Below are 52,927 nucleotides of genomic sequence, written 5' to 3'. Positions count from 1 at the left end.
ACTCTGGCTCCTGCGAGCAGTATAGCTCAGCAGGGGAGGAATCCCCAAGGATGTCTCCTAACTGATGACAGACCCTAGAAAACGTACGCAAGGATCTTTATGGTGCCCAGGATGTCTTTTCCTGGTCGGGATTATACAACCACACGGCGCGTGATCGCGCTGCGTTGAGCCTCGCTGCCTGGGCCACGACACGTAGGATAAACGGTTTAGATCATCTTTTTGCGCACAGCCACGGAGGGAGCGTCGCCATGTTAGGAACTCAGCGTGGTCTGGATATTGAGAAGCTCATCCTGCTGAGTTGTCCGGTTCATGACAACTATTTGCCCGATTTCAATCGTGTGAGGAAAGTCATCTCGATACGGGTGCGCCTCGACCTCGTAATCCTCGCTGGCCGAGGAGGTCAGAAATACAATCATCCCCAAATCCAGGAGCATGTTCTCCCTGTCTGGTTCAATCATTCGGCAACCCACGATCCAAATGTTTGGCAGAGGCGTAATATACCGGCTTTACTCTGAGTGGGGGAGGAGAGAAGCTTTCCTGTCTTGCCTTTCGGCTGTTAGGATATAAAGAAATACCCAGGCCGAGTGTGAAAAAAGATGCTGGTTACGAACCTCGCAAAAGTAGCACAGTTGTTCGTGTCTAAAGCGGTGTGGAATGTTACGGGTCTGGATGTGGCAGGGCGTACGCTAATCCATGCTTTGGACTCTGAAGACGAGAACATTCGTACCATAGCCGGCATCTTTCTTGTCCAAACCGGGCAGCGGGCCGAGCCTCTCCTTGAGGAGGCACTTCACAAAGGTCAGTATCTTCCAATGGTCATCAATGTTCTCGGGAGCATTGGAGACCCAAGAATAGTGTCCGAGTTGCGCCCATTTACCGAGGATAGCGACCCTGAAATCGCCCGAGCCGCCCAAGATGCAATTCAGGCCATTGATTTTGCGAGCCAATCAGGCCCCTCAGGCAGAGACCAGGATGCATAAAGACAGTTCTGGCTTTCCTCAAGACAAGCCGAGCTACGTCCGCTCGGATAACCGCTTCTAGGACGCCACCTCTTTTCGGAACAACCACCTCGGGTTCCGTCTTGTTCGGACCCTTCCTTAGCCCGTGTTTCTTCACCTTGTGATGGGCTCACTCGGCGTCTGCGGCGAAGGGGCGCAGCAGGTTGTGAAACGGTTGCGTGTCCTTCCAGCGGTAGGTGTTGAAATCGCGCTGGTCCGTGGAAAGAATACGGCCTTCTCCGAGCTCGGTCGCCGCCACCACAAGCGAGGCGTCGGCCAGATCCATCGGCAGATTCGCGTAGCGCTCCATCAACTCACGGATCACACCGAGATGTCCCTGCCCGATCTCGTGGATGTCCACGTTTTTCGAGACTTGCTCAACGAAGCGTAATTCCGCATGGACTCCCAATCGTGAGAGCAGGAGGTGGCAGGTTTCCGTCACCACCGGCCAGGTGACGACAAGGGCCTCGTTGAGGTCGCGACTGGCCTCAAGCGCGGCTGCGTGCCAGCGGTCCCGGCTATTCGCCAAAGCAAGCCAATATCCGGTGTCAGCCAAGACCATGCTTGTCTTCCAGGTCGCGTCTGAGGTAGCGCTTGTATTGGCTCGCCAAGTCTGCGGGACCGTTGGCGCAGCCCACGAAGTCGCTGCTCAACAAGGCGTCGAGCTTGTCGCGGGACCGCCCGGACTGGTGGCGGTACAACAGGTCGATGGCGCGCTTGACGATCTCGCTTGCGCTGAGCCGTGTCAGCGACTGGAGTTGGCGCAGCTTCTCCGCCCGTTCGTCATCCAATCTCGCATTGACTCGCATGTGACATCCTTTCGTGAGACGGGTCGACGCGAGTGTAGCGTGTATGACAGCGTCATACAAGTCTGTGCGTCTCTGGAGGAATGAATCTCAGGGGTGGAAAAATGTGACCTACCCGTTAAGCTCCGAGTCAGACCTGAAGGTCTTGTGCCTGTGGTCAGCAGGAGATAAGGAGGCGCATATGCGTTTTACAGACACCCGTGTCCTGGTGACGGGAGCCGGCAGCGGTATCGGCCGGGCGACCTGCCTGGCCTTTGGCAAGGAAGGCGCGGCCCTGGCTGCGGCCGACGTTGATCTCGAAGCCGCTCGGGCCAGCCTGGACACCCTCGCCGACACGGGCGCAAAAGCGGTCGCCGTACAGCTCGATGTGACCCGGCCCGACTCGGTCACGGCTGCGGTCGATCACGCGGTGGCCGAGCTGGGCGGACTCGATATCCTGGTCAACAGCGCCGGCGTGCGCGAAATCGTGGCGTTTCTGGAGCTGGATTTTGCCGAATGGCAGCGGGTGATCGCCACCAATCTGAGCGGCACGTTTTTGTGCAGCCAGACCGTTGCCCGCCACATGATTGCCCAGGGCCGGGGCGGCAAGATTGTCAACCTGGCCTCGGTCGCCGGTCTGGTCGGGGTGCCGAACCGGGCCGCCTATGTGTCCTCCAAGCACGCCGTCGTCGGGCTGACCAAGGAGATGGCCATGGAACTGGCCGAGCACGACATCCAGGTCAACGCGGTTGCGCCCGGAGTGGTGGAGACGGGTATGACGGCCGGTTATTTTGACGATCCGAATGTGGTCGCCTCGCTGCGCCGACTCCACCCGGCCGGACGCTGGGCGCAGCCCGAGGAAATCGCCAACCTGATTCTCTTTCTGGCCTCGGCCGAGGCGCATTTCATCACCGGCGCCACCTATCCGATTGACGGCGGTTTCATGGCCGGCAAGAGTTTCTGAAAGAGCTTCTGACCCGTGGGGGAATACGCATGGCAGGTCAACAACAGATTCTCGAAGGTATCCGGGTGCTCGATTTTACCCAGTGGCTGGCCGGCCCGCAGGCTACCCGGCTGATGGTTGATCTGGGCGCCGAGGTCATCAAGGTCGAGCTGCCGCCCAGGGGCGAGCACAGCCGCCATATCCGCATCGTGCCCAAGGACGGCAAGGACGGCGCCACGCCGAGCTACTTCGTCATGCATAACCGGGGCAAAAAGAGCCTGGGGGTGGATGTGAAGACGCCCCAGGGCCAAGCCCTGATCAAACAGCTGGTCAAAAATGTGGATGTAGTGTTCGAGAACTTCACGCCCGGCATCATGGCCAGCTATGGCCTCAGCTATGACGAGCTGTCGGCGATCAACCCGTCCCTCATCATGTGCTCGGTCTCGACCTACGGCCAGACCGGGCCGTACTCGCGGCGGATCGGCAACGATCTGGTTGCCCTGGGGGTCGGCGGCTTCCTGCACATGATCGGCGAGCCGGACGACTATCCGGCCTATCCGGGCTCGGCGGTCGGCGATCATATGGCCGCGCTGAACGCCTTTGGCGCGATCAACGCGGCGCTGTTCCACCGTGAGCGCACCGGCCAGGGACAGTATATTGATCTGGCGCTGGTCGATTGCACCTATAACGCCCACGACTGGGCCCTGGCCGCCTACAGTATCACCGACGGGCAGGTTGACCCGCAGCGGGGCGGTAACCAGCGCAGCGGCGCCTTTCCCTACGGCTCGTTCAAGTCAAAGGACGGCTATATCGCAATTGGTCTGATTACTGAGGACCACTGGGTGACTCTGGTCACACGCATGGGCCGCGAAGAGCTGCTGGCCTCGCCCGAGTTCAAGACCAACCGCTGGCGCATTCAGAACGCGGACGCGCTCAGGGTCATGATCGAGGAGTGGTTGCAGTCGCTGCCGAGCGACGAGGAGGCTATCCGCATCATGGCCGACGAGCTGCGGCTGCCGGTCGCGCCGATTCTGTCGATCGGTCAGTTTGCCGAGAACCCGCACCTGAGCGCGCGTATGATCGAAAAAACGCCCAACCCAGATTATGGCGAGCTGCTGCTGCTCAAGTCGCCGCATAAGTTCTCCAAGACCCCGCCACGCATTCCGGGTCCGGCGTCCCGTCTGGGCCAGCATAACGCCGAGCTGTTGCGCGAGCTGGGCGGCTATTCGGACGAGCAGATCCGCGACTTGCAGGAACAGGGCGTCCTGGTTGAGGAGGTCAGCGATGCAGCTCCAGAACCAGACGGCCCTCGTGACCGGGGCGGGCCAGGGAATCGGTCGGGCGATTGCCCTGCGTTTTGCCGCCGAAGGGGCGGATATTGCCATAGCCGACCTGAATATGGAAACCGCCCAGGCCACGGCCGAGGACATCCGCCAGCTCGGGCGTCGGGCCTCTGTCCACCACACCGACGTGAGTGACTACGACCAGGTCCAGGCGCTCGTTGAGGCCACGGTCGAGGCATTGGGCAAGATCGACATTCTGGTCAACAATGCCGGCATCGGCAAAGGCCAGCGTTTCCTGGAAGTCAGCAAGGAAAACTGGCAGCGCCATATCAATATCCACCTGTCCGGTTCGTTCTACTGCGCCCAGACTGCGGCCCGGGAAATGGCCAAGCAGGAGTACGGCCGGATTGTCAATATCGCGTCCGTGGCCGGCCTGATGGGACCCATCAACCTGGCGCCCTACGGCGCGGCCAAGGCCGGCATCATCGGCCTGACCCGCTCGGCCGCGCTCGACCTGGCCGACTACGGCATCACCGTCAACGCCATCGCACCCGGCCCGATTGAAACCGAGCTGCTGAAAACCTGGCCGCCGCACGCCCTGCGCGAGCGCGCCCAGCACATGCCCATCGCCCGTCTCGGTCAGGTTGAAGAAATTGCCCACGCGGCCCTGTTTCTGGCCTCGCCCGACTCAAGCTTCATTACCGGCACGGTCCTGGTGGTTGACGGTGGCGGGGTGGCCGCCGGCTCGTATATGGTCGAAAAATACCGCCAGCGCAAACAGCACGAGAATGGATAAGCCCCGACGATGATCAACGCGCCCTTCAAGGCTGTCTGCTACATGCTGGCGACTATCGCCCTGCTGTCGGTCAGCGACGCGGCGGCAAAGTGGCTGGTGCCGCACTATCCGGCCGTCCAGATTGTGTTTCTGCGGGCGCTGCTGGGCGTGGGGCCGGCGCTAGTGCTGGTGGTGTGGGAGCAGGGGCGCCGGGGGCTGGCGACCTCCTACCTGTTCGCCCACACGGTTCGCTCGGTGCTGATGTTGGTGTCGTGGCTGCTGTTCATCGTCGCCCTGCGTTCCATCTCGTTGGCCAACGCCTACACCCTGGTGTTTGGCGCGCCCCTGTTCATGACCCTGTTCGGTCGCATCTTTCTGGGCGAGCGGGTTTCCCGCTCGCGCTGGGTGGCCGTGATCGGCGGGTTTGTGGGCGTGCTGATCGTGCTGTCGCCGGCCAGCCTGGGCTTCAGTTTTGCCGCCCTCATTGCCCTGTTGGCCGCGGTGGTCTGGGCGGTGACCAGCCTGGTCGCCCGGCGTCTCAGCCAGCACGAGCCGAGCACCCGGATTCTGTTCTACTACATGGCCATCAGTGCGGTTGCGACCCTGCCGTTTGCCGCCGCCGGCTGGACGCCCATCGCTCTCGGCCACGTGCCGCTCTTTCTGCTCACCGGCCTCATCGGGGTTGCCGCCCACTGGCTGCTGGCCCAGGCGTTTCGCTACGGCGAAGTTTCGCTCATCGCGCCGTTTGAATACACCGGTCTGGTCTGGGCTATGGCCCTGGGTTACTGGCTGTGGGGCGACGTGCCGAGCAGCGGCGTGTTGGCCGGCGGCGCGCTGATCATCGCCAGCGGCATCTACATGGTCCGCCACGAAGGCGGGTCGGGGCGGACCGAGGAGGAGCAAGACGAGGAGCAAGACGAGGAGCCGACGCCCAGCCCATCCCCAGTATCATCTGCCTCTTCTGCGTCCTCGTCCTAACAGGAGCCCGCATGCCCGCCCCCAGCCCGCCGAAGGCAACCCCGATTCATCACAAACTGACCGTTCATGGCCATACCCGGATCGACCCCTACTACTGGCTGCGGGAAAAGGGCAATCCTGCGGTCATCAGCTATCTGGAAGCCGAAAACGCCTATACCGAGGCGGTCATGGCGCATACGACCGAGCTGCAAGACAGCCTCTACACCGAGCTGCTGGGCCGCATCCAGGAGACCGATCTGGCCGTGCCGGTAAAACTGGGCGCCTTCCTGTACTACTCGCGGACCGAAGAGGGCCGGCAGTATCCGATATATTGCCGCAAGTCTGACCGCCCAAAGGCTGAGGAGGCGATCCTGCTCGACCTGAACGCCGAGGCCGAGGGCCACGACTACCTGCGGCTGGGGGTGTACGAGATAAGCCCCGACCACCGCCTGCTGGCCTACTCGCTCGATACCACCGGCTCGGAAGACTATACGGTGTACGTCAAGGACCTGAGCAGCGGTGCGCTGTTGGCGGATCGGATTCCCAACACCAGCTATGCGGTCGAGTGGGCCAACGATAACCGGACTTTGTTGTACACCACCCAGGACACGGCCAAGCGCCCCCACAAGGTGTACCGCCACCGGCTGGGCAGCGACCCGGCCGAGGATAGCGAGCTGTACCACGAGGCCGATGAGCTGTACCGGGTCCACCTGTATAAAACCAAGGATCGGGCCTACCTCGTGCTGTCAATCGACAGCATCGAGACCAGCGAGGTCTGGCTGCTGTCTGCGGACGCGCCTGATAGGCGCTTTCGACTCATTCAGCCGCGCCAGACCGGCCTGCGCTACCACGTCGAACACCGGGATGGGCTGCTGTATATCCTGACCAACGCCGCAGCCAAGAACGGCCGGCTGGTGACCGCCCCGGCCAAGGATCCGGCCAGGAGAAACTGGCGCGAAGTCGTGCCCCACCGGACAGCGGTCAAGCTCGACGACATGGATGTCTTTGCCGACTATCTGGTCTTGTACGAGCGTGAGAACGGGCTGCGCAGTCTGCGCGTCCACCATTTTGCCAGCGGCCAGGACCGGCCGGTGTCTTTTCCTGAGCCGGTCTATACCTACGCCCAGGCCGAGAACCCGGAGTTTGACACCCACACGCTGCGCTTTACCTATATGTCGCTGACCACGCCCGACTCGGTGTTCGATTACGATATGGCCCAGGGCATCCGGACCCTGCGCAAGCAAAAGCCGGTGTTGGGCGATTTCGACCCCGCCGCCTACCGCTCCGAGCGGGTGTTTACCACGGCTCAGGACGGCACCCGTATCCCGATCTCCCTGGTCTACAAAACCGGCTTTCGTCGTGACGGCTCCCACCCCTGCCTGCTGTACGGCTACGGTTCCTACGGCTCCAGCCTCGACCCCTGGTTTTCCAGCAATCGGCTGAGCCTGCTCGACCGGGGCTTTGTGTATGCCCTGGCCCACATTCGGGGCGGCGAAGAGATGGGCCGCGAGTGGTATGAGCAGGGCAAGATGTTGCACAAGAAACACACCTTCACCGACTTCATCGCCTGCGGCCAGACCCTGATCGCCGAAAACTATACCTCCAGCCGGCGGCTGGCCATCATGGGCGGCAGTGCCGGCGGTCTGCTGATCGGGGCGGTTATCAACATGGCCCCGCGTCTGGCGGCGGTGGCGGTGGCTCAGGTGCCGTTTGTCGATGTCGTCACGACCATGCTGGACGAATCCATTCCGCTCACGGTCGGTGAGTATGAGGAGTGGGGCAACCCCCGGCTCAAGGCCTACTACGACTACATGCTGTCGTATTCGCCGTACGACAATGTGGCAGCCCAGCCATACCCGCACCTGCTGATCACGGCCGGGCTGAACGATCCCCGGGTCCAGTACTGGGAGCCGGCCAAATGGACGGCCAAGCTGCGGGCGACCAAAACCGACGACACGCGTCTGGTGCTGAAGACCAACATGGGGGCCGGCCACGGCGGCGCTTCGGGCCGCTACGACCTGCTGAAAGAAATCGCCTTCGAGTACGCCTTCATCCTGGACGCCTTAGCCAGCCCGAACGCCGATTAGCGCGAATTTCACATCAAGACCGCTACTGCTGCTTGTAGGACTCATAAGCCGACCGCACGACCTCCTCGGCCAACTTGCCCCGGATACCGTAAGAGCGAAGATCATCTTTCCAGCCATATTGGTCCCACATCGCATCGCTGGCTAGAGCAAATTACGATCCTGTGTAGCTGCCTGTCATTCCTGCGCAAGCAGGCATCCAGCCTCCGAGCCCCCCGCCGCTGGATGCCGGATCACGTCCGGCATGACGAGAGCGGAACGGTTTGGCTACAGCCTAACGTAAAAGGCTCTAGCCAATTCCCCCAGAAGAAGACGCCATTTAAGACGCCTGGGTGCTGCGCCATGGTGTTGAGCAGGGCCTGGTACATATTGGCCTGGGTTTCCCATCCGTCGTCTTTCCCGTTCCCGTTCGCGTCAGAAAAGACATAGGGTTGGAGGAACGAAACACTCTGATCATAGGGCGCTGCAACCGCCTCCATCGCGCCATATTCGAGAAACACAAGGGGCCGATCCGGATTGCGGGCGGCCAGCGGCAGGAGATAGTCCTGAAAGATCTGCTCGTAACTCGCTTGGAGGGCGGCGACGCTGAGGACCGTCGTGGGCACAGCATCCGTGAGTGGGAAATAGGCATAGGCACTGATGCCTACGATGTCGAGTTCCAAATCGTCCTGCAGATGGGTGGGGTTTGGGCCGTAGAAGCCCGCCGGCGATGAGCTGGGAGTGGTGCATGGCGTAGGTCAGCCGGCCACTGTACGGCCTGGACCCGGGCGACCATGGCTTGGAGTTGCTGGTACTGTTGTGCAGTTGACACGGCCCGGCATTCCGTGTTCTCAGAGGAGGGAGGGATATCCGGGAAGCAGCGCTGATGTCCCAACGTGTCCTGCGCCGAAGTGCAAGTTCGACGCAGGACCCAGACACCGCTCGATGATACGATTGGAGCAGTACTGGACAGACTGATTGTATCTATCGGGTGGAAAAAGGAAAGTCCGCTCGATGCCCCAGACGATCAGTCGAGGTCTCTTTTTCCTTCTTCTTGCAGGATTTATCACGGGTGGCACGTCAGTCATTTGGCTGGAGGAAGATGCTCCGCTAGCCCTTCAGAGAGACGTGCCCCCAGCCAATCCATCTGCCTCTCAGACCGAGGTCGGCCAAGCTAGTACGCCAACCCCGATTGACGGGAGCCGCACCCTCACGCTGGCCCAGCAGAACGAACAGGTCAGACAGTATCGGGCCAAGACGATCGTCTTGTTCAAGGAACTCATGCAGCTCAAACGGCAGGAAGTCATCGTGTTCAGTGTGTTCGAGAGTGGCGCAGGAGGTCGGGGGTGCGGTATGGACAATCCGCCCACGCACGACTGGTTGCAGCAGGTCCGGCGGCATGTGACAGGCGTCACACCACAAGGCGTCACGTGCTGGGAGGCCGATCAGCCCCTGAGCCTCTTCCTCTCTGTCTGTGACAGAGAGCTGCTGTACTTTGTCGATGCCGGTGCGGATGCGTTTAACGCGCTGGCTCTCCGGTTCTGGCTCCTGACCATTTGTACCGAGCATCCAAGGGCGTGCGGGCCATAATGCAGGTCGATAATTCCTCCCTGTACGCCTGTCGATGAAGCAGATTACCATGCCTCGGTTTCATGCTGCTTGCTCCGTTTTTCGTGCTGATGCTCGCGGCCGGGTTCCCGAACGAAAGAGACGCGAATGATGCGTTTTGCACCCAGGTCGGCGGACAGCGGGAGGTTCGTCACGTCTACGACTACCCAACGGGCTCTGCCTATGTGGTCGTAGATTGTGAGACGGAGGAGCGAGTGTATGAGGGCGGGCTTGACAAGCGGTCGAGCCTTGACAGCGTGCAGCAGGCGTTGTTCTTTGCGCATGTCACGGGCAAAGAACAACGCCGTGGTGATCTATGACACAGACGGCCAGATCGGACCGTATGAATACCGGATTCGTGTGGCCTGCGAGTTAGCTGAGGTAGAATATCTGACGAAGGACCTCTCCACCGAGGCGCGGGCTGGAAGAGGTCAACCTCATGTCAAATGATCTCGGAGGATAGGCAAGATGATAACTTTGCCTGCCCCAGTGCCAGTCTTTGCGCGTGGCGGTTGTGTGCCATCGAACGCCGCCATTGCGCTGTTCAAACACCGACAAGCAGGGGCAAAGTCGGCCAGCACCCTCAAGTGGGGACTGGACAGCTGACCATTATCCGTAAAATAGACTTTATAAATTGTCATTAGTGGGCTAAGCTCCCAAAATGGCTGAAAGAAATCGTCTTCTTGTCAAAATTATTCAAGACCGTCTGGCCGAAAAACAGCCGTATATCCAAGTCCTTGTCGGGCCACGTCAGGTTGGAAAGACGACGGCCCTCCGGGCGGCGCTCGGTCAGCGCGGGGTCTATCATTCCGCGGATTATCCGACCCCGCTGCCGGCCGAGGTCATAGCGGAATGGTGGGCTGAGGCCGAGCGCGCCCCAGCGCGGATTTTAGCCGTTGATGAAGTCCAGAAAATTACCAACTGGGCTCCGGCGCTCAAAGCGGCCTGGGACCGGGGAACGGGCATCAAAGTTATTGTGGCTGGCTCTTCGGCGCTGCTTGTTGAAAAAGGCTTGACCGAAACCCTGGCCGGGCGTTTTGAGCTGATACGCGCCGAGCACTGGAATTATCAGGAAGCCCGGCATGTCTTTGGCCAGTCGGTCGCAGAGTTTATCGAATTCGGCTGTTATCCGGGTGCCGCTCCACTGTTGGCCGATATTCCACGCTGGGGAGCCTATGTGAGGGACGCGATTGTGGAACCGGCTTTGGGTAGGGACCTGTTGCAGTTGCACCCCGTTGGGTCGCCGGCTTTGCTACGCCAGGTCTTTGGCGCGACTGTTGCCTTGCCGGCCCAGGTGCTGAGCTTGGCCAAACTCCAGGGACATCTGCAAGAGCGGGGCAGCCTGCCAACCCTCCAACAGTATCTGCGTCTCTTGGCCCACGCCTTTCTGGTGACCGGCGTGGAAAAATACAGCGCTTCGCTGTTCCGCAGCCGGAAGAGCAGCCCCAAATTGATCGCGCACGACAATGCCTTGCTGCGGGCTTTTGAACGCCCAATCATCGCCCCGCTCACTGCCGAACGTTTTGGCCGGTATTTTGAGAATGCCGTTGGCGCGCGGTTTATCGAAGCCGGTTGGGAAACCTTCTACTGGCGGCACCGACACCACGAGGTTGATTTTGTGGTGATCGGTCCCCTCAATCAGCGCTATGCAGTAGAGGTGAAAACCGCGCCCACCGATCTCAAGGGGCTCAGCGGCGTGTTTGCATTTTGTAAACTCCACCCGGATTTTGCACCCCGTCTGGTCAGCCTGCACGATCAGCAGCTTGCCGGCGTCGAAACCTTGACGGTTGCCGAGGTGCTGAGCCTGAACCGACTGTCACAGGAGCACGCAGTCTGACGGGCCGCTCAGGAGGTCAGCTTGACTAAGGCGACGGTGAGACTGACGGTCAGGCCGACAATGCCGGCGGCCATTGCCCGCAGGTGACGGTAGAGTCGGGCTTCTAAGGCGAAAAGGTCGGCCTTGCCCTCGGCGATGTCGCCCTCGAGTTCCGCCCTGACTTGGGCGATGTCACTCTGCAATTCAGCCCTGACCTGAACGACCTCGGCCTTGACTTCCGCGATCTCGGTCCTGACTTCCGCCAAGTCGGCTCTGGTGGCGACATTTTCGCCTACGGCGTCGCCGACCGTTGCAACGACGGCTTCGGCCTGCGCCAGCCGTCCCACTTGGAAGCGCTGGTCGGCTTACGCCCAGTAGTGGGCAGTGCGTAGACCATTTCGCCCAGGCGGACAAGCCGTCCTCAGCGGTGCCACTCCGGTCCGGCCCGGCCGCCGACCGGGGCGGACGGGCCGGGTAGAATCTGGCGCAGATAGTGTCCGATGCCTTTGTCCTGTTTCCAGTGGTGGGGATAGCCGAGCGAGACCTCCTCAAAGCGTACCCCGTCGCGCCAGTCGGTCGCCCGCATATGCAGGTGGCCGGACACCATGGCCAGGACCCGGAAGCGTTGGTGCCAGTCCTCGGTGTGTGCGGTTCCGCACCAGATCGCAAAGCGCGGAATCCGGGCCAGGCGGATCAGATCCTGACGGAACGGAAAATGATTCACCAGCACCAGCGGATACTCGTCTGACACGCGTGACAGACGCTCTTCGGTCAGCCGGTAGCGCGCCTGACACCAGGCCGGGATGGAGGGGTAGGGGGCGGGCGACAGCCGCCTTTCATCGGCGCACAGCACGCCCGATTCCTGGGCCCAGGCCACCGCCTGATCGGCTGGAACATGGGCCGGCCGGAAGCTGTAATCGTACAGCAAAAACAGCGGGGCCAGGACACACGGCCCGCCCTGGCCGGTCCAGACCGGATACGGGTCTTCGGGGGTCAGCACCCCATGCGAGCGGCACACGGAGACGAGCTGGTCATATTTTGCCTGGCCGCGCACCGGGGAGCCGTCGGTCGGTGTTGTCCATAGCTCGTGGTTGCCGGGCACCCACACGAGCTGGCGAAAGCGGGGGCTCAGCAGCCGAAAGGCGAAGCTCAGATGCTCGACCGTCTCGCCCACATCGCCGCCCAGGATCAGCCAGTCCTGGGGATGGGCGGGCAGCTGCTCCAGTGCCTGGCGGTTGGCTCTGTAGCCGAGGTGCAGGTCGCTGATTGCGTACAGTTTCATCCGTGCGTCCCTAGACCCAAACACGCTGCGGGCTGTTTGCTCACGGCGTTGGGTGGGCAATCCTAGCGGATTCTCAAGCCCGGGGCTATGCTGAGACACGCGCCCGGCAATGGACAAGCTGTGGGCTTTTTGCTTTGTTGAGGAAGCCCCGAGCGCCAACACCCACAAGGAGAACGGCCATGCTTCCTGTCGGCTATCTACCGTGCACCCAGGACCCCCCGTCCGGGCAGAATATGACCCGGGTGATTGATGAACTCCTCGCCGAAGCCCAGGCGGCCGAAGCCAGTGGCTGGGACGGCTGTTTCATTACCGAACACCACCAGCAGGAGGACGGCTATCTGCCCAACCCGCTGCTGCTGGCCGGCTTGATCGGCATGAAAACCCAGCGCCTCAAAGTCGGCACCTGCGTGCTGCTGATGCCGCTCCACCATCCCGTTCATGTGGCCGAGGACTGCGCGGTGATCGATACCGCAACCCGGGGACGGCTGGTGCTGAGTATCGGCGTCGGCTATCAGCCGCACGATTTCGATGCCTTTGGCGTACCCATCACCGAGCGGGCGACCCGGACCGAAGAGGCCATGGATGTCATTCGTCGTGCCTGGACGGGTGAGCGCTTTTCCTACCAGGGCCGGCACTTTCAGTACACCGACACCTTGATCACGCCGTCCCCGGCCCAGCAGCCCGGACCGCCGATCTGGATGGCGTCGTGGACGCCGGTCGGCCTGCGCCGGGCGGGCCGGATGGCCGATGGCTGGATCGCCGACCCGGTTCAGTCGCTGCCGGTGATTAAGGATTACGCCACCCGCTACCGTGCCGCAGCGGAAAAGGCTGGTCGCACGCCGCATATCTGCCTGATGCGCGACGCGGTTGTCGCCGACAGTATGGAGGCGGCCGAGGCGGCCAGTGAGCCGACCATGTACACCCACCGTTTTTACTTTCAGTACGGCGCCTATGTGCCCGACGCGTATCTGAAAGATGTCAAAAAACCGGAAGATCTGAGCTTCGGCCAGACGGCCAAAGACCGGTTGATTGTCGGCGGACCGGACGACTGTCTGGAGCAGCTGCTGCACTGGAAAGAAGAGATCCGGCCCGATTACCTGATCCTCCGCTTTCGTCAGCCCGGCGGCCCGTCGCACGAGGCAACGCTCCGGGCCATCCAGACCTTTGGTGAGCAGGTGATTCCGAAGCTGTGAGGGACGGACGGGCAAAGGCAAACGGCAAAGGGCAAATGTCAAAAGTGTCCCGACGGGACTGACAGACTGTGAGGCTGGCTATGGATACTCCCCTGACCCGCCAACTGGCGGCCTTCTGCCACGGCCTGGATTTCGACCAACTGCCCCCGGACGTGCTGGATCGGGCCAAGTATTTTTTCCTCGACTATCTGGGGGTGGCGGTACGCGGCTCGCTGTCCGAGTCGAGCCAGCCGGTGTATCGGCTGGCCGCCGGATCGGAAACTCCGGGCGGCGGGACACTCCTGGGCCGGCCTGAAAAGACTGCCGTACCCTACGCGGCCCTGGCCAACGGCACGGCCGCCCACAGCCTGGAGCTGGACGATACCCACCAGGCCGGCTCGATTCATCTGGGGGTGAGTGTGTTTTCCGCAGCCCTGGCCGTGGCCGAGCAGCTCGGGGCGAGTGGACCGGCCTTTCTCAGCGCTGGGGTGGCCGGCTTTGAGGCGGCGGCGCGTCTGGCCATGGCGCTCAGACCCCAGGCCCACTACGCCCGCGGCTTTCATCCGACCGCAACCTGCGGCACGTTCGGGGCGGCGGTCAGCGCCGGCCGGCTGCTGGGCCTGAGCCCCGACCAGCTGCTGTCCGCCATCGGCATTGCCGGCAGCCAGGCCGCCGGCTCGATGGAGTTTCTGGCCGAGGGTGCCTGGACCAAACGGCTGCATCCGGGTTGGGCAGCCTTCAGCGGCATCCACGCCGCGCTGCTGGCCAAGGCCGGCTTTGTCGGACCGGCTACGATTCTTGAGGGGCGGGACGGCTTTCTCAAAGCCTACTCTGACGATCCCGACCCCAGCCGGCTGAGCGTCGGCCTGGGCAGCGACTTCCAGATTTTGCACACCGCAGTCAAACCCCACGCCTGTTGCCGCTACACCCAGGCCCCGATTGATGCGGTGCTGGACCTCGTCCAGCGCCACCAGCTGCGACCCGACGCTGTCCGCAGCGTCACCATCGGTATGCTGGAAACGGGCATTCCCGTGATCTGCGAGCCGACCGAACGGACCTACCACCCGACCAACGTGGTCGAGGCGCAGTTCAGCCTGCCCTTTGGCGTGGCGGTGGCGATCAGCCGGCGGAGGGCCGGGCTGGAGGAGTTTTCCCCGGCGGTGCTGCACGACGCCGAGGTGCAAGCCCTCATGTCCAGGGTGGCCTATACCCCCGACCCGACCCTGGAAGAACACTTTCCCCGTGAATGGCCGGCCTGGGCGCGGATACGGCTCGGCGATGGTCGTGAGGTCAGCACCCAGGTGCGCTTTCCCAAGGGTGACCCGGACAACCCACTGTCGTGGCAGGAACTCATCGACAAGTACCACGGCCTGGTCGGTAGCGTGTGGGGGACGGCCCAGGCCGAGCGAGTCGAAGACGCGGTCCAAGGGCTTGAGCACCAGACCAGCATGCGGGCGTTCGCCGGCCTGCTGTCGGCGGAGTGAGGAGGAGGCACGCAATGGATTTTGGCTTTGTCGGTTTTGGTTCGGTCGAGGCCTACAAGGATGTGGTGCGGGCCGAGCGGCGCGGGTTTTCGCACGCCTGGCTGTACGACTCCCAGATGTTGACCAGCGATGTGTACGCGGCGCTGGCCCTGTGCGCGGACAAGACCAAGTCGATCAAACTCGGCCCCGGCGTGACCAACCCGGCCTCGCGGATCGCGCCGCTGACGGCGTCCTCGATTGCCTCGATCAACGCCCTGGCGCCGGGCCGCGTTATCCTCGGCATCGGCACCGGCAATACAGCCCGGCGGACTCTGGGTATGCCGGCCGCTCGGGTGGCCGACATGCGCGCATACATCGAGGTGTGTCAGGGCCTGCTGGCCGGCAAGACTGTGCCGTATCACGAGGGTGAGCGGCGGCGGATGATTACGTTTCTGAATCCCAAGAGCGGGGCGATCAACCTCCGCAGAAAGGTGCCCGTCTATGTGGCCGGCAGCGGACCCAAGAGCCTGGAGACGGCGGGCGAGATTGCCGACGGCGTGATCCTGTTCGGCGCGGTCAGCCCCAGCCTGATTCGCTTTGTGCTCGACCACGTCAAACGCGGTGCCGAGCGGGCGGGACGCAACCCCAGGCGGCTCTATACGGTGTGCATGACCGCGTTCCATCTGACCAAGCCCGGAGAAAAGCTGGAAACCGCCGCAGTCCGCACAGCGGTCGGCCCGTTTGTGGCCTCGTCGAGCAATCTGTACGCCTTTTCCTGCCCGGACCCCGCCGTCCTGCCCGACGATTTGCGGGATGACCTGATGGCCTTCAAGTACGCCTACCGCGCACCCGAGGGGTCGGTCGAGACCCGCCACCTCACCCTCTACCGTGACTATCTGCGCGGCCTCAAAAAAGAGCACATCCCGCTGATCACCGAGAAGATGATCCGGGCGACGACCCTGACCGGGACCCGCGACGAGGTGATTGCGTCAATCCGGGCGATGCAAAAGGCCGGGATCAAGCAGGTGGCGATTCAGCCGGTGGCCGACCCCCAGCAGACGATTACGTCATTTTCCAAAGCCATCATGCAGAACATGACGTAAAGGGGAGGGCGACATGGGCTCGACAGCTGTCCGCGCTCAGGTGAACCGACCGACGGGAAGAGGGCAAGCGGGCGACGTGCGCGGGACGCTGCTGAGCAAGGCGTGTGGTCTGTTCGGTATCGTGGCGATGCTGGGCGCCTGCACGGCGTCCAGTATTGACCGGGCGACCGCGCAGTATGATGCGGTCGAGCACCAGATCGCTCTCGGTGACGCCAAAGACCAGGTCCTGTCCATTCTCGAACCAACCCAGGCATCCCTGCCCCGCAACGCGCGGAAAAAGCCCGACCGCTACCTCAAAGACGGCGTGCATGTAGAGATATTCTATATGCGAACCAGCCACCAGCGGGACGGCATTACGACTGACGACGAGTTCACGCCCTACATCTTCAACGACGGCAAGCTGGTCGGCATCGGCTGGCACCTGATTGGCGGTATCAAGAGCCACGCCCAGGTCAGACCGCGTTCGGACCCGCCCCTCGGATTTGGACACAGAAGGATCATTATCTACTGACTACCGAAACGCGGGCATCACCTCGCTGGCAAACAGCTCCAGGGTATCCAGAAAATCGTCCTGGGCCATATCGCTGAAGACCATCGTGAACAGGCTGACACCCTTGGCATTTTTCTCTTTGATGCCCTCGATGACCTGGGCCGGCGTGCCGCGCAGGGCCGTCTTGTCGAGGTCGGCCAGGCGTCCCAGGGTCTTTTTGGCGATGGGCCATTTGGCCTCAAAGGCCGGTTCATCCTTACCCAGCACCACCACCACCTGTTCGGAGATCTCGATCTCTTGGGGGTCGCGTCCGACCGTGTTGCAGTGTTCGGTGATGACGCCCCACTTCTTTTCCAGGCGGTGGGCGACCGCAGCCGGGCAGTTCCAACGGTCGGCGTGCTGGGCCACGGTTTTGAGCATCTTGCGCTCGGCGGCCGCGCCAATGGTGATGGGCGGATAGGGCTGCTGGACCGGTTTCGGGTTGTTGTAGGCATTGCTGATCGTATAGTGCTCGCCCTGGTAGGAGGCTTTGTCCTCGGTGAACATCTTCTTGATGATCTCGACCCCCTCTTTCAGCTGATTGGCCCGCGTGCCGCCGGACGGAAACTCGTAGCCGTAGCCCAGATACTCGGCCTTCATCCAGCCCGCGCCCAGCCCGAGTTCGAGCCGGCCCTGGCTGATGTTGTCGAGCGAGGCAGCCATCTTGGCCAGAAAGGCGGGGTTGCGAAACGAGTTACACATTACCAGACTGCCGATCCGAATCGTGTTGGTAGCGGCGGCCAGCGCCGACATGAGCGTCCAGCCCTCCAAAAAATCGATCTGCGGAAGACCGCCGACCCACATGTGATCGGTCACCCAGATGGAGTGAAAGCCGGCTTCCTCGCAGGCCAGGGCGCGCTCGCTGATGGCCGGGAAGGGGAGGCCGACCTGGGGCTGAAACAGACCAAATTGAATGGGGCGTGTCATGCTGTCCTCCTTTGTTCCAGCAGTCAGCTATCAGCCCCACCCGCAAGATACAAGAACGCCGCGCCAGCGGGCGGGGCCTTCTTCTTGACTTTAGGCAGGGCCGGAGGAAAGATGCCGGGTGGATACGACCGCCGAACAGAGGTGAGATGGTATGGATTTTGAACTGAGCGCCGAACAGCAGATGCTCAAAGACTTGTGTCGCGATTTTGCCCGCAAGGAGATCGCACCCTACGCCGACGAGTGGTTTGATGCCGAGTATTTTCCGACCGAGATCTTTCACAAGCTGGCCGACCTACAGCTGATGGGCCTGCTCATCCCCGAGGAGTACGGGGGCACCGGCGCCGGTACCATGGCCATGGTGGCGGCTCTCGAAGAGCTGGGCAAGGTTGATCAGTCGATTGCCACCACCCTGCAAGCCCATCTGACGATCGGCTCGCTGCCTTTTCTGCACTTCGGCACCGAGGAGCAGAAGCATAAGTGGCTCACCCCGCTGGCGCGCGGGGAACGCCTGGGCGCGTTTGGCCTGACCGAGCCGCAGGCCGGCTCGGACGCGGCCAACATCCAGACGATCTCGCGCCTGGAGGGCGACTCGTGGGTCGTCAACGGCACAAAGTGTTTTATCTCCAACGCCGGCACACCGCTCAGCTATGGGCTGGTGGCGCTGACTGCGGACAGCGCGGGCGGCAACGGCAAGCGGGCCTACCGGGCCATCATCATTCCCAAAGACACGCCCGGCTATACGGTCGGCCAGCCTTATAAGAAGATCGGCTGGCATACGGTCGATACCCGCGAGCAGGTATTTGAGAACGTGCGGGTGCCGCGCGAGAATCTGCTGGGCCAGGACGGCTCCGGCTTCCGGGCCTTTCTCAAGACCCTGGAGTGCGGCCGGATCTCGGTCGCCACGCTCGGCCTGTCGCTGGCCGAGGCGTGTCTGAACATGTCGCTCCGGTACGCCCAGGAGCGTAAGACCTTTGGCAAGCCGCTGGCCTCGCACCAGGCGATTCAGTTCAAGCTGGCGGACATGGCCACCCAGGTCGATATGGCCCGGCTCATGGTCTACCGCGCCGCCGGGCTGCGCGACCAGGGCCGCCCGTACGCCAAAGAGGCTGCCATGGCCAAGCTGGCTTCGTCCGAGATTGCGGTCAAGGCGGCTGAGGAAGCGGTCCAGATTCACGGCGGTTACGGCTATACGCGGGACTTCCCGGTGTCACGCTTTTACCTCGACTCAAAGATCCTGACCATTGGCGAGGGCACCAGCGAGGTGCAGCGGATGGTGATTGCCCGCCAGCTGGGGTGCTGAGGAAATCCGTATGACCATTCCCTATTTTGACCTGACGGGTAAGGTGGCGCTGATCACCGGCGGGAGCAAGGGCCTGGGCGAGCAGATGGCCTATGGGCTGGCCGAGGTCGGCGCCGACCTGGCCCTGATCAGCCGCACCCAGGCCGATCTGGACAGGGTTGCAGCCGAGATTCGCCAGGCCAGCGGCCGCCGGGTGATTGGCGTGGCGGCCGATGTGACCAGCGAGGCCGATATCGAGCGTATGGTCGGGCAGGTCATGGCCGAGTATGGCCGGATCGATATCCTGATCAACAACGCCGGCATGGGCGGCACGACGCCGATTCGGGATCTGGCCGAGGAGGAGTGGGACAGCTACATGAACCTGAACCTCAAGGGACCGGTGTTCTGTGCCAAACACGTCGGTGCGGAAATGGCCAAGCGCAAAAAAGGCACAATCATCAACGTCTCCTCGCTGTTCTCGCAGATTGTGGCCCGCTATATGGCGGCCTACGGGGCGACCAAGGCCGCCCTGGTCCATTTCACGCGCACCCTGGCCCTGGAGTGGGCCCGGGACAACATCCGGGTCAACGCCCTGTGCCCGGGCTATTTTGAGACGCCGATGAACGCCGGTTTCTGGGCGACCAAGGGCGGCAAGGGCATTATCGCCAGGATTCCGATGCAGCGGGTCGGCAACCCCCCGGAAATCAAACCTTCAGTGATCTTTCTGGCGTCGGATGCCAACACCTTCATGACCGGCACCACCCTGTTTGTCGATGGCGGCCATAGCCTGGTGGGCTAGTATTGTGAGGTGGGCTCGCTGACTGAGGCCGGCTACCGGCGGGCGGGGAACACGGCATGGATACCTATCGATTTTGTGTAGTCGTTGAAAGAGATCAGGACGGTTACTTTGCGCTGTGTCCTGAGCTCCAAGGCTGTTACACGCAGGGAGAAACGTACGAACAAGCTCTGGAAAATATGGAGGACGCTATTCGTCTCCATATCGAAGACCGGTTGGCCGCCGGGGAAGATATTCCTCAAACCGAATCAGTGAGTCTGACCGCGCTAGAAATTGCGGTATGAGCGATAAGCTCCCGCGGGTGACTGCGGCTGAGATAATCAGAGCCTTGGAGAGGGGTGGATTCTTTCTTGCCCGTCAGAGTGGGAGTCATAAGATCTACAGAAATGATCGAGGCAAAAGGGTGACAGTTCCTTACCACGCCGGCAAGATTGTTCACCCCAAGGTTCTGAGAAGCATCCTTCGAGACGCGGACTGGACAGCGGAGACATTTCAAGCCTTGCTCAGCTAAGAGGAGCGAGGCCAGACTAGTTGGAGAAGACGTATGGAACCCTGGCAACACACCTATAAAGACAAACTCATTTCTGCCCAAGCTGCGGCCCAGCTGACCATCTCCGGCCAGCTTGTCCGTCTCCACATCGGCAAACCGCCGATTCCCATTCTGGACGCCCTGGCCAAGCGCAACGGCCAGCTCGAGGATGTGACGCTGATCCAGTGCTTTCCGCTGTACAACCACCCGATCTGGAACGAGCCGGGCTACGAGCAGTCCTTCCACCTGATCGTCGATTATGTGGGCGCGGGCTGCCGCCAGGGCATGCAGCAACACTATGTGGACTTTCTGCCTCTGGACTATCCGCAGTACGCCAAGCAGGTGGAGGATGGACGCACCAACACCTGGCAGGCCGATATCTTCTACGGCGTGGTCTCGCCGCCCGACGAGCGGGGCTATTGCAGCTTTGGCAACGCCCTGTGGTACAACAAAGACGCGGCCAGGGCGGCCACATGCTTTGTCGCCGAGGTCGATCCGACCTTTATCCGGACCCACGGCGATAACTGGATTCACGTCTCGGAAATCGACTATCTGGTCGAGGAAACGGCGCCCTTTCCGGTCGGCACGGCTCCGCCGCCGGTCGAAGAACGGGGTACGCTCGAAGTGATCGGTGAGTTTGCCGCCGGTCTGATTCGTGACGGCGATACGGTCCAGATGGGTATCGGGGCTATTTCCGAGGCGATCGGCCTGTTTCTGATGGACCGTAACGATCTCGGCATCCACAGTGAGATCATGACCGCCAGTCACGTTGAACTGGTGAAACGCGGCATAGCCACCGGCAAATACAAAACCAGCCACCAGGGCAAGGCTGTCGCCGCCATGGTCGTGGGCGGGGCCGACCTGGAGTTCGTGGACAATAACCCGGCCTTTGAGCTGTACAGCGTGCTGTACACCAACTCGCTGCTGAATATCGCCGCCCAAAATCATCAGGTGGCGGTCAACAGCACCCTGGCCATTGACCTGACGGGTCAGGCTGCGGCCGAGTCGCTCGGCCCCCAGATGTACTCGGGCATTGGCGGGCAGATGACGTTCATGATGGGCGCGATGTACTCACACGGCGGGCGCTCCATCATGGTCCTGCCCTCCACGGCCAAAAGGGGCCAGCTGTCCCGGATCGTGCCCATGCTTGAGCCGGGCAGCACGCTCACCACCCCGCGCCAGTATGCAGACTATGTGGTGACCGAGTTCGGCATTGTGAATCTCCAGGGCAAGACCCAGCGTCAGCGGGCCGAGGCGCTTATCGAGATTGCCCACCCGGATTTTCAGCCCGAACTCAAGGCCCAGGCCAGAAGGATGTTCTGGCCGGTCTGACAAAAAAGGGCACGGTCTCCCGTGCCCCCACTGTGCGGCCCCGGACCCGGGGCCAAGTCTGATGAGTCTCTTAGCCGGCCAGCACGTCGTTGGCGTGCATGGTGTCGAGGTACTCGCGGACGGCGGTGATCTTGCCGCTCTCGCACTCGATCAGGAAGTGGTAGAAGTTGTTGTAGATCTTGCCGTTGGCGTGTTCGCCGTAGGATTCGGCTTCGACCGCGACCCGGTTGCCCTCGGCGGTCACGCCCTTGGCCGTGATCTTCAGGCCGTTGGGCATGGCGTCGCCCATGCCCTGGATCACCTGGGTGAACTCGGCCTTTGTCTTTGTGCCGGCCAGCGGAAAGTTCTTGGGCTCCCCGGCGATCCACCAGGTCGCATTATCGGCCATGGCGCCCAGAAACGCTTCGGCGTTGCCGGCCGACATGTCTTCAAAGAAACCCAGCACCAGTTTTTTGTTCTCTTCTGCACTCATCAGCACTACCTCCTTTGCACGCCGCAGCGTACGGTTTGGGTTGATCTCCCTGCCTTATAGTCCACTCCGCCGGGGTTTGGCAACCGGAATTTCGCAGGCTATAAGCTGGACAAGGGCGCAGCCGCCCTTGTCCAGGCTGACCAATTTCGGGCTGACCAAAAGGGAGGAACCCATGCTGGAAACAATTGCCTCAGGCTATGGCCTGATCGAAGGACCCCGGGTGGACGCGGACGGAAATCTGTTTTTTAGCGATGTCACAAACGGTGGGGTGTACCGCCGCTCGCCGGGTGGCGAGATCGGCACGGTTGTGCCGAAACGGCGGGGCGTGGGGGGGATTGCGCTGCACGCCGACGGCGGAGTGGTCGTCTCCGGCAAGAACATCTGCCACGTCAAGGACGGAACCAGTCGCATCCTGTTTCAGCGCGATGATATTCCCGGCTTCAACGATATCTTCACCGACGGCGCCGGCCGGGTCTACGCCGGAGCCTTACGGTCCGACCCGTTCAAGCTGACCAGCCAGGTGCCGGGCGAGCTGTGGCGGATCGAAGCCGAGGGGCAGGCGATCGAGGTGTACGGGAACATCGGCATTACGAACGGCATCGGCGCGTCTCCAGACGGCAGGCTGCTCTATCACGCCGACAGTGCGGTCAAGCAGGTCGTCGTGCATGACATCAGCCCGGACGGAACGGCGACCAATCGGCGTGTGTTTGCCACCCTCGACGAGGTGCCCGACGGCCTGGCGGTTGACGAGTCCGGCCGGGTGTGGGTGGCCGTGTATGGCGGGGGCTGCGCCACCTGTTTTGCGCCCGACGGAACGATCGATCATACTGTTGAGGTGCCGGCCAAGGCGGTCACCAGCCTGTGTTTCGGCGGCCAGGACCGGCGCGACCTGTACATCGTGACCGCCGACAATACCGAAGACCCGAACCGCAAGGGCACGATTTTTCACACCCGGGTAGACGTACCCGGAGTGGCCGTGCCCCTGGCGACGGTCTAGGCAAAGCCGATTGAGGGTCAGAGATATAAAACCTCGAAGGGTGCTCTCTTTCCAGAGATGTTGTCGTCATGAGGATCGACGGCTTCATTTGGCTTCCTGATATCATCAGTAAGCTTGCGAGGAAGCACCACCTGAATCAGGATGAAGTAGAAGAGGTATTCTTTAACCAACCTGGGTACTGGTTTGTTGAGCGGGGACATCGCCCAGGAGAGAATGTCTATGCGGCAACAGGACAGACCGATGCGGGACGCTACGTCATTGTCTTTTTTATCCATAAAGAGAATAACATGGCCTTGATCCTGAGTGCCCGCGATATGGACAGAAAGGAGCGGAGACGTCATGAGCGAAAGTGATCAAGAGGGACGGACGACCATCTCTCAGGCCAGTACTCTGGAAGAGATTGGAGCGTTTTGGGATTCTCACAGCCTCGCCGACTACGCCGAAGAAACGCCTGAGGTCTCCTTTGAACTCCGTGCCCAGCGTCGGCGTCGGATCACTCTCGACCCTGAGCTGTATGCTCGACTCGAAGCCGAAGCCCGCACGCGTGGAATTTCTCCTGAAACCCTTGTCAATCGTTGGGTCACTGAGAAATTACAAACGACTTAAAGACCTGTCGGATTGACATTTGCCGTAGTGAACGAATGGACAGGTATCTCCGCAGCGGCCTGAGGCTGAGCCGAAGCACGTCCTCAGTTCCGGTATTCATCCCCGCAGTCTCCAATCAGCCGAAACAGATCGCGCGACTTTGCCAGCACGGCTTCAATCTGGCCGATATCAGCCGCGTCCAGACCGACATCGAACACCCGGGCGTTGTCCTGGCGGTGGTCTGAGACCCCCAGTCGCACGCCCAGGATGACCCCGGCGACAGCCGGCCGGTCGAGAATATAGCGGGTGGCGACATTGGCAATGCTCACCGCGTGTTTCTCGGCGATGGCTTTGAGGATGGTGAGCAGTTCCTGAAACAGGTCCCAGCCGCCCCAGGCGTCAATCATGTCCTTGTATTTCTGCAAGCTGGCCGTGTTGAGAATCCTGCGGCTCGGCTCGGGGTGGTCGAGGTATTTCTCGGACAGCAGGCCACCGCACACCGTGCCATAGGTCAGCAGGCTGATGTCGTGTTCCTGGCAGAAGGGGATCATCTCGACTTCCGGGCGTCGGTCGATCAGCGAGAACTGAACCTGGTTGGAAACCACCCGGATACCGGCCTCGGTAATCGTTTTGAGATGCGCTGTGTCAAAATTGGTCAGCGCCAGATGGCGAATTTTTCCCTCGTCACGCAGGTCAGCCAGATGCCTGAGCGCGTCCAGATAGCGCTCATCGAAATACTCCCACCAGTGAAACTGGAGCAGGTCCAGGCTGGCGACATCCATACGGCGGAGCGAGCGGGTGATATTGGCCTCGACAATCTGGCGTGTCATGCGGCCGGGCCGCGGCACCCATTTGGTAAAGGCTTGGACGCCTGACCATGCAGCCTCGCCCTGGTCGGCGATAAGCTGACGCCGAAACTCGCCGATGAAATCCTCGGCTGGACCGTAGTGGTCGGCCAGATCCCAGGTGTGAAAGCCTGCCGTATGGTAGTCGAACATGTTTGCGATGGCGGCCTTGGGGTCGATGCTGCCGTGCGCCCCGGAGACCTGCCACATCCCGTTGAGGAGGCGACATATGGACAGATCGGGGGCGAGGGGGAAGCTGCTGCTGGCGGGCAGGGGCATGGCAACTCCTTTGTGTGTCGAGCCGAATGGTTCAGCGCTGGCGCGAACATGGCAGCCGCTCGGCGCCGTGTCAAGCGATCAAGCCTGGACACGGCCGGCTTGGCCGCATACTCTGCCGAATACGCTGCTGAGGCGTGAGAAAGGAGGACCTCATGCGCTACGGTGTGCATGTCAACAGCGGCTCGTCGGTGACCGACCCGGCGGTCTTGCGGGATATGGCCCAGCTGGCCGAAGACCTGGGCTTTTCGACCATCCTGATCGGCGACCACGTTGTTCCGGCCCGTCAGATCCAGACCCCTTTTCCCCTCAAGATAGACAATCCGCCCTGGGCCGTGTACCAGGAGCACGACTGGCCCGACTGCTTTGTGACCCTGGCCTACCTGGCTGCGGCGACCCAAAGGCTGCGTCTGGGCACAAGCGTCATTCTGCTGCCCTACCGCCATCCCGCGGTCACGGCCAAGATGTTTGCCACCATCGACCGGCTGTCGGCCGGACGCCTGATCTGCGGCGTGGGCATCGGCTGGATGCAGGATGAGTTTGGGTTTCTGGGCCTGCCGTTTGCCGAACGGGCGGCGATGAGCGATGAGTATGCCCGCGTCATCAAAGCCCTGTGGACGGACGAACATCCGCGCATCTCGGGCAGGTATGTGACGCTGGACCGGGATGTGAACTTTGGTCCGTATCCCGTCCAGCAGCCCCATCCTCCGATCTGGGTGGGCGGCAATTCGCTGCCGGCCCTGCGTCGTGTGGTCAGCTGGGGTGACGGCTGGCAGCCGGTGGCCCTGCCCCTGGCCGAGCTGGAGCAAAAAATACACAAGCTGCGGGACATGGTGGAAGCGGCCGGGCGGGATTTCAATCAGCTGGAGATCACCACCCTGAGCATGCCGGACGTGTCAGTGGCGGCTGCCCGGGCGTATGCAGCCCTCGGTCTGCACGAACTGTCCATGCTGACCACCACCGACCAGGCTCCCCAGCTGTTTGCCGAGATGCGCCGCTTTGCCGACACACTGCGCGAAGCGGCGGGCTGAGCGACGCTGCCTACGGGCCTGCCTCTGGCCATTGTTCACAAAGCTCGGTAATGTGAAGGGGTCAGCGGACAGCCGGAGGAGGGGGGATGTTGAGGATGAGCGACAGGCGCACAAAGAATCGTCCGTTACACCAATCACCGCACCATCCGATAGGGGCCAGTGTCAGTCCCTCTTGCTGGCGCAAAGCGTTCTTTGTCCTTGCGCTTGTTCTTGGGCTAGGAGCGCTCGGTGGACACGGACTGGCCGAGCCCCTGCCGGAACGTTCGGACCAGGACATGGCCGAGATAGACGGCTTGGCCGAACCGACAGAAACGCGTTCGAGTCAGACCGGGTCCTGGGGGGAGGAGATACACGGCTTGGCCGAAATCCCGGATGAGCCTTTGGACCAAGCCGAGATTGGCGTCGTCGAGCCCGGTGAGTTCAGCGCCTCCGGCGAGACGCCGGCCACGCCCTTCGGCCGCGATTTGCAGGAGTGGTCCGGACCTCTTATGCGGCTCGGCTTCAGCTTTGTGGCCGGCTTCAGCCTCGGCTACGCCCTGGCCTTCTTCCTGAAGCTCACCTTGGTGATTGTCGGCGGCCTGCTGCTGGCGCTGTTCGGCTTGCAGTACGTCAGCCTTGTCGAGGTGAACTGGCCCGGCATACAGGCGTACTACGAGGCGTTCGTGGCCTGGATGCAGCCGCGTGCCGGCAGTTTTCGGGAGTTTGTCATCAGCAATATTCCGGCTGCGGGCATGGCCGGTCTGGGTCTGCTGCTCGGCTTGAGGAAGAAATAAGGATGGCCAATTTTCGGACGCATGTGACGGTGGCGGCAGTGGGCAGCGGGCTGTTGTCGACGGTGTGTCTGGGGGCTGGAGTGGCGAGTCCGGGCGAGGTCATGACCCTGTCGGTCGTCGGAACCCTGGGCGGGATTCTGCCCGATATTGACTCGGACCATTCCACCCCGATCCAGATTCTATTCACCGTCCTGGGTTTTGTGACCGCCTTCTTAGTGGTCTTCGCCCATGTCGATCAGTATTCCACGCTTGAACTGTGGCTGCTGTGGCTGTTTGTCTACGTCTTTATCCGCTATCCGACTTGGCTCGTCTTTACCCGTTTCACCGTCCATCGAGGGATCTTTCATTCGCTGGCGGCCGGGCTGTTTTTTGGTCTGCTGATGACCAACCTGAGCTATGTGGTCTTTGCCTGTCGTCCGCTTCTGGCCTGGATCATCGGCAGCTTTGTGTGCATCGGCTATATCCTTCACCTGCTCCTGGACGAACTCTTCAGCGTGGATTTCATGAGCACGCGGATCAAGCGTTCGTTCGGCACGGCATTCAAAGTGATCGATTACGGCAACCTGGGGACCTCGGCCGCCATGGTCGGGTCGGTATGTCTGCTGTATCTCATCGCCCCGGAGGCCGATTCCTTTGCCGATATCTTCTTGAACGAAGAGACCTACCAGAGCATGTCTGCCCGGTTTTGGCCCAGCGCCGGCCTGTTTCGCTAGGCTGACCCCTGCTCAGGCCGTTTTGCTCAACAGGCGCTGACGAATCTGTGTGTCCGTGGCCAGATCGATGGCGGTCCAGGCCATGGCCAGCGCACCGTCGATGACCGCTTTGTCCGCGGCCGGGCTGACGCAGTGAGCGGTGAACTCGGGCTGATGGTTGACAGCCGGCAGCGAGTCGATCCCAATCGCCGGGTGGATTGACGGCAGGGCCAGCGAGACATTGCCCATGTCGGTCGAACCGGCCGCCCTTTCTAGAGACGAGCCACGATCCGGGAAGCTGCGCCCCAGAGCTTCCGCGTTGCGCCGGTAGGCGGCCGCCATATCCGGGTCGTGGTGCATTTCGGCATAGGGTTTCTCGTCGCCGACGATCTCCAGAGTCGCGCCGGTCGCCAGGGCGCCGGCTTCAAAACAGCGACGGACCTTTTCCTGGATCTCGGCCAGATCGCCAATCGTCTTGGCTCGCACCATATAGCTGGCCCTGGTATGGGCCGGGATGACGTTTGGCGCGTCGCCGCCCTTGGTAATGATGCCGTGAATGCGGTCGCTGGAGCGGATGTGCTGGCGCAGCAGACCGATAGCCGTCTGGGCGACGGTCAGCGCGTCTGCGGCGTTGATGCCACGCTCGGGAAACGCCGAGGCGTGGGCCTCTTTGCCTGTGTAACACACGTCAAACATGGACGCCGCAATAATCGGAAACTCGACAACATCCAGCGGGGCCGGATGCACCATCATGGCCGCGTGCATGCCGCTGAAGCCGCCGCGCTCCAGGAGCTGGATCTTCCCGCCGCCGCCCTCCTCGGCTGGCGTACCGATCACACTCACGGTGAGCCCGACCTCATCCGCGATCTTGGCTGCGGCAATGCCCGCCCCGACGCCCATGGCGGCAATGATGTTATGCCCGCAGGCATGGCCGATCTCGGGCAGGCAGTCGTACTCGGCGCAGATGCCGATATGCAGCGGCCCGCTGCCGGCCCGGCCGACAAACGCGGTCGGGATATCACAAATGCCGGTCTCAACCTGAAAGCCGGCAGCGTCCAGGGTTTCGGACAGCCAGGCTGCGGCCTTTTCTTCTTCATAGCCCAGCTCCGGGTTGGCATGAATCCGATGGCTGAGGGCAAGCATCTCGTCGCGCACGCTGTCAAAGCGTTCTTGGGCTCCGGATTTTGCGTCCATGGCGTCCTCCCGACTGGTGTCCCGGTTTGGGGCTGACGCTAGCACGCCGGGCTGACAACGGCAACAATTTTTTGCCTGAGCCCGGTCCGTGTTGCAGTTCCGGCGGGCTTGTGATTTGAAATCGACAGCAAAGGAGGTCCCCATGCAAACCCCCGGACTCTTGCTCATGAGCAATATGGCGCCCGGCAATATCGATACCCTGACCGACTACGCCAGACAGGCCGAAGCGATCGGGCTGCGAAACTTTCTGGTCACCGAGTCGATGACCGATTCCCTGGCCCTGGCCCAGCATTTTGTCAGCCACACGGGCAGGATTCAGGTCGGCACCGGTATCACCAACCTCTACCTGCGTCATCCCTTGCTGGCCGCCCTGCACGTCATGACGATCGACCAGCTGGCCCCCGGCCGCATGCTGCTCGGTCTGGGCACCAGCCACGTGCCGGTGAACGCGGCCTTCGGTATCAGCATGGACAAACCGCTGACCGCGCTGCGCGAGTACATCGCCAGCCTGTCCCGGATTTTTCGCGGCGAGGATGAGGCCCTGGCGGCCATGGCCTCGCGGGGTATTCCCGTGCCGCGTCCCAGCGGCAAGATTCCGATCTATGTAGCCGGCATCTCACCCCGCAGCATCGGCCTCACCGGAGAGCTGGCCGACGGCAGCCTGCCGCTCAACTATGCCCCGCACGGTTTGCAGGAAGTGGTTGACGGCATCGGCCGGGGTGCCGAGCAGGCCGGCCGCTCTGCCGCCGAGGTGCAGATTGCGCTGATCATGCACTGCTGTGTGTGCGACGACCGGGCGGTCGCCCTGCGCTCGGTCAAACAGACGCTGTCGTTCTACGGCCGGATGCCGTACTATAACCGCCTGTTTGTTCGCCAGGGCTACGAGACCGAAGCGGCCGGTATCGCTGCGGCCTGGGAGCAGAACGATCCGTCCGCCGCCGCTGCGGCCGTGTCTGACGACATGGCGACCCAGGTGGCGGCCCTCGGCTCGGCCCAGGCCTGTCGCGACAAGGTCGAAGAGTTCGAACGCGGCGGAGCGTCCTATGTAGTCCTGTATCCGACCGCGATCGACGGTGACTATGACGCCGGCATCCGGGCCGTGCTCAACGCCTTTGGGAGCTGAGCCGATGGCCGACCGTACTGCCGCAGCCGTCCAGGCCGCGCCCGCTGTCCGCATTGACCGCTGGCTGTGGGCCACCCGTTTGTACAAAAGTCGCTCGCTGGCCGCCGAAGCCTGCGACGGGGGCAAGGTCAAGGTCAACGGCCATACCGCCAAACCCCACAAGCTGGTCCGGGTCAGCGATGCGGTCAGCGTCACCCATCCGGCCGGCCGCAAGGAGTTCACGGTCGTTGCCCTGGCCGAGCGGCGCGGTCCGGCCTCTGAGGCGCGCCAGCTGTACGAAGATCACTCGCCGCCGCCTCCGCCGCGCGAGGAGCGGAGCGTTTTCGTGCCGCCCCAGTTTCGGCCCCACGGGGCGCACCGGCCAACCAAGCGTGAGCGGCGCCAGATCGGGAAGCTACGAGGACGGAGGTAGGTCTATGGTCGATATGATCGATCTGCGCAGCGACACCGTGACCCTGCCCAGCCCGGCCATGCGTCAGGCCATCGCCCAGGCCGAGCTGGGCGACGATGTCATGGCCGAAGACCCTAGCGTCAACCGGCTCGAAGCCCTGGCCGCCGAGCTGCTGGGCAAGGAGGCCGCGTTGCTGGTGGCCAGCGGGACGATGGGTAACCTCGTTTCCATGCTGAGCCACTGCCGGCGGGGCGCCGAGGTGATTGTCGGCGATGAGGCGCATATCTACCACTATGAGGCGGGTGGAGTGTCGGCGCTGGGCGGCTGCGTGTTCCACCCGGTGCCGACCGGGCGGTTTGGCGAGCTGGCCGTGGCTGATCTGGAGCGGGCCGTTCGGCCGGCCGCGAGCGATATTCACGCCGCGCCGGCCGGGGTAGTGTGTCTGGAAAATACCCACAACCGCTGTGGTGGCACGGTCTTGTCGGCGTCGTATCTGGAGTCCGTCCGCATGCTGGCCGACGGCTTCGAGCTGCCGGTGCATATGGATGGCTCGCGGATTTTTAACGCTGCGGTCGCCAGGGGCTGCACGGTCGCGGAGCTGACCCGTCAGGTTGACTCGGTCCAGTTCTGTCTGTCCAAGGGCTTGGCCGCCCCGGTCGGGTCGCTGGTGTGTGGCCGGGCCGCATTCATTGCCCAGGCCCGGCGCTACCGCAAAATGCTGGGGGGCGGGATGCGGCAGGCCGGGATTATTGCCGCAGCCGGCATTGTGGCCCTGACCGACATGGTCGAACGCCTTGAAGAGGACCACGCCAACGCCCGGATTCTGGCCCACGGCCTGGCCGAGCTGCCCGGCCTGCGGCTGGACCTGGAAACCGTCCAGACCAATCTGGTGATTTTTCGGATTGCAGACGAGCGGATTGACGAGACCATGCTGGTCGCCCGGCTGGCCGACGCCGGGGTCAGGATCGGCGACCTGGGCCGGGGGCGTCTGCGGGCGGTGACCCACTACGGATTGACCCGGCGGCATATCCACGACGCCCTACGGATCATCGGCACGGTGTGGAAAGAGCTGAGCGGCTAGGGCGGGGGAGCATACCAACAGCAAAGGAGGACAGCCTATGCTCAAGGGCATTGATAATGTTGGCGTGGCGGTGACCGATCTGGCGCGTTCCGTCGCCTTTTATGAAAAGCTGGGGTTTCAGAAAGGCGATGACTACGAGGCGGATGTGAAGGGCTGTACCATGACCTCGGAGACCGCCGTGCTGTTTCTGTTTCAGACCAGGCATAGCCCTCAAGCCGTTGGGCGAGAGGCCAGCCTGGCCAACAATCCGCCCGGTCTGGATCATATCAGCTTCCTGGTTGACGACGTGAAGCAGTCCTACGCCGAGTGTCGGGCCAAGGGCATCAGCTTCCTGGGTGAACCCGAGGATCAGGACTGGGGCGCCCGGATTGCGGCCTTCAAAGACCCTGACGGGAATAATCTGTATTTCTTGCAGTATCTCTAGGAAAGGAGTCGCATATGCCGACGATTCACACCGTAACCGGAACCTGTACGCCCGAGGACTTGGGCTTTACCCTGATCCACGAACACCTGACGGCCGGCTTCCCCGGCTGGGAGTTTGACAATGCCAGCTTTGACCGGCCGGGCGAAATGGCAAAGGTGGTCGATAAGCTCAAGGAGATCAAAGCTCTGGGGGTGACCTCGTTTGTCGATCCGTGTCCTATGGAGCTGGGTCGGGACCCCGAGTTCGCCCTTGAGGCGGCCGAGAAGTCGGGCGTCCAGATCATCATGGCGACCGGCCTGTACAACGAGGCGCTGGGTATTCCGCCCCACTTCCGCAGCCTGGACGCCGACGCCATCGCCGAGGTCTACGAGCGTGAGCTGACCGAGGGGATGAACGACACCGGTATCAAGCCGGGCATCATCAAGACCGCGACCGGCGGGATTCCGGGCATGACCGAAACCGCGACCGACATCGCTCCGTGTGAGGAAACCTGTTTGCGGGCCGCCGCCCGGGCTCACAAGGCAACCGGCGCCCCGATCCTGTGCCACAACGACGAACTCGGGCCGCTGGGACGCCAGACGCTCGACGTGTTTGAAGACGAGGGCGTGGATTTCAACAGCGTGCTGATCGGCCATGCCTGCGGGGTCGGCGATATGCGCTACTACTTCGCCATTCTTGAGCGGGGCGCCTGGATCGGCTTTGATCGTTTCGGGGTGGAAACGATCGCCTCGGACAAGATGCGCCTGGCCTCGCTGATCGGCCTGCTGGCGGTCGGCTTTGATCGCATTATGCTGTCCCACGACCACGTCAGCTGCTGGCTGGGCCGGGTGAGCGACGACTGGCAGAAATTCATGGACGCCTGCCCCAATTGGAGCTATTCCCACATCATGAAGAACATCCTGCCTCAGCTCAGCAAAGCCGGCGTGAGCGAGGGCACGATTCGGACCATGACGGTCGATAATCCCAGGAGCTATTTTGGTGGATAGAAAAGGGCCGGGCACGGCGCTGCTGGTCGGACTGGTCCTGGCGCTGGCCCTGATGACCGTGCTGCGAGAACAGGCGCCCGCCCCCCGACCGCAGCAGGCCTCTGAGACCGCGGCAGACCAAGCCACAAGCACCGCTCCGCCTGTTCCGGCCGCCGCGCCGGCGGCGGCCGGGCGCGCCCACATTCAGGTCGGGACCGATCCCGATACGGGCCGGCTGCGGCCCCCCAGCCCGACTCAGCGTAAGTCCCTGGCCGCTGCCCTGCGCCACCAGTTTCGCTCTGCGCCCCGCGCGCCGACCTATTTCGCTGACGGCACAATCTCGGTTGTGGTCGGCACGGAGCGTTTGAACTTCTCTGTCGCCCAGGTCAACGAACACGGGCTGCCGGACATGAGCTGTGTGTCGGGTCTGGAACAGGCGGCGGCCGTTCTCGAAACGGGCGGCCACCAGCTGCCGCTGCGGGCGGAGGAGTAATGCGAGTCGCCCGGCTCGTGGGTCTCGGCATGTGCTGGCTGGGCCTGCTGGTCCTGACCGCGCCGGTCCGGGCCGAGGTGACGATTCGGATCAACAATGTCGATGCGGTCGAGGTGGGCCTCAACGATCCCGCTCCGCTCAGTCCGGTCGGCGGCAATCCGGGTCGGACGCTGGGCGAGCAGCGGCTGAACGTGCTGCGCCTGGCCGCCGAGCTGTGGAGCGGCCTGCTCGAAGGCGACGTGAATATCGTGATCCAGGCGACCTTTCAGTCGCTGCCGTGCAGTCCGACCACGGCCGTGCTGGGGGCGGCCGGCCCGATCCGCGTGTTTGCCAACTTTCCGGCGACATCTATCGACGCGGATACGTGGTATCCTGCGGCGCTGGCCAACCAGCTGGCGGGTTTTGACCTGCACCCCGGACGGGCGGCTGCGGAACTGCTCAAACCACCCTTCCAGGACGACATCGTGGTCTATTTTAACGGCAAGGTGGACGACAACAGCGCCTGCTTGCCCGGCAACTGGTACTACGGCTTTGACAATGCCCCGGCTGCGGGCGATATTGCGCTGCTGAATGTGGCCATGCACGAGTTTGCCCACGGGCTGGGACTGACCAGCCTGATTGATGAGACCTCGGGCCAGACGCCCTTAGATCTCCCCGACCGCTATGCGGTCTTCAGCCTCAACACCACCACCGACAAGCATTTTCATGAGATGAACGCCGAGGAGCTGCTCGACGCCCAGGTCAGCCGTGACCACATCGTCTGGGACGGGCCGGCAACAACCCGAGCCGCCCGGGACATCCTGGACTGGCAGGCCGAGTTGATCGTTGAGGCTCCGCCTGGTCTGGCCGGGACGTATCCGGTGACCCGGGCGGATTTCGGGCCGGCTCCGGATGTTGAGGAGACATATGTCGGGGTCGAGCTGGTGAATGATCGGATCGGAGACTCGACTGATGGCTGTGAGCCGCTGGAGCAAAAACTGCGCGGCCGCATCGCGTTCATCAACCGTGGCAACTGTCCGTTTGCGCTCAAGGTCGCCCACGCCGAAGCGGCCGGAGCCAGCGCCGCTGTGATTCGGAATACCGAGCCCGGCGGGGCGCTGATCATGGACGCGCCGCACAGCCAGGGTCGTATCCCGGCCGTCAGCATCTCGCACCACCACGGCGATGGGCTGCTGGCCGCTCTGCCACGAACAGACGTGCGAGCCGCGCTCAGACTCAACCCCAAGCGTCTGGTCGGAGCCGACCCCAACGGTTTTGTCCGGCTGTATGCGCCCGACCCGGTTGAGCCGGGCTCGTCGATTGCCCATATTGATCCGAGCGCCTCGCCCGATCTGCTCATGGAACCCTTTTTGAGCGTCGATCTCGACGCGGCCAACGATGTTGATCTGACCCCGTTCCTGCTCAAAGACCTGGGCTGGCGGCTGGCCGAGGAGGCCGACGAGAGCGACTAGGGACCGGACCTGCATGGGGGGTCCTTGTACGGTGAGGAGTATAAATGGGCACCAGGCGCACGAATGCCGAACGATCAGAGGAAACCCGGACCGCCCTGCTGGCCGCCGCCCGGGCGCTGTTTACCGAGCGGGGGTATGGCGCCACGCCGACCGAGGCCATTGTAGAGCGCGCCCGGGTGACCCGAGGCGCGCTGTATTACCACTTCAAAGACAAAGCCGATCTCTTCTACGCCGTCTATACCGAGATTGAAGGCCTTATGATGCAGGCGGTTGCGCGGAGTATGGCCGAGGCGGAGGGCGACGAGTGGCAGCGCATTCTGACCGCCATCGACACCTTTCTGGACCTGTGCACCGCTCCTGACATTCAGCGGGTGATCTATGTCGATGGTCCGGCCGTTCTGAATAGCGCCCTACCCAATCCGACGGGGCTGACCCTCATTCACCAGAGCTTGGAGCGGTTGCAGGAGCGGGGCTATATTGCCGCGCAGCCGCTTGGCGCGCTGGCTCGTTTATGGTTTGGCGCCTTAGTCGAAGGGGCGTTCTACATCGTCCAAGCCGCTGATCGGCCGACCGCCAAGGCCGAAGTCCAACACAGTATAGAACGTTTGCTCACCGGGCTGCGGATCACTCCCTGAGCGCACGGCCATGGCCCCTCCTCAGAAAAGCGGTACCTGCCGGTTGTCATAGAACGGCTCTGCCGGTGGCGGGAAGGTCGCGCTGACGGTCTTGGCCTTCAGGTCCACGTGGACCTCCACCAGCGGCTTCTTGTTGACCGCCTGCCAGAGGATGTCGCCGCCTGGGGGCGGTCCCTCGCCGCCGAAAACGGCTTGGGTGAAGATGACCTTGTAGAGAGCGGGGTTGCGGTCGGACGGAACGGCATGTCCGAAGACCTGTCCGGGCGGCAGAAACATCGGAATCTCCGAAATATACATCTCCGTCGGCACGACGTAGTTCAGCAGCCGCGTTCTGCCCGACGGCTGCCTGCGCTTCCGGCGCCGACCGCGCAAGCGTCGCTACCGCAGCGAGGTCCTCGTCCGTCATCTCGACGACCGACACATACACGCCTTCATCTGTCTGATGGGTATGAAGCGCGTTCAGCGTGTGAACCCGGATGCCAAACGCAAGCACAAGCGCCAGCCCAAGGACGCTCACATAGCTCAGCGCCCATCCCGCAACACGCGCCAGCCGGCTGTCGCCAAAGCGTACGGCGATGTTGAGGCTGAACCGGGCCGGAAGAAACCTGCCGGTGCGCTGCATGTACGCGGCGTAGCCGGGAAATTGGCGCAGACATCTGCCCTCTTCGGCCCTGGCCAGGGCGATGTAGATGAAGACCACCGTCACCGTCAGCATGAGCACCAGATAGCGCGGCCAGATCAGCAGCATGCCGAGGCTGGCCACGATCAGCGCCAGGTATTGCGGGTGCCGGATATGGCGGTACAGCCCACCCATGACCGCCTCCTCCCGGCGCAGCTTGGCGCGATAGATCTGGATCGCCCCGAGCGCGAACCCGGCCAGACCGCCGACGGACAAGACGACCCCCACGGATTCATGCCCATCGATCAGAACCGAACGTGTTTCCTCGACCAGGTGCGGCATGAAGAACTGGATGAGCCAGCTCGTCGTTCCCGAGACCTGTAACCAGTCGAGCCCCGGACCGTAGACCGCATAGAAATACGCGGCAAATGGCGAGGCCATATAAAAGAACTCAAAAGCGATAAGGACATAGAACACACCCGATGCCCACAAGGCGCGTCGCGCCTGGAGTGGGCCGTTGCCGGTTTCCGTTGCAGTAGTCATGCGACATTCCCTCCAGTAAATTTCGCCCGGGTCCGAGGACCGCTGGGAGCTGGGTCAGGGTGGCGCGGGGCGGAACGCGCCTCGCCCGCTGAGATCGCGGCCGGCGGCCGGCTCGCTCGGGCCTGAGCTAGGAGGTGTGAAAACGACGTTCCCAGTCGTGCTCGCGGCTCGTGATCAGGTGTTCGAGGCGCTGGATACGACGGTCGAGCTTGTCAAAGCTGCGCTTCAGGCGTTGCAGGGCCATGCCCCGTGAGCCGGCGTAAGAGTGATAAAACTCCTGCTCCTGGCTGGTTTGCAGGGGAATGACCGGCGCGGGCTTCATCAACAGGGCGGCCAGGAGATACAGCCCGCCCACCGCCCACAAGCCGGAAAACAGGAAGACGACGAAGGTCACACACCGGACCCGGAACAGGCTGAAGTCGAAGTAGTCGGCGATGCCTTTACACACGCCCAAGACCATTCCGTCCCGGGAGCGATACAGCTGGGTCTGAGACTGGGGGGCGGATGTCATGGTCGGTCTCCTTTGGTGTGAGGTCTGTCCTGGTCGAGCACCAGCGTCTCCAGCGCCTCGATGCGTTCTTCCAGGCGCGACAGCCCCTGGTAGAGTTCCTGCATGAGTCTGGCTTCCTCGCTGTCGAGTTGGCTGTCACGGCGGGGGCTGCCTTTGAGGATCTTGAGGGCGGCCAGGGCCAGCCCTCCGGTGACCGCCACAAAGCCGGTGCCGAAGATGAGCAAAACCGCCAAGGTGCCTGCGTTCATCTCGTCCCTCTTGTCTTGAGTACGGGTGGGTTCGCCATCAGCGTTCCGCCCAGATTCCTGGTGCGAACAGCGGAAACGATAAGGATCGCGACAAAGACCAGCATCACCCCCAGGTGAGCCAGGCCGAGCGCCGGGTTGTCGGCTTGCTCGGCCAGTTGCCTGAGCGACGGGATGTGTAAAAACGCCTCGTTGACGGTGGCGCCCCACAGCATGTAATAGCTGACGATCATGCACGTCAGGTGGACCGCCAGCCAGTGCCGGATGGCCTGGGTGGCAATCGCCCAGTAGCCGATACAGACGGTCACCAGGGTAATGATGGCGAGCCAGTGGGGAAAAAAGAAGCTGCCGAACTGATAGATCAGCAGCGCGGTCAGGTTTGTGACCAGCATGGCATAGAAATACCATTTGCCCCGCTTTCTATGGCTGGCCGTTCCCTTCTGGCCCCCTACTAGCAGGCCGCCCAGCAGCAGAGCTATCAGGCTGGCAATCACATGGACCCAGCTGATCGGTGACAATGCGTAGAGTGCCGCCATATCTCCCCCTTTCTAGCTGTCGGCCGACCGCTTGGCCGCCGCAGCCTTGAGGCTGGCCAGCTCTCGCTCGATCTCCTCGTCGCCTTCGAGACGGTCAAACTCTTCTTCAAGGCTGGGCTTGCGATGGACGTTGACCAGCTCGGCCTCGGCTTCGAGGCGCTCGACCCGGCTCTCAAACTGCTCGAAGCGGAGCACCGCATCGCTGTTCTCAAAACGGCGGATGTCGGCCTGGGCGCGTTTGTGCTTTTGGGCCCGGATGTGGCGCTGGACCAGAAGCCGCTGCTTTTCGCGGGCCGCGCTGAGCTTATCCTCCAGCTGGGCAATATCGGACTGATACTGCTCGATGAGTTCTCCGCTGTGGAGCAGCTCTTCTTCGAGCGCTGCGGCCCGTTCTCTATAGCGCCGCTTTTCCAGCAGCGCCTCACGGGCCAGATCCTCGCGGCCCCTGCTGACGGCCAGCTGGGCCTTGTCCTCCCAGCCGGCGACCCGGGTGTGGACGTGTTCGAGGTCACGTTGGATGCGCTTTTTGGCGGCCATCGCGCCCGCGCACGAGGCCTTGATTTCGACCAGCGTGTCCTCCATCTCCTGGATCATGAGCCGTACCATTTTTTCCGGGTCTTCGGCCCGGTCCAGCATGGCGTTGATGTTGGAGCTGATGATGTCGCTGAGTCGGCTGAAAACTCCCATGATGTGTCCTCCGTTTGCTTGTGGTCTTGGAGTACATGAGAGCAGGGAGTGTGCCAAACTGCGAAAAATCGAAAAGTTGAGGAATATCAGCTGTTTGCCAGAATCGAACAGAATATGGACTTGGCTTTTTTCACTATCTTTTTGCGAATATCACCGTATAATGGCTTCAAAAGCCATGGAAAAATACGCTTCTATGCAAGATGATCGAGGTGCCCAGACGGCCGGTGAGGTGCCCCACGTCGGCCGCACCGAGGCCATCGGTCAGTCGGAGATTTTTCTGGAATTTCAGGAGCGGTTGTCACGGATCGCCCGGGTCAACCGGCCGGCGCTGTTGATCGGCGAACGGGGCTCGGGAAAAGAGCTGGCCGTCTCGCGTCTCCACTATCTGTCGCCACGCTGGCAGGGACCCCTGCTGGCCCTCAACTGTGCGGCCCTGGCTCCGAGCCTGATCGAGTCCGAACTCTTCGGGCATGAGCCGGGCGCGTTTACCGGAGCTGTTGGGCGCCGAGCCGGGCGCTTCGAGGCGGCGGACGGCGGAACCCTGTTTTTGGACGAGATCGGCCAGCTGCCGCTCGAGGTGCAGGAGAAAATCCTGCGCGTTGTGGAGTACGGCAGCTTTGAACGGGTCGGCGGCTCACAGCCGATTCAGGCCGATGTGCGGATCATCGGAGCGACCAACGCCGATCTGGCCCAGCTGGTGAGGCAGGGCCGCTTCAAACCCGATCTCTTGGACCGTCTATCCTTTGAGGTCGTGTTCGTGCCGCCCCTGCGCGAGCGCCAATCGGACATTCTGCTGCTGGCCCGGCACTTTGCCGGCCGCATGGCCGTCGAACTCGGTCGGCACGCCATCCCCCAGTTCAGTCCTGGGGCGGTTGCCGCGCTCGAAGCCTACCCCTGGCCGGGCAATATCCGTGAACTCAAGAATGTCGTGGAACGGGCGGTATCTCGGTCTGATGACAGCCAAGTAGCTCACGTCACTGAGGAGGCCATTCTTTTTAACCCCTTTCGGTCTCCCTTTGAGGCCGGACCACAGTCGGGCGACAAGCCAGCCGAGCCGGAAGCCCAACATGTCGAGACCAAACCCTTTACCCAGGCCGTGCAAGAGTTGGAGATCGCTCTGGTGCGAAAAGCGCTCAGCCGGGCCAAATACAATCAGCGCCGGGCGGCCGAGAGCCTGGGCCTCACCTATCACCAGTTTCGCGGTCTGTGCCGCAAGTATGGGCGGGCAGTGCGGGACGCGGGCTGAGGCACTGGGGCCGCCTTGACCCCCCCGGGTTTTGGGCCTATGTTCCGGCCAGGATTGAGCAGTATGTGCCTATGAATGCTGATTCGCCTCCGAGTGCCGGCCCGCTGAGCGGCATCCGCGTCATCGAGTGTGGGGTGCTGCTGGCCGCTCCGTTTTGCGCCCGCCTGCTGGCCGATTTCGGCGCCCAGGTCATCAAGGTCGAGCCGCCCGATCAGGGCGATCCCATGCGCGCGACCGGACAGGCGCTGCTGGACGGCAAGAGCCTGTGGTGGCCCAACATCGCCCGCAATAAGCGGTGTATTACGCTCAACCTGCGCCTGCCCGAAGGACAGGACATCCTGCGCCGGCTGGCGGCTCAAGCCGATGTGGTGCTGGAGAACTTCCGGCCCGGCACGTTCGAGGGCTGGGGGCTGGGCTATGAGGTGCTGCGCGAGCGCAACCCGGGTCTGATATTTGCCCGGGTGTCGGGCTACGGTCAGACCGGACCGAACCGCCACAAGCCCGGCTTTGCCGCAGTGGCCGAAGCGTTTGGCGGGCTGCGCCACAGCGTCGGCTTCCCCGACCGGCCGCCCGGTCGGGTGGGGGTGAGCATCGGCGATTCCCTGGCCGGCATGTTTTCGGCCCTGGGCATCATGCTGGCCCTGTACCACCGGGATGTGAACGGCGGGCGCGGCCAGGTCATTGATACGGCCCTGTATGAGGCGGTGTTCGCGGTCATGGAGGGGGCGCTCACCGAGTATGACAAAACCGGCTATGTCCGGACCCGGACCGGCACGAGCCTGCCCGGTTTTGCCCCATCCAATCTGTACCCGTGTCGGGACGGCAAATGGATCATTATTGCCGCCCAGTCCGACAAGCTGTTCGAGCGCCTGTGCCGGGTCATGGGCCGCGCAGACCTGCTGGCCGACCCGCGTTTTGCCAGGGCTGCGGCGCGCGGCGAGAACCGGGACGCCATTGACGCGATTGTGGCCGGCTGGACGGCCGAACACGAACTGTCCGCACTGCTGCCGCGTCTCGAAGCCGCCATCATCCCGACCGGGCCGGTCAACAGCATGGCCGATATTGCGGCCGACCCGCACTTTCAGGCCCGGGACATGCTGCTCAGCCTGCACGACCGCTTGCTGGGGGCAATCCGCATGCAGGGCATTGTGCCCAAGCTGAGCGACACACCGGGGGCGGCGCGGTCTGTTGGCCCGGCTCTGGGCGAGCATAATCACGAGGTGTATCAGGATCTGCTCGGACTGCAGGCCGAGGAGCTGGCCGGCCTGCGCGAGCGAGGTGTGATCTAGCGGTGTGATCTAGCGGAGACACGACATGGCAGAACAACTCCTGACCGGTCTGAAAGTCCTGGAATGTGGCAATCTGGTCTCGGCGCCCTATCTGGGCAAGCTGTTGGCCGACCTGGGGGCCGAGGTGATCAAGCTTGAGGAGCCCGGCGGCGACAGCGCCCGCGGGCGCGGACCCTTCCCCGGCGATACCCCCCACCCGGAAAAGAGCGGGCTGTTTTTGTATCTGAACGCCAACAAGCTTGGGGCGACGCTGAACCTGCGTACGCCACACGGACGGGGGCTGTTGCAGAGTCTGTGCAGCCAGGCCGACCTGCTGATCCACAACTATCGGCCGCCCGAGATGGCCGGCCTGGGGCTGGACTTCGACACGCTGCGGCGGACCAATCCCGGCCTGATCATGACCACGATTTCGTATTTCGGCTGCACCGGACCCTACCGCGACTACCACGCCTTTGAGCTGACGGCCAGCAACGCCGGGGGCTGGGCGTTCATCAGCCCCGGCGCCTCGGATTATGCCGACCTGCCGCCGCTCAAGGCCTTTGGCCATCAGGCCGATTTCCAGGGCGGCGTGCACGCCGCAGTGGCCAGCCTGGGCGCGTATTATCACCGGCTGCTGAGCGGCCAGGGCCAGCACGTTGACGTGTCGATTCAGGAGTGTATTGCCGCCATTCTGGAAATGAACTTCACCCATTACACCTATGCCGGGAATGAGACCTCACGCCTGGGCCGGCGCTCGATTTTTCCGTGGTGTATGCTCGACTGCCAGGACGGCAAGCTGTTTGTGATCAACGTCGAAGAAGACCAGTGGCAGCGCCTGGTGGAGCTGATGGGGAATCCCGAATGGGCCACGCTGGAGATCTTCGAAGATCGGGTCCAGCGCGGCCTGAACTACGACGCGCTCTTTCCGCTGCTCCAGGAGTGGGCGGCCAACTGGAAGGTGGCCGACCTGTACAAGGCCGGCCAGGAGCGCCGTATCTGCATGGCGCCGGTGAATACCATGGCCGACCTGTTTGCCTCCGAGCACCTGAAGGCGCGCGAGTTCTTCACCACGATCAGCCATCAGGTCGCCGGCACGCTGGACTACCCCGGCGCTCCGTTCAAGGTGTCCGAGGGCGGGGTCGAGACGCCCCGCCCGGCCCCGCTGCTGGGCGAGCATAATGAAGCGGTCTACTGCGGCCAGCTCGGCCTGTCCGGGGACGAGCTGGCCGACCTGAAGCAGAGGGGCATTATCTGAACGCGGAACGAGGTATCGCATGTCATCATCACGACCCCTGGACGGCATTCGCGTGCTGGACTTCACCTGGGCCTGGGCCGGACCCTACTGTACGCTGCAGATGGCCCATATGGGCGCACAGGTGATCCGTATTGAGAGCGAGAAACGGCCGTGTGTCACGCGCCTGATCCCGCCGTTTGCGGATGACCAGCCGGGCCCCAACCGGGCCGGTTATTTCAACCAGTACAGTCAGGGCAAGAAGAGCATACAGCTCGACCTGGGCCGACCCGAGGCGGTCGAGATTGTCAAAAAGCTGGCGGCCCAGTCCGATATCGTCGTCCAGAACTTTTCGGCCGGCGCGATTGAGCGCATGGGCTTCGGCTATGACACGCTCAGCCAGCTCAAGCCCGACCTGATCATGATTTCAATCTGTGGCTATGGCCAGACCGGCCCTGAGCGTAAGTATATGGGCTATGGGCCGGCCTCGGTGCCCCTGGCCGGCATTTCCTCGCTGTCCGGTTATCGGGATAAGGGGCCGGCCGAGGTCGGGATTTCCTACGGCGATCCGAACGCCGGCATCTTTGGGGCGTTTGCCGCCCTGGCGGCCCTGGCCTACCGGCAGCGGACCGGCCGGGGCGTGCACGTCGATCTGGCGCTGTGGGAGGCACTATTGGTCCTGATGCCCGAGGGGCTGATGGACTACGCCATGAACAAGACCCAGGCCGAACGGGACGGCAACCACGACCCCTGGATGGCGCCCCACGGCTGCTTCAAGTGCCGGGGCGACGCCGATAAATGGGTGACGATCGTGTGCGGCTCGGACGCCGAATGGCAGGCCCTGTGTCGGGCCATTGGCCAGCCCGAGCTGGCGAGCGATAAGCGCTTTGCGAATGCCACCGCCCGCAAGGCCAACGAGGATGCGCTGGAGGACATCCTGAGCGCCTGGACCGCGCAGCGCGACCGCTGGGAGGTGACCGAGGTGCTGCAACAAGCCGGGGTGGCAGCCTTTCCGTCGATGAGCAACAAGGATATGGCCACCGACCCACACCTCGAAGCGCGCGGCTACCTGGTCCGCAAAGACCATCCCGAGTTCAGCCCGCGCGTGCATGCCGGCATTCCGTGGCAGATGTCGGACACGCCGTGCGAGGTTCGCGCCGCCGCCCCGCTGCGGGGCCAGCATACCGATGAGGTCTTGGGCGAGCTGCTGGGCATGTCGGAAGCCGAGATTCAACAGCTCCGCGACGGGCAGGTGCTGACCTGAGCAGTGCGGAACGAGGAAGGCTGAATGCTGAACGGAGGGCTCTGTCCTCCTGGAGTCACGATGAAGCGGGTCTTTTCATTCATCATTCATCATTCATCGTTCATCGTTGCCCTCGTCTTTCTTGTCAGCGCCTGCGGCCAGCCGCAAAAAAAGCCGTTCTCGAATCCCAGGCTGTACGCCGACCCGCCGCCCGCAGCGACTCCCGCCGGGCGGCCGCCGCCCGCGTCCACTCCGGGCGGACCGGCGTCGGTCGCCGCCTCGGGCTGGACCCAGAGTGTGACCGAGCGGGCGATTGCCGGCTATCCGGGGCTGCGCGAGAGCGTGTGGACGAGTGCCCGTCCCCCGCACGGCCAGCACGACTATATCGCCGTGCACCGTATTCGGAGCGTGGACACGCCGTCGGCCGCCGCCCGGTCGGTATTTTTCTTTCTGCCCGGCACGCACCACCACGGCGAGGTCGTGGTGGCCGATGAGCGCTACGACCTGCGGCTGTATCTGGCCCGGCGCGGGATCGAGACCTGGACCCTCGACTATCGGACGCATTTCATCACCCGGGAGCAGATCTTCGAGTCCGGTTTCATGCAGGGCTGGACCGCCCAGGTGTTTATTGAGGATACGGCTGCGGCTGCGGATTTTGTCCGGCAGACGAGCGGGGTGCAAAAAATCTTCGTTGGCGGCTATAGCCGCGGGGCAACGTTTGCAGCCCTGATGGCGGCCCGCTACAGCCGCCAGGACGTGCTCGGCCTGGCCCTGCTGGACGGCTACGCCCTTGAGCCGCCCGAGGCGCGTGCGATTTACCGGGAACGACCCGAGACCCCGACCTGGTTTGCCGACGATCTGGAGCGGCGCTATGTGCCCTACCGGCGCTGGATCAAGATGCTGCACGACACCCTGGCCGAGCCCGACGGTCCCGATTTCATGCCGGTCCACCTGTTCGAGAACCGGGCTGAGATGCTGAAACACTTTCTGTTTGTATCTCCGACCTATGGTCAGCAGGGCGGCCTGTCAAACGCCAAGGGCGGCTATGCCGATATCCTGGTCCTGGCCCGGATATTCCTGCACCAGGATCGCTACTGGCCGCGGGTCCAGAATCACGGCGGTTTCGAGTTGGCGCGTCATCTGGCCGACGCCCAGTTCGACTACGCCGGCGCGCTGCGCGCCCTCACCATTCCGGTCATCGCCTTTGCCAGCAGCAATATGGACAAGGCCGGTATCGGCTGGACCGGACGGGTCGAGTATACTGCCCGGGCCACGGCCAGCCGTGACGTCGAGTACTCCCTGCTCCAGGACTGGGGCCATCTCGACGTGCTGCTCGGAACGGCGGCGGCCCAACAGGTGTTTTCGCCCCTGGCCGACTGGATAGACCGCCACACACCGGCTCTCAGCCCCTGAGTCCAGCGTCCGTTCCACACCCCCGACCGGGGCTGGCTGTCTGCTTGCATGTTCGGGCGTTCCCGAGTACAATCCCGCTCGGTTTCCAGCGACTGAACAGTCATTCAGTCGCTGGAGGCTCTCTTGCCGGATTGGCGAGATTGGCATGTCAGGAGGGGCGCATATGGCCGCACAAAACACGAGCGGGATGTTGGCCGGCTACACCGTGCTGGATTTTACCCAGATTGTCGCCGGCCCGACGACGACCAAACTGATGGCCGAAATGGGAGCCGAGGTCATCAAGGTCGAACAAGCCCCGGCCGGAGACCCGGCACGTCAGAACCCGGTCTGGAAAAAGGGCCGCAGCGGCTATTTCATGCAGCATAACCTGGGCAAGCACAGCCTGTGTGTGAATCTCAAGACCGAAGTCGGACGTGAGCTGGTTCGCGCCCTGGTGCCGCATGTTGACGTGGTGGTCGAGAATTACAGCCCGGGGGTGATCGGGCGTCTGGGGCTGGGCTACGAGGTGCTGAAGGAACTCAACCCCAGGCTGGTGATGTGTTCGATTTCGGCCCTGGGCCAGACCGGTCCGCTGTCCCACGTGCCGGGCTTTGACTATATCGCCCAGGCGTATGCCGGCGTGACCGAGGTGATGGGCGAGCCCGACCAGCCGCCGGTCATCCCCATGGTGGCCATGGGCGATGTCAGTACCGGTGTCCACGCCCTGGCCGCAATTGCCTGCTGCCTGCTGCACCGTGAACGCAGCGGCGAGGGCCAGTACATCGATGTGTCGCTCCTTGATTCCTACATCCACACCCACGATTTCAGCCTGGCAACCTATACGGCGACCCAGGGCAAGTTCATTCCGACCCGGGGCGGCTCGCACCACACCGGGCTGACGCCGTGCGGCGTGTTCAAGGCACGCCAGGGCTATATCATGATTATCGCCGCCCTGGACCACCAGTGGCAGGGGCTGACCAGGGCTATGCAACGGCCCGATCTGTCGGACGACCCGCGCTTTCGCAATGTCCGTGTGCGGCGCAAGAATCGCGACATCCTGATGCCCGAGATTGAGCGCTGGCTGCTGTCTCTGCCCGACCGCCAGGCGGCGCTGGACGCCCTGGACCGCGAACGGGTGCCGGCCGCCCCGGTGCTGACCGTGCCCGAGGTGGTCGAGCATCCGCACCTGGTCGAGCGCCAGGCCGTCCGCTCGGTGTCCGATCCGCTGCTAGGCGACTTCATGATCCCCGGCTTTCCGTTCCGCTTCTCCGGTCATCCGCTGCCCCAGGTCGTGCCCGCGCCCGATCTGGGCCAGCATAATGCCGCCGTGCTGGAACGCTACCTGGGCTATGGGGCAGACCGGATCGCCGCACTGGCGGCCGACGGCATTCTCGTCCAGCAGGCCGCCGGAGCATAAGGCGGGCTGTTCGTACAGAAAGGATAGTCACACGAATGGGACAACCGCACCGTTTCAGACCAGCCTGCCTGCTAGGATGTCTTGTCCTCCTGCTGTGGACCTCGCCCAGCTATGCGCTGTGGGACGGGCCGTTGAGCAAGCCGATCGGCTGGGCGAGTAATAACTGGTCACGCTTCGACCGCTTTCTGGCAACCTTCGATCCGGCCGGTCGCTATGTGCGTCAGCCGATTGAACGCCGGGTGCCGGCCCTGACCTTTAAGGGCTTTTATCGGCAGTGGTCGGATGTCTTGCTGACCAGCAGCCAGACGATTCACAACCGTCGCCGAGACTTCCGTTTCCTGCAGCTTCAGAACCTGCTGGAACTGGAGAGCCACTATCAGCTCTCGCCCAATATCGAGATCACCAATATCAGCCATTTTCTGTACGACGGGGTGTACAACTGGCAGGACTCGTCGGGCCTGTACGGCGACCGGGTGAGCGAGACGCTGCGTGGCTACCACAATCTTGATCGGATCGTGCGCGAGCTGTACGTCAGCTACCGCACCCATAATCTGGACCTGGTGATCGGCAAGCAGCAGATCGCCTGGGGAAAAATGGACGGGCGGTATATTGACACGATCAACGCCATCGACAACCGCGAGGGTGCCCAGGTCGAGGCCAACGAGTATGAATTCCGGCGGCTGCCGGTCTTTATGCTGAATACGACGTATTTCTTTGGTGCCAACTCGCTCAACTTCTTGTGGATTCCGCATTTCGAGCACGACCGCAGCGCGCCCTACGGCGCACCCTGGGCACTGCCCTTCCTGCCGCCGAACGCCGAAAGCCTGTTGACCAGCGACGAGGACTTGTTGATGGGCCGCAAGGATTTCTTCGGCAATTATATCCTCAAGCGCCGCCGCCCCTCGTCCGGAAACTGGGGCGACCACGAGTTCGGCGCCCGTTTGGACGTGTCCATGGAGCCCCTGACCTGGGGCTTGGTGTACTACTACGCGTGGAACAAGTCGGCCCAGAATTTCATTGTTGATCGGGCGATTGACCAGGACGGGGATATCCACCTGATTCTGCAGCCCCGCCACACCCGCCTGCACCATTTCGGGATCACGGCCGACTATGCCACCTCGTTCGCCAACGTGCCCATAGTCGGTGAGTTGCCCATGGTGCTGCGGGTTGAGGGCCTGTGGACCAAGGCTGTCGAGTTTCAGGACACCAGCCGCTTTGGTGCGACCAGCAGCCTGCCGGCGCCCGATTTTCATATCAACACCAAGGAGCACAACGCCAAAGACGTGCGGCGGATGGTGGCGACCCGGCGCCGGGCCGGCCTGGGCGAGCGTTTCAAATCCGGTGGGCATGTGTCCCGGGATACGATGCGGGCCGCGGTTGCGCTGGAATTTGCCCTGCCGGGCAACACCTCGTTTATTTTCCAGCCCTCGCTGCTGTACACCTTTGACTGGCGCGACACCCTGGGTAGCGGATTCGGCGGGGCGATTGGTGACGAGTGGAACGTCCTGCCGGTGGTGTTTGTCGGCCGGCCGTTCCGCTTTACGCGCGACCGCCTCAACGTCAGCGTGACGGCCATCCCGTGGCTCAGCGGCCCCAACCGCAAGTGGCAGGGCATGAAAACCAGACTGACGGCCAGCTATAATTTCTCCCAGTTCATCACCGGCCGCATGACCTATACGGCCTTCAGCGGCGGCTATGGGACCGACCTGTACGCCATCTATGGCAAGTACGATAATATCGGCTGGGAGCTGAGCTACGAGTTTTAGCCCATGAATACGTTTGTCGTCCACATCTGCCTGCTCGCCGTCCTGCTGTGTCCGGCTGTAATTGGCGCCCAGGACAACGGCGCTCGGCCGAAATCCTGGAAGACGCTTGCCGAGCTGTCGGCGGAAGAAAAAGTCGGGCTCGACTTTCGGACCGACACCCCGCGCAGCGCGACCATTCCCTATCTGCCGGCGGAGCCCTATCCGTTTGAGGCGCCGTATACGGCCGAGGAGTTGGGCTATCGCTCCATGGAGTTCACCCATGTGTCGCGCTGGTCGCACGTCATGGCCGACGCCTTCGGCTCAATGACCAGCGGCGGCTACCTGAACCAGGGCGTCACGATCGGGCTCAATTTCTATATGCCGGCCGAGGACGGCGTTGCCGGTCATCTGGCAACGCCGGCGGGTCAGGATTTCTTTCGGATGGTGTTTTATTACTCCTCACCGGCCGAACTGCAGGGCGCCCAGGACCTGTGGATCATGCACCGGACCGATAAGGAAAACTCGACCAAGCTGGACTATTTTGCCTACGCCCCGGCCATGCGCCGGGTGCGGCGGATTCCCCAGCCCCGGCGGGGCGAGCGCTTCCCCAACAATGTCCAGTCGTTTGACGATATCGTCGGCCGCGATGCGTGGGAGTTTCGCTGGCGTGTGCTGGGGACCGACGTCTTGTATGAGACGGTGCGCTTTCCCACTACGCGCCCGACCGTGACCCTAGCCAATCCGGACGGCACGTTTTTCGACGCCGCGACCGACCAGCTCACAATGATGTGGGACAGCTATCCGTTCTACCGTCCCGACGGCGGCGTGGAGTGTTATGTGGTCGAATCCACGACCCGCGAGGATTGGCTGCCCAACTATCCGACCAGCAAACTCATCTACTGGCTGGACCGTCACTATTTCTACCCGCTGCGTATCGAGCAGTACGATCACGATGGCCAGCTCCAGGTCGTTGAGGTGCGGATCGCCAGACAGGATAATCCGACCCTCAAGGACAAGGGCTATGCGGCGCTGATGACCCTGTACTACGATGTATCGCTTGACCTGATGAGCTACAGCATCCACGACGCCCACCTGGTCAAGGAGTGGTCGGTCAAGGATAAAGAGGTGGCGTTTAGTCCGGATTTCATGCGCCGCGGCTGGCTGATGCATCCCCTGAAAACCCAGACCCTGGTGAATTCACCGGCCGAGTTTTATCTGCGTCCATTGCTGTATCCAGAGAAATTTCCCCAGGACCGGACGGTCGCGCCGGCGCCCGAGGTAGCGGCCCGCATCCGGGCTCAGGAGGCGGCCGGCCACCTGGTTTTTGAGATCCCGGTCGGGGTGATGGAGGTCGGGGCGCCATGACCGGCAGGGGCCGCGTCTGGGGGCTGATGCTGATCAGCCTGGCGGTGTGTCCGGTCTGGACTCTGGCCCAGGACACCCCGACTCGGACGTGGCGGACTGTGGACGAGCTGTCGGCCCAGGAACAGGCCCGGCTCGACCTGCGGACCGATACCCCCCGTGACGCCCAGGTGCCGTATCTGCCGGCTGAAAAATTTCCGTTTGCAGCGCCCTACAGCGCGGAAGAAATGGGTATTCGGTCCATGGAGTACCCCCACTCTCCGTACTGGAACAGCACCCTGATCGACATCGCCACGACCCTGACCGGCTCCGGCTTCATGGACCAGCGGGTGTCGATCATTCCCATCCTGTACCTGCCCCAGGGCGGTTTTGCCGAGCATCTGTACACCGCCAAACCCGGCAAGGAAGTCTTCCGCTGGCTGTCGCAGGCTGTGTCTCCGGCCGAGCGCTACGGGACCCAGACGTTGTTCATCGGCTACCGGACCGATCAGAGCTTTCCGACCAAGGTCGAACTGTTTGCCTACTCGCCCTCCATGCGGCGTATCCGGCGCCAGCCCGCGCCCCGGCGCGAGGATCGCCTGCCCAACGGGGCGGCGACCTTCGACGACCTGATCGGGCGGGACGCCTGGGAGTTTGAGTGGCGGATTCTCGGCGTAGACACGCTGTATGAGACCGTGCGTTTTCCGGTCACCCGACAGACTGCGGTGCTGACCGACACCGAGGGCAACTACATCGATGTCCACGCTGCGGATGTCAAGCTCATGGGGCCGGATTATCCGCTGTACACCGAGGACGGCGGGGTGCCCTGCTATGTGCTGGAGTCGCTGCCCAAAAAAGACTGGCACGCCAACTACTACATGAGCAAGCTGATCTACTGGGTCGATCAGCAGTCCTTTTTTCCGCTACGCATCGAAGAGTACGACCGGGACGGCAGGCTGGCCTTTATCAACGCCCGGACCGGGGTACGGGCCAACCCCAAGCTCGGCGACCGTGGCTATGCGGTGCTGTTCGACCTGTGGTGGGACATTCCAATCGATCTGCTCCAGGCCTCGATTCACGGTATCCTCAACCGCGAGTGGTCGGACGCGGACCGGCAGGTTTTTTTCAGTCCCGGCTTCATGCGCCGCGAGTGGTTTCTGGAACCGCCCAAGGGCATGATGTCACTCAACTCACCGGACGAGTTTTATCTGCGTCCGCCCTTGGAACGGGACAAGTTTCCGCAGCAGCGCACGATTCAGCTCGGGTCGGATATGGAGGCCCGGATTGCCGCCCAGGAGCGGGAAGGGCGGATCGTGTTTGAATCGAGCCTGCTGGCGGCTCATGAGCCGAGGGCTCTCAAGGAGTAAGTCATGGAGTTCTACGCGTTTCATCTCATGCCGTGGCCGCATCTGCCCCAGGATTTTGCCGACAAGCCGGACAAGTATCCGTCGGCTTGGGTCACGCTGTCCAACGAGTGTTATGACCCGGCCGAGGGTCAGCAGTTGTACAACCGCTATCTGGACGAGCTGGAGTACGCCGAGACGCTGGGCTTTGACGGCGTGTGCGTCAACGAGCACCACCAGAACGCCTATGGCACGATGCCGGCCCCCAACATCATGGGCGCCATGCTGGCGCGGCGCACCTCGCGGCTCAAAATCGCGATTGTCGGCAACGGGTTGCCCTTGCGCGACCATCCGCTGCGGGTGGCCGAAGAAGTGGCCATGCTCGACGTTATCACCGGCGGGCGGGTCATCTCGGGCTTTGTGCGCGGCATCGGCTGCGAGTACTTCTCGATGGGCATCAACCCCAGCTATTCGATGGAGCGTTTCCGTGAAGCGCACGACCTGATCCTCAAGGCCTGGACCGACCCCGGGCCCTTTTCCTGGGAGGGCAAGCACTTTGAGGTCCGGTATGCCAACGTCTGGCCTCGACCGCTGCAAAAGCCGCATCCCAAGATCTGGATTCCGGGCTTTGGCAGCTCCGAGACAATTGAGTGGTGCGCCCACCCGGACCGCAAGTATACCTATCTGGCCGTGTACATGCCGGAGAATCTGGTCAAGATGTATTTCGACATGTACCGCGAGTGTGCCGAAAAGTTCGGCTACACGGCCTCGCCCTACCAGCTCGGCCACGTCTATCCGGTATATGTGGCCGACACCGACGCCAAGGCCGAGGAAGAAGCGGCCGAGCATCTGCTGTGGCTGTATCACTTCGGGCTGCGTCAGAAGCCCGAGTTTCTGTTCCCGCCGGGCTATGTCAGCCATGCATCGATGATGAACATCCTGAGCCACGCCGACCAGATGGACTGGAGCAAGATGTCGTTTCATGAGCTGAACGAAAAGGGCTTCTGCATTGTGGGCGGGGTGGACACCGTGCGTCAGCGCTTGGAGAACGCGGCAAAAACGCTCGGCTTTGGGACCATGCCGGTTCTGCTGCACTTCGGCGACATGCCGCACGACAAGACGCTGAAGAACATGGAGATGTTCGCCTCCGAGATCATGCCCCACCTGCGGGGAATCCACGGCCAGCCCCAGGTCCAGCAGCCAGCCCTCGCCGCCGCGGATTAGGAGCAATCGTTATATGGCGGAGTTGGAAGCCGCCACCATCGCCTTTCAGCAGGCCAGCCTTGCCGCGCAACAGACCGGGAACAACATTGCTTTGTGGGCCACCTACATGCAGGCTGGGGCCGCCGTCCTTGTTGGTCTCCTGCAAGCCGGGATTATCGCCTGGGGGATTCGCAAGATGAGCCAGGAGGGGCTGCGCCGCGAACAGCAGCACGCCGACGGCCATGTGGAAACGATGGAAGTCTTACGCCAGCAGGGGCGTGCCTTGGAAGCGCTCATTGAGCGAACAGCGTCGCCCGCCCAAGCGCAGCCTTGACGCCGCTTCCAGACCACAAGCGAGAACTGCAAGAATCGCCCGCCCGCCCGCTCTCCTCCCCGGACGGTGAGCAGGCAGGGGCGTGGGGCGGGTGGCCTGTCTGCTATGTGCGAGCCGGCCCAAAAGGTGAGTGAAATCGGTCTCTGAGAGGCTCTGAGGACGGACGCCTCTCAACTTGACAGTTCGAGAGAGGCTCGGCTACAGCTCTTATTTATACAAATAATCTGAATATGGAAGTGACACCGCGCTGAGATACGATCCCCTGATCTGTGTTCTGAAAAGGGAAGCTGAAGATGTATACAATCATTGCTGTTCTAGGACTTGTTTTTGCTCTCTCGTCTGTGGGGTGGGCAGACCGCATTGAGGTCCCGGCCCAGGAAAGCACGGTCAGCGGAATCGGGATATTGTCCGGGTGGAAATGTGAGGCTGGAACGCTCACCGTCCGTTTCAATGGCGAAGAACCTCTTGAGATTCTGTATGGATCGTCCCGAGGCGACACCCTGGACGTATGTGGGGATGCCGACAACGGCTATGTGCTCCTCGTGAACTATAATCTCCTCGGGGAAGGCCAACACACTGCGGTGGTGTATGACGATGAGGTCGAGTTCGACCGGGTGGAGTTTACGGTCGTCACGCCCGGGGTGGAATTTCTTGAGGGCGTGTCTGGCTCGGGAACAATACGGTTGAGTGATGGGCAGCGAGCGAAGGTCGAATGGTCGGAGGAGACGCAGGGGTTTGCGGCAACGGAGTTTGTGACGCCGAGTATGTGTATCACGAAGACCGCGCGAGTTTTTGACAATGATTCTGACATAGCGACTTGGGACGTTACCAATCCCTGCGATGGCGAGACGCTTGATATAGATATTACCGTACTCTCACCTAGAGCGGTTCACCATTATCTGTAGCCACAATGCTGGAAGTAATGATGGCATTCGCGGGGAGAGAAGCCCGTCAA

At 62.5% G+C, this 52,927-nt stretch carries 58 protein-coding genes; 43 read left to right on the top strand and 15 right to left on the bottom strand.

Going from position 1 to position 52,927, the window contains the following annotated elements; translation table 11 throughout:
• Nucleotides 1–251 precede the first annotated feature (251 nt).
• Nucleotides 252–416 carry a hypothetical protein gene (locus tag J4F42_03615; GenBank protein ID MCE2484578.1) on the bottom strand — a complete coding sequence of 55 codons (165 nt, stop codon included), beginning with the start codon at nt 414–416 and terminating at the stop codon, nt 252–254.
• A 180-nt stretch (nt 417–596) separates the two neighbouring features.
• Here J4F42_03615 and J4F42_03610 point away from each other — a divergent pair, with 180 nt between their 5' ends.
• On the top strand, nt 597–980 hold the full coding sequence (locus tag J4F42_03610; protein MCE2484577.1) for a hypothetical protein: 384 nt from the start codon (nt 597–599) through the stop codon (nt 978–980).
• A 148-nt stretch (nt 981–1,128) separates the two neighbouring features.
• On the opposite strand, the gene J4F42_03605 is transcribed toward J4F42_03610, so the two are convergent.
• Both J4F42_03605 and J4F42_03600 read right to left on the bottom strand, forming a co-directional pair.
• The gene (locus tag J4F42_03605; GenBank protein ID MCE2484576.1) at nt 1,129–1,560 is read right to left on the bottom strand and encodes a PIN domain-containing protein; all 432 of its coding nucleotides are present in this window, start codon (nt 1,558–1,560) and stop codon (nt 1,129–1,131) included.
• The gene (locus J4F42_03600) at nt 1,547–1,807 is read right to left on the bottom strand and encodes a hypothetical protein (protein ID MCE2484575.1); all 261 of its coding nucleotides are present in this window, start codon (nt 1,805–1,807) and stop codon (nt 1,547–1,549) included. Before J4F42_03600 ends, J4F42_03605 begins: the two co-directional genes overlap by 14 nt.
• Nucleotides 1,808–1,985: 178 nt before the next feature.
• On the opposite strand from J4F42_03600, the gene J4F42_03595 reads away from it, so the two are divergent.
• The 5 genes from J4F42_03595 to J4F42_03575 are packed head-to-tail and all read left to right on the top strand — an operon-like array spanning nt 1,986 to nt 7,828.
• Complete coding sequence (locus J4F42_03595) at nt 1,986–2,747, top strand: SDR family oxidoreductase (protein ID MCE2484574.1); 762 nt, start codon at nt 1,986–1,988, stop codon at nt 2,745–2,747.
• A gap of 29 nt (nt 2,748–2,776) precedes the next feature.
• A complete protein-coding gene (locus J4F42_03590; protein ID MCE2484573.1) occupies nt 2,777–4,204 on the top strand; it encodes a CoA transferase in 1,428 nt (475 codons plus the stop codon).
• Complete coding sequence (locus J4F42_03585; GenBank protein ID MCE2484572.1) at nt 4,125–4,805, top strand: SDR family oxidoreductase; 681 nt, start codon at nt 4,125–4,127, stop codon at nt 4,803–4,805. Before J4F42_03590 ends, J4F42_03585 begins: the two co-directional genes overlap by 80 nt.
• A 9-nt stretch (nt 4,806–4,814) precedes the next feature.
• Nucleotides 4,815–5,762 (top strand): DMT family transporter, encoded by a 948-nt coding sequence (locus J4F42_03580; protein ID MCE2484571.1) that lies wholly within the window; start codon nt 4,815–4,817, stop codon nt 5,760–5,762.
• A gap of 11 nt (nt 5,763–5,773) precedes the next feature.
• On the top strand, nt 5,774–7,828 hold the full coding sequence (locus J4F42_03575) for a S9 family peptidase (GenBank protein MCE2484570.1): 2,055 nt from the start codon (nt 5,774–5,776) through the stop codon (nt 7,826–7,828).
• 230 nt (nt 7,829–8,058) lie between these two features.
• On the opposite strand, the gene J4F42_03570 is transcribed toward J4F42_03575, so the two are convergent.
• On the bottom strand, nt 8,059–8,487 hold the full coding sequence (locus tag J4F42_03570) for a hypothetical protein (protein MCE2484569.1): 429 nt from the start codon (nt 8,485–8,487) through the stop codon (nt 8,059–8,061).
• 445 nt (nt 8,488–8,932) lie between these two features.
• On the opposite strand from J4F42_03570, the gene J4F42_03565 reads away from it, so the two are divergent.
• Both J4F42_03565 and J4F42_03560 read left to right on the top strand, forming a co-directional pair.
• The gene (locus tag J4F42_03565) at nt 8,933–9,394 is read left to right on the top strand and encodes a hypothetical protein (protein ID MCE2484568.1); all 462 of its coding nucleotides are present in this window, start codon (nt 8,933–8,935) and stop codon (nt 9,392–9,394) included.
• A gap of 679 nt (nt 9,395–10,073) precedes the next feature.
• Complete coding sequence (locus J4F42_03560; GenBank protein MCE2484567.1) at nt 10,074–11,249, top strand: ATP-binding protein; 1,176 nt, start codon at nt 10,074–10,076, stop codon at nt 11,247–11,249.
• An 8-nt stretch (nt 11,250–11,257) separates the two neighbouring features.
• Here J4F42_03560 and J4F42_03555 read toward each other — a convergent pair whose 3' ends face one another.
• Together J4F42_03555 and J4F42_03550 are read right to left on the bottom strand one after the other, a co-directional pair.
• Nucleotides 11,258–11,575: a hypothetical protein gene (locus J4F42_03555; GenBank protein MCE2484566.1), complete on the bottom strand. Its 318-nt coding sequence runs from the start codon at nt 11,573–11,575 to the stop codon at nt 11,258–11,260.
• 74 nt (nt 11,576–11,649) lie between these two features.
• Complete coding sequence (locus J4F42_03550; protein MCE2484565.1) at nt 11,650–12,510, bottom strand: metallophosphoesterase; 861 nt, start codon at nt 12,508–12,510, stop codon at nt 11,650–11,652.
• Nucleotides 12,511–12,689: 179 nt separating this feature from the next.
• Between J4F42_03550 and J4F42_03545 the strand changes: the two genes are divergently transcribed.
• The 4 genes from J4F42_03545 (at nt 12,690) to J4F42_03530 (ending at nt 16,759) form a co-directional block, all read left to right on the top strand.
• Nucleotides 12,690–13,703, top strand: a complete 1,014-nt coding sequence (locus J4F42_03545; protein MCE2484564.1) for an LLM class flavin-dependent oxidoreductase — start codon at nt 12,690–12,692, stop codon at nt 13,701–13,703.
• Nucleotides 13,704–13,783: 80 nt separating this feature from the next.
• Entirely contained in the window at nt 13,784–15,166 is a 1,383-nt protein-coding gene (locus tag J4F42_03540; protein MCE2484563.1) for an MmgE/PrpD family protein, read from the top strand.
• Between the two features lie 14 nt (nt 15,167–15,180).
• Nucleotides 15,181–16,248 (top strand): LLM class flavin-dependent oxidoreductase, encoded by a 1,068-nt coding sequence (locus J4F42_03535; GenBank protein ID MCE2484562.1) that lies wholly within the window; start codon nt 15,181–15,183, stop codon nt 16,246–16,248.
• Nucleotides 16,249–16,261: 13 nt separating this feature from the next.
• Nucleotides 16,262–16,759 (top strand): DUF3192 domain-containing protein, encoded by a 498-nt coding sequence (locus J4F42_03530; GenBank protein MCE2484561.1) that lies wholly within the window; start codon nt 16,262–16,264, stop codon nt 16,757–16,759.
• On the opposite strand, the gene J4F42_03525 is transcribed toward J4F42_03530, so the two are convergent.
• Complete coding sequence (locus J4F42_03525) at nt 16,760–17,704, bottom strand: LLM class flavin-dependent oxidoreductase (protein ID MCE2484560.1); 945 nt, start codon at nt 17,702–17,704, stop codon at nt 16,760–16,762.
• Nucleotides 17,705–17,855: 151 nt separating this feature from the next.
• Here J4F42_03525 and J4F42_03520 point away from each other — a divergent pair, with 151 nt between their 5' ends.
• From J4F42_03520 to J4F42_03500, 5 genes are read left to right on the top strand one after another with little or no spacing between them, the layout of a single operon-like run.
• The gene (locus J4F42_03520) at nt 17,856–19,004 is read left to right on the top strand and encodes an acyl-CoA dehydrogenase family protein (protein ID MCE2484559.1); all 1,149 of its coding nucleotides are present in this window, start codon (nt 17,856–17,858) and stop codon (nt 19,002–19,004) included.
• Between the two features lie 10 nt (nt 19,005–19,014).
• Nucleotides 19,015–19,782 (top strand): SDR family oxidoreductase, encoded by a 768-nt coding sequence (locus J4F42_03515; protein MCE2484558.1) that lies wholly within the window; start codon nt 19,015–19,017, stop codon nt 19,780–19,782.
• A 56-nt stretch (nt 19,783–19,838) separates the two neighbouring features.
• On the top strand, nt 19,839–20,063 hold the full coding sequence (locus tag J4F42_03510) for a type II toxin-antitoxin system HicB family antitoxin (protein MCE2484557.1): 225 nt from the start codon (nt 19,839–19,841) through the stop codon (nt 20,061–20,063).
• Nucleotides 20,060–20,290, top strand: coding sequence for a type II toxin-antitoxin system HicA family toxin (locus tag J4F42_03505; GenBank protein MCE2484556.1), 231 nt, complete (start codon nt 20,060–20,062; stop codon nt 20,288–20,290). Before J4F42_03510 ends, J4F42_03505 begins: the two co-directional genes overlap by 4 nt.
• Before the next feature lie 33 nt (nt 20,291–20,323).
• Nucleotides 20,324–21,640 carry an acetyl-CoA hydrolase/transferase family protein gene (locus J4F42_03500; GenBank protein MCE2484555.1) on the top strand — a complete coding sequence of 439 codons (1,317 nt, stop codon included), beginning with the start codon at nt 20,324–20,326 and terminating at the stop codon, nt 21,638–21,640.
• Nucleotides 21,641–21,710: 70 nt separating this feature from the next.
• Here J4F42_03500 and J4F42_03495 read toward each other — a convergent pair whose 3' ends face one another.
• A complete protein-coding gene (locus tag J4F42_03495; GenBank protein MCE2484554.1) occupies nt 21,711–22,112 on the bottom strand; it encodes a nuclear transport factor 2 family protein in 402 nt (133 codons plus the stop codon).
• A 172-nt stretch (nt 22,113–22,284) separates the two neighbouring features.
• Between J4F42_03495 and J4F42_03490 the strand changes: the two genes are divergently transcribed.
• From J4F42_03490 to J4F42_03480, 3 genes are all read left to right on the top strand, one after another.
• Nucleotides 22,285–23,109 carry an SMP-30/gluconolactonase/LRE family protein gene (locus tag J4F42_03490; protein ID MCE2484553.1) on the top strand — a complete coding sequence of 275 codons (825 nt, stop codon included), beginning with the start codon at nt 22,285–22,287 and terminating at the stop codon, nt 23,107–23,109.
• A 68-nt stretch (nt 23,110–23,177) separates the two neighbouring features.
• On the top strand, nt 23,178–23,462 hold the full coding sequence (locus J4F42_03485; protein ID MCE2484552.1) for a BrnT family toxin: 285 nt from the start codon (nt 23,178–23,180) through the stop codon (nt 23,460–23,462).
• Nucleotides 23,449–23,715, top strand: coding sequence for a hypothetical protein (locus J4F42_03480; protein ID MCE2484551.1), 267 nt, complete (start codon nt 23,449–23,451; stop codon nt 23,713–23,715). The genes J4F42_03485 and J4F42_03480 overlap by 14 nt, the downstream gene beginning before the upstream one ends.
• A gap of 83 nt (nt 23,716–23,798) precedes the next feature.
• Here J4F42_03480 and J4F42_03475 read toward each other — a convergent pair whose 3' ends face one another.
• The gene (locus J4F42_03475; GenBank protein MCE2484550.1) at nt 23,799–24,818 is read right to left on the bottom strand and encodes an aldo/keto reductase; all 1,020 of its coding nucleotides are present in this window, start codon (nt 24,816–24,818) and stop codon (nt 23,799–23,801) included.
• 152 nt (nt 24,819–24,970) lie between these two features.
• Here J4F42_03475 and J4F42_03470 point away from each other — a divergent pair, with 152 nt between their 5' ends.
• The 3 genes from J4F42_03470 (at nt 24,971) to J4F42_03460 (ending at nt 27,332) form a co-directional block, all read left to right on the top strand.
• The gene (locus J4F42_03470; protein MCE2484549.1) at nt 24,971–25,846 is read left to right on the top strand and encodes an LLM class F420-dependent oxidoreductase; all 876 of its coding nucleotides are present in this window, start codon (nt 24,971–24,973) and stop codon (nt 25,844–25,846) included.
• 275 nt (nt 25,847–26,121) lie between these two features.
• Nucleotides 26,122–26,619, top strand: coding sequence for a hypothetical protein (locus J4F42_03465; GenBank protein MCE2484548.1), 498 nt, complete (start codon nt 26,122–26,124; stop codon nt 26,617–26,619).
• A gap of 2 nt (nt 26,620–26,621) precedes the next feature.
• Nucleotides 26,622–27,332, top strand: a complete 711-nt coding sequence (locus J4F42_03460) for a metal-dependent hydrolase (GenBank protein MCE2484547.1) — start codon at nt 26,622–26,624, stop codon at nt 27,330–27,332.
• A gap of 12 nt (nt 27,333–27,344) precedes the next feature.
• Here the strand turns inward: J4F42_03460 and J4F42_03455 are convergent, their stop codons facing one another.
• Complete coding sequence (locus J4F42_03455; protein ID MCE2484546.1) at nt 27,345–28,505, bottom strand: M20 family metallopeptidase; 1,161 nt, start codon at nt 28,503–28,505, stop codon at nt 27,345–27,347.
• A 142-nt stretch (nt 28,506–28,647) separates the two neighbouring features.
• Between J4F42_03455 and J4F42_03450 the strand changes: the two genes are divergently transcribed.
• From J4F42_03450 to J4F42_03415, 8 genes are read left to right on the top strand one after another with little or no spacing between them, the layout of a single operon-like run.
• Nucleotides 28,648–29,628, top strand: coding sequence for an LLM class flavin-dependent oxidoreductase (locus J4F42_03450; GenBank protein ID MCE2484545.1), 981 nt, complete (start codon nt 28,648–28,650; stop codon nt 29,626–29,628).
• A gap of 4 nt (nt 29,629–29,632) precedes the next feature.
• The gene (locus J4F42_03445; GenBank protein ID MCE2484544.1) at nt 29,633–30,040 is read left to right on the top strand and encodes an RNA-binding S4 domain-containing protein; all 408 of its coding nucleotides are present in this window, start codon (nt 29,633–29,635) and stop codon (nt 30,038–30,040) included.
• 4 nt (nt 30,041–30,044) lie between these two features.
• Nucleotides 30,045–31,100, top strand: coding sequence for a low-specificity L-threonine aldolase (gene ltaE, locus J4F42_03440; GenBank protein MCE2484543.1), 1,056 nt, complete (start codon nt 30,045–30,047; stop codon nt 31,098–31,100).
• A 37-nt stretch (nt 31,101–31,137) separates the two neighbouring features.
• Nucleotides 31,138–31,524: a VOC family protein gene (locus tag J4F42_03435; GenBank protein MCE2484542.1), complete on the top strand. Its 387-nt coding sequence runs from the start codon at nt 31,138–31,140 to the stop codon at nt 31,522–31,524.
• A 14-nt stretch (nt 31,525–31,538) separates the two neighbouring features.
• Nucleotides 31,539–32,510, top strand: a complete 972-nt coding sequence (locus J4F42_03430; protein ID MCE2484541.1) for a phosphotriesterase — start codon at nt 31,539–31,541, stop codon at nt 32,508–32,510.
• Nucleotides 32,503–32,982: a hypothetical protein gene (locus J4F42_03425; protein MCE2484540.1), complete on the top strand. Its 480-nt coding sequence runs from the start codon at nt 32,503–32,505 to the stop codon at nt 32,980–32,982. Before J4F42_03430 ends, J4F42_03425 begins: the two co-directional genes overlap by 8 nt.
• Entirely contained in the window at nt 32,982–34,433 is a 1,452-nt protein-coding gene (locus J4F42_03420; GenBank protein ID MCE2484539.1) for a hypothetical protein, read from the top strand. Before J4F42_03425 ends, J4F42_03420 begins: the two co-directional genes overlap by 1 nt.
• Before the next feature lie 44 nt (nt 34,434–34,477).
• On the top strand, nt 34,478–35,068 hold the full coding sequence (locus J4F42_03415) for a TetR/AcrR family transcriptional regulator (protein ID MCE2484538.1): 591 nt from the start codon (nt 34,478–34,480) through the stop codon (nt 35,066–35,068).
• 46 nt (nt 35,069–35,114) lie between these two features.
• Here J4F42_03415 and J4F42_03410 read toward each other — a convergent pair whose 3' ends face one another.
• The 5 genes from J4F42_03410 to pspA form a co-directional block, all read right to left on the bottom strand.
• Nucleotides 35,115–36,230: an isoprenylcysteine carboxylmethyltransferase family protein gene (locus J4F42_03410; GenBank protein MCE2484537.1), complete on the bottom strand. Its 1,116-nt coding sequence runs from the start codon at nt 36,228–36,230 to the stop codon at nt 35,115–35,117.
• Nucleotides 36,231–36,357: 127 nt separating this feature from the next.
• Nucleotides 36,358–36,741: a PspC domain-containing protein gene (locus J4F42_03405; GenBank protein MCE2484536.1), complete on the bottom strand. Its 384-nt coding sequence runs from the start codon at nt 36,739–36,741 to the stop codon at nt 36,358–36,360.
• On the bottom strand, nt 36,738–36,989 hold the full coding sequence (locus tag J4F42_03400) for an envelope stress response membrane protein PspB (GenBank protein ID MCE2484535.1): 252 nt from the start codon (nt 36,987–36,989) through the stop codon (nt 36,738–36,740). Before J4F42_03400 ends, J4F42_03405 begins: the two co-directional genes overlap by 4 nt.
• Nucleotides 36,986–37,522 carry a DUF2306 domain-containing protein gene (locus J4F42_03395; protein ID MCE2484534.1) on the bottom strand — a complete coding sequence of 179 codons (537 nt, stop codon included), beginning with the start codon at nt 37,520–37,522 and terminating at the stop codon, nt 36,986–36,988. The genes J4F42_03400 and J4F42_03395 overlap by 4 nt, the downstream gene beginning before the upstream one ends.
• A gap of 12 nt (nt 37,523–37,534) precedes the next feature.
• Nucleotides 37,535–38,209, bottom strand: a complete 675-nt coding sequence (gene pspA, locus J4F42_03390) for a phage shock protein PspA (GenBank protein ID MCE2484533.1) — start codon at nt 38,207–38,209, stop codon at nt 37,535–37,537.
• 193 nt (nt 38,210–38,402) lie between these two features.
• On the opposite strand from pspA, the gene pspF reads away from it, so the two are divergent.
• The 12 genes from pspF (at nt 38,403) to J4F42_03330 (ending at nt 52,877) form a co-directional block, all read left to right on the top strand.
• Nucleotides 38,403–39,455, top strand: coding sequence for a phage shock protein operon transcriptional activator (gene pspF / locus J4F42_03385; GenBank protein MCE2484532.1), 1,053 nt, complete (start codon nt 38,403–38,405; stop codon nt 39,453–39,455).
• A 71-nt stretch (nt 39,456–39,526) separates the two neighbouring features.
• Nucleotides 39,527–40,744 carry a CoA transferase gene (locus J4F42_03380; GenBank protein ID MCE2484531.1) on the top strand — a complete coding sequence of 406 codons (1,218 nt, stop codon included), beginning with the start codon at nt 39,527–39,529 and terminating at the stop codon, nt 40,742–40,744.
• 25 nt (nt 40,745–40,769) lie between these two features.
• Nucleotides 40,770–41,978, top strand: coding sequence for a CoA transferase (locus J4F42_03375; GenBank protein MCE2484530.1), 1,209 nt, complete (start codon nt 40,770–40,772; stop codon nt 41,976–41,978).
• A gap of 19 nt (nt 41,979–41,997) precedes the next feature.
• The gene (locus tag J4F42_03370) at nt 41,998–43,218 is read left to right on the top strand and encodes a CoA transferase (GenBank protein MCE2484529.1); all 1,221 of its coding nucleotides are present in this window, start codon (nt 41,998–42,000) and stop codon (nt 43,216–43,218) included.
• A gap of 60 nt (nt 43,219–43,278) precedes the next feature.
• Complete coding sequence (locus J4F42_03365) at nt 43,279–44,610, top strand: alpha/beta fold hydrolase (GenBank protein MCE2484528.1); 1,332 nt, start codon at nt 43,279–43,281, stop codon at nt 44,608–44,610.
• Between the two features lie 163 nt (nt 44,611–44,773).
• The gene (locus tag J4F42_03360) at nt 44,774–46,006 is read left to right on the top strand and encodes a CoA transferase (GenBank protein MCE2484527.1); all 1,233 of its coding nucleotides are present in this window, start codon (nt 44,774–44,776) and stop codon (nt 46,004–46,006) included.
• A 35-nt stretch (nt 46,007–46,041) separates the two neighbouring features.
• The gene (locus J4F42_03355) at nt 46,042–47,772 is read left to right on the top strand and encodes a hypothetical protein (GenBank protein ID MCE2484526.1); all 1,731 of its coding nucleotides are present in this window, start codon (nt 46,042–46,044) and stop codon (nt 47,770–47,772) included.
• A 3-nt stretch (nt 47,773–47,775) separates the two neighbouring features.
• Nucleotides 47,776–49,116: a DUF1329 domain-containing protein gene (locus J4F42_03350; protein MCE2484525.1), complete on the top strand. Its 1,341-nt coding sequence runs from the start codon at nt 47,776–47,778 to the stop codon at nt 49,114–49,116.
• Entirely contained in the window at nt 49,113–50,459 is a 1,347-nt protein-coding gene (locus J4F42_03345; GenBank protein ID MCE2484524.1) for an outer membrane lipoprotein-sorting protein, read from the top strand. The genes J4F42_03350 and J4F42_03345 overlap by 4 nt, the downstream gene beginning before the upstream one ends.
• Nucleotides 50,460–50,462: 3 nt before the next feature.
• Nucleotides 50,463–51,659: an LLM class flavin-dependent oxidoreductase gene (locus J4F42_03340; GenBank protein ID MCE2484523.1), complete on the top strand. Its 1,197-nt coding sequence runs from the start codon at nt 50,463–50,465 to the stop codon at nt 51,657–51,659.
• A 13-nt stretch (nt 51,660–51,672) separates the two neighbouring features.
• A complete protein-coding gene (locus J4F42_03335; protein ID MCE2484522.1) occupies nt 51,673–51,972 on the top strand; it encodes a hypothetical protein in 300 nt (99 codons plus the stop codon).
• A gap of 293 nt (nt 51,973–52,265) precedes the next feature.
• A complete protein-coding gene (locus J4F42_03330) occupies nt 52,266–52,877 on the top strand; it encodes a hypothetical protein (GenBank protein ID MCE2484521.1) in 612 nt (203 codons plus the stop codon).
• Nucleotides 52,878–52,927: the final 50 nt, after the last annotated feature.

The sequence above is a fragment of the Desulfurellaceae bacterium genome (assembly GCA_021296095.1).
Taxonomy (GTDB): domain Bacteria; phylum Desulfobacterota; class Binatia; order Bin18; family Bin18; genus JAAXHF01.
The sequence above is the reverse complement of the archived record's forward strand: the minus strand, read 5'-3'. Positions and strand labels throughout refer to the sequence as shown.

Bases quoted from the DNA above. Each gene is read 5' to 3' on its own strand.
- J4F42_03615 (MCE2484578.1), bottom strand. From the start codon at position 416: ATGATTGTATTTCTGACCTCCTCGGCCAGCGAGGATTACGAGGTCGAG.
- J4F42_03610 (MCE2484577.1), top strand. From the start codon at position 597: ATGCTGGTTACGAACCTCGCAAAAGTAGCACAGTTGTTCGTGTCTAAA.
- J4F42_03605 (MCE2484576.1), bottom strand. From the start codon at position 1,560: ATGGTCTTGGCTGACACCGGATATTGGCTTGCTTTGGCGAATAGCCGG.
- J4F42_03600 (MCE2484575.1), bottom strand. From the start codon at position 1,807: ATGCGAGTCAATGCGAGATTGGATGACGAACGGGCGGAGAAGCTGCGC.
- J4F42_03595 (MCE2484574.1), top strand. From the start codon at position 1,986: ATGCGTTTTACAGACACCCGTGTCCTGGTGACGGGAGCCGGCAGCGGT.
- J4F42_03590 (MCE2484573.1), top strand. From the start codon at position 2,777: ATGGCAGGTCAACAACAGATTCTCGAAGGTATCCGGGTGCTCGATTTT.
- J4F42_03585 (MCE2484572.1), top strand. From the start codon at position 4,125: ATGGAAACCGCCCAGGCCACGGCCGAGGACATCCGCCAGCTCGGGCGT.
- J4F42_03580 (MCE2484571.1), top strand. From the start codon at position 4,815: ATGATCAACGCGCCCTTCAAGGCTGTCTGCTACATGCTGGCGACTATC.
- J4F42_03575 (MCE2484570.1), top strand. From the start codon at position 5,774: ATGCCCGCCCCCAGCCCGCCGAAGGCAACCCCGATTCATCACAAACTG.
- J4F42_03560 (MCE2484567.1), top strand. From the start codon at position 10,074: ATGGCTGAAAGAAATCGTCTTCTTGTCAAAATTATTCAAGACCGTCTG.
- J4F42_03550 (MCE2484565.1), bottom strand. From the start codon at position 12,510: ATGAAACTGTACGCAATCAGCGACCTGCACCTCGGCTACAGAGCCAAC.
- J4F42_03545 (MCE2484564.1), top strand. From the start codon at position 12,690: ATGCTTCCTGTCGGCTATCTACCGTGCACCCAGGACCCCCCGTCCGGG.
- J4F42_03540 (MCE2484563.1), top strand. From the start codon at position 13,784: ATGGATACTCCCCTGACCCGCCAACTGGCGGCCTTCTGCCACGGCCTG.
- J4F42_03535 (MCE2484562.1), top strand. From the start codon at position 15,181: ATGGATTTTGGCTTTGTCGGTTTTGGTTCGGTCGAGGCCTACAAGGAT.
- J4F42_03530 (MCE2484561.1), top strand. From the start codon at position 16,262: ATGGGCTCGACAGCTGTCCGCGCTCAGGTGAACCGACCGACGGGAAGA.
- J4F42_03525 (MCE2484560.1), bottom strand. From the start codon at position 17,704: ATGACACGCCCCATTCAATTTGGTCTGTTTCAGCCCCAGGTCGGCCTC.
- J4F42_03520 (MCE2484559.1), top strand. From the start codon at position 17,856: ATGGATTTTGAACTGAGCGCCGAACAGCAGATGCTCAAAGACTTGTGT.
- J4F42_03515 (MCE2484558.1), top strand. From the start codon at position 19,015: ATGACCATTCCCTATTTTGACCTGACGGGTAAGGTGGCGCTGATCACC.
- J4F42_03510 (MCE2484557.1), top strand. From the start codon at position 19,839: ATGGATACCTATCGATTTTGTGTAGTCGTTGAAAGAGATCAGGACGGT.
- J4F42_03505 (MCE2484556.1), top strand. From the start codon at position 20,060: ATGAGCGATAAGCTCCCGCGGGTGACTGCGGCTGAGATAATCAGAGCC.
- J4F42_03500 (MCE2484555.1), top strand. From the start codon at position 20,324: ATGGAACCCTGGCAACACACCTATAAAGACAAACTCATTTCTGCCCAA.
- J4F42_03495 (MCE2484554.1), bottom strand. From the start codon at position 22,112: ATGAGTGCAGAAGAGAACAAAAAACTGGTGCTGGGTTTCTTTGAAGAC.
- J4F42_03490 (MCE2484553.1), top strand. From the start codon at position 22,285: ATGCTGGAAACAATTGCCTCAGGCTATGGCCTGATCGAAGGACCCCGG.
- J4F42_03485 (MCE2484552.1), top strand. From the start codon at position 23,178: ATGAGGATCGACGGCTTCATTTGGCTTCCTGATATCATCAGTAAGCTT.
- J4F42_03480 (MCE2484551.1), top strand. From the start codon at position 23,449: ATGAGCGAAAGTGATCAAGAGGGACGGACGACCATCTCTCAGGCCAGT.
- J4F42_03475 (MCE2484550.1), bottom strand. From the start codon at position 24,818: ATGCCCCTGCCCGCCAGCAGCAGCTTCCCCCTCGCCCCCGATCTGTCC.
- J4F42_03470 (MCE2484549.1), top strand. From the start codon at position 24,971: ATGCGCTACGGTGTGCATGTCAACAGCGGCTCGTCGGTGACCGACCCG.
- J4F42_03465 (MCE2484548.1), top strand. From the start codon at position 26,122: ATGGCCGAGATAGACGGCTTGGCCGAACCGACAGAAACGCGTTCGAGT.
- J4F42_03460 (MCE2484547.1), top strand. From the start codon at position 26,622: ATGGCCAATTTTCGGACGCATGTGACGGTGGCGGCAGTGGGCAGCGGG.
- J4F42_03455 (MCE2484546.1), bottom strand. From the start codon at position 28,505: ATGGACGCAAAATCCGGAGCCCAAGAACGCTTTGACAGCGTGCGCGAC.
- J4F42_03450 (MCE2484545.1), top strand. From the start codon at position 28,648: ATGCAAACCCCCGGACTCTTGCTCATGAGCAATATGGCGCCCGGCAAT.
- J4F42_03445 (MCE2484544.1), top strand. From the start codon at position 29,633: ATGGCCGACCGTACTGCCGCAGCCGTCCAGGCCGCGCCCGCTGTCCGC.
- ltaE (MCE2484543.1), top strand. From the start codon at position 30,045: ATGGTCGATATGATCGATCTGCGCAGCGACACCGTGACCCTGCCCAGC.
- J4F42_03435 (MCE2484542.1), top strand. From the start codon at position 31,138: ATGCTCAAGGGCATTGATAATGTTGGCGTGGCGGTGACCGATCTGGCG.
- J4F42_03430 (MCE2484541.1), top strand. From the start codon at position 31,539: ATGCCGACGATTCACACCGTAACCGGAACCTGTACGCCCGAGGACTTG.
- J4F42_03420 (MCE2484539.1), top strand. From the start codon at position 32,982: ATGCGAGTCGCCCGGCTCGTGGGTCTCGGCATGTGCTGGCTGGGCCTG.
- J4F42_03415 (MCE2484538.1), top strand. From the start codon at position 34,478: ATGGGCACCAGGCGCACGAATGCCGAACGATCAGAGGAAACCCGGACC.
- J4F42_03410 (MCE2484537.1), bottom strand. From the start codon at position 36,230: ATGACTACTGCAACGGAAACCGGCAACGGCCCACTCCAGGCGCGACGC.
- J4F42_03405 (MCE2484536.1), bottom strand. From the start codon at position 36,741: ATGACATCCGCCCCCCAGTCTCAGACCCAGCTGTATCGCTCCCGGGAC.
- J4F42_03400 (MCE2484535.1), bottom strand. From the start codon at position 36,989: ATGAACGCAGGCACCTTGGCGGTTTTGCTCATCTTCGGCACCGGCTTT.
- J4F42_03395 (MCE2484534.1), bottom strand. From the start codon at position 37,522: ATGGCGGCACTCTACGCATTGTCACCGATCAGCTGGGTCCATGTGATT.
- pspA (MCE2484533.1), bottom strand. From the start codon at position 38,209: ATGGGAGTTTTCAGCCGACTCAGCGACATCATCAGCTCCAACATCAAC.
- pspF (MCE2484532.1), top strand. From the start codon at position 38,403: ATGCAAGATGATCGAGGTGCCCAGACGGCCGGTGAGGTGCCCCACGTC.
- J4F42_03380 (MCE2484531.1), top strand. From the start codon at position 39,527: ATGAATGCTGATTCGCCTCCGAGTGCCGGCCCGCTGAGCGGCATCCGC.
- J4F42_03375 (MCE2484530.1), top strand. From the start codon at position 40,770: ATGGCAGAACAACTCCTGACCGGTCTGAAAGTCCTGGAATGTGGCAAT.
- J4F42_03370 (MCE2484529.1), top strand. From the start codon at position 41,998: ATGTCATCATCACGACCCCTGGACGGCATTCGCGTGCTGGACTTCACC.
- J4F42_03365 (MCE2484528.1), top strand. From the start codon at position 43,279: ATGAAGCGGGTCTTTTCATTCATCATTCATCATTCATCGTTCATCGTT.
- J4F42_03360 (MCE2484527.1), top strand. From the start codon at position 44,774: ATGGCCGCACAAAACACGAGCGGGATGTTGGCCGGCTACACCGTGCTG.
- J4F42_03355 (MCE2484526.1), top strand. From the start codon at position 46,042: ATGGGACAACCGCACCGTTTCAGACCAGCCTGCCTGCTAGGATGTCTT.
- J4F42_03350 (MCE2484525.1), top strand. From the start codon at position 47,776: ATGAATACGTTTGTCGTCCACATCTGCCTGCTCGCCGTCCTGCTGTGT.
- J4F42_03345 (MCE2484524.1), top strand. From the start codon at position 49,113: ATGACCGGCAGGGGCCGCGTCTGGGGGCTGATGCTGATCAGCCTGGCG.
- J4F42_03340 (MCE2484523.1), top strand. From the start codon at position 50,463: ATGGAGTTCTACGCGTTTCATCTCATGCCGTGGCCGCATCTGCCCCAG.
- J4F42_03335 (MCE2484522.1), top strand. From the start codon at position 51,673: ATGGCGGAGTTGGAAGCCGCCACCATCGCCTTTCAGCAGGCCAGCCTT.
- J4F42_03330 (MCE2484521.1), top strand. From the start codon at position 52,266: ATGTATACAATCATTGCTGTTCTAGGACTTGTTTTTGCTCTCTCGTCT.